61 protein-coding genes (1 of these 61 only partly in view) are annotated in these 55,839 nt (G+C 65.8%); 32 read left to right on the forward strand and 29 right to left on the reverse strand.

What is annotated here, in order from left to right; genetic code table 11:
* Both ABQF30_RS00005 and ABQF30_RS00010 read right to left on the reverse strand, forming a co-directional pair.
* The coding region (locus ABQF30_RS00005) for a hypothetical protein (RefSeq protein WP_448459944.1) at nt 1-336 on the reverse strand (336 nt) is incomplete at its 3' end.
* Nucleotides 337-600: 264 nt separating this feature from the next.
* On the reverse strand, nt 601-999 hold the full coding sequence (locus ABQF30_RS00010) for a hypothetical protein (RefSeq protein WP_448459946.1): 399 nt from the start codon (nt 997-999) through the stop codon (nt 601-603).
* A 134-nt stretch (nt 1,000-1,133) separates the two neighbouring features.
* Between ABQF30_RS00010 and ABQF30_RS00015 the strand changes: the two genes are divergently transcribed.
* Together ABQF30_RS00015 and ABQF30_RS00020 are read left to right on the forward strand one after the other, a co-directional pair.
* Nucleotides 1,134-1,361 carry a hypothetical protein gene (locus ABQF30_RS00015; RefSeq protein WP_448459948.1) on the forward strand — a complete coding sequence of 76 codons (228 nt, stop codon included), beginning with the start codon at nt 1,134-1,136 and terminating at the stop codon, nt 1,359-1,361.
* Between the two features lie 365 nt (nt 1,362-1,726).
* A complete protein-coding gene (locus tag ABQF30_RS00020; protein WP_448459950.1) occupies nt 1,727-2,182 on the forward strand; it encodes an SRPBCC family protein in 456 nt (151 codons plus the stop codon).
* Nucleotides 2,183-2,361: 179 nt separating this feature from the next.
* Here the strand turns inward: ABQF30_RS00020 and ABQF30_RS00025 are convergent, their stop codons facing one another.
* Genes ABQF30_RS00025 through ABQF30_RS00045 form a run of 5 tightly spaced genes read right to left on the reverse strand, consistent with a single transcriptional unit; the run spans nt 2,362 to nt 8,297 of the window.
* On the reverse strand, nt 2,362-4,572 hold the full coding sequence (locus tag ABQF30_RS00025; protein WP_448459952.1) for an AAA family ATPase: 2,211 nt from the start codon (nt 4,570-4,572) through the stop codon (nt 2,362-2,364).
* 1 nt (nt 4,573) lies between these two features.
* Nucleotides 4,574-5,425, reverse strand: a complete 852-nt coding sequence (gene pssA / locus ABQF30_RS00030; protein WP_448459954.1) for a CDP-diacylglycerol--serine O-phosphatidyltransferase — start codon at nt 5,423-5,425, stop codon at nt 4,574-4,576.
* Nucleotides 5,426-5,455: 30 nt separating this feature from the next.
* On the reverse strand, nt 5,456-6,154 hold the full coding sequence (locus tag ABQF30_RS00035; protein ID WP_448459956.1) for a phosphatidylserine decarboxylase: 699 nt from the start codon (nt 6,152-6,154) through the stop codon (nt 5,456-5,458).
* Between the two features lie 35 nt (nt 6,155-6,189).
* Nucleotides 6,190-7,377: a molybdopterin molybdotransferase MoeA gene (moeA, locus tag ABQF30_RS00040; protein ID WP_448459958.1), complete on the reverse strand. Its 1,188-nt coding sequence runs from the start codon at nt 7,375-7,377 to the stop codon at nt 6,190-6,192.
* 2 nt (nt 7,378-7,379) lie between these two features.
* Nucleotides 7,380-8,297: an SDR family NAD(P)-dependent oxidoreductase gene (locus ABQF30_RS00045; protein ID WP_448459960.1), complete on the reverse strand. Its 918-nt coding sequence runs from the start codon at nt 8,295-8,297 to the stop codon at nt 7,380-7,382.
* Between the two features lie 62 nt (nt 8,298-8,359).
* Between ABQF30_RS00045 and ABQF30_RS00050 the strand changes: the two genes are divergently transcribed.
* The 4 genes from ABQF30_RS00050 to ABQF30_RS00065 are packed head-to-tail and all read left to right on the forward strand — an operon-like array spanning nt 8,360 to nt 12,134.
* On the forward strand, nt 8,360-9,370 hold the full coding sequence (locus ABQF30_RS00050) for an HAD family hydrolase (RefSeq protein ID WP_448459962.1): 1,011 nt from the start codon (nt 8,360-8,362) through the stop codon (nt 9,368-9,370).
* Nucleotides 9,319-9,861: a PH domain-containing protein gene (locus ABQF30_RS00055; RefSeq protein WP_448459964.1), complete on the forward strand. Its 543-nt coding sequence runs from the start codon at nt 9,319-9,321 to the stop codon at nt 9,859-9,861. The genes ABQF30_RS00050 and ABQF30_RS00055 overlap by 52 nt, the downstream gene beginning before the upstream one ends.
* Nucleotides 9,862-9,893: 32 nt before the next feature.
* Nucleotides 9,894-11,309 (forward strand): PH domain-containing protein, encoded by a 1,416-nt coding sequence (locus ABQF30_RS00060; RefSeq protein ID WP_448463314.1) that lies wholly within the window; start codon nt 9,894-9,896, stop codon nt 11,307-11,309.
* 9 nt (nt 11,310-11,318) lie between these two features.
* Nucleotides 11,319-12,134, forward strand: coding sequence for an HAD-IIA family hydrolase (locus ABQF30_RS00065; RefSeq protein ID WP_448459966.1), 816 nt, complete (start codon nt 11,319-11,321; stop codon nt 12,132-12,134).
* Here ABQF30_RS00065 and ABQF30_RS00070 read toward each other — a convergent pair.
* From ABQF30_RS00070 to ABQF30_RS00080, 3 genes are all read right to left on the reverse strand, one after another.
* Entirely contained in the window at nt 12,131-13,837 is a 1,707-nt protein-coding gene (locus ABQF30_RS00070; protein WP_448459968.1) for a DEAD/DEAH box helicase, read from the reverse strand. The genes ABQF30_RS00065 and ABQF30_RS00070 overlap by 4 nt on opposite strands.
* 83 nt (nt 13,838-13,920) lie before the next feature.
* On the reverse strand, nt 13,921-14,415 hold the full coding sequence (locus tag ABQF30_RS00075; protein ID WP_448459970.1) for a cupin domain-containing protein: 495 nt from the start codon (nt 14,413-14,415) through the stop codon (nt 13,921-13,923).
* 25 nt (nt 14,416-14,440) lie between these two features.
* Nucleotides 14,441-15,367 (reverse strand): SDR family NAD(P)-dependent oxidoreductase, encoded by a 927-nt coding sequence (locus ABQF30_RS00080; protein ID WP_448459972.1) that lies wholly within the window; start codon nt 15,365-15,367, stop codon nt 14,441-14,443.
* Nucleotides 15,368-15,470: 103 nt separating this feature from the next.
* Here ABQF30_RS00080 and ABQF30_RS00085 point away from each other — a divergent pair, with 103 nt between their 5' ends.
* From ABQF30_RS00085 to ABQF30_RS00095, 3 genes are all read left to right on the forward strand, one after another.
* Nucleotides 15,471-16,019: a TetR/AcrR family transcriptional regulator gene (locus tag ABQF30_RS00085; RefSeq protein WP_448459974.1), complete on the forward strand. Its 549-nt coding sequence runs from the start codon at nt 15,471-15,473 to the stop codon at nt 16,017-16,019.
* 191 nt (nt 16,020-16,210) lie between these two features.
* The gene (groL, locus tag ABQF30_RS00090) at nt 16,211-17,836 is read left to right on the forward strand and encodes a chaperonin GroEL (protein WP_448459976.1); all 1,626 of its coding nucleotides are present in this window, start codon (nt 16,211-16,213) and stop codon (nt 17,834-17,836) included.
* A gap of 194 nt (nt 17,837-18,030) precedes the next feature.
* A complete protein-coding gene (locus ABQF30_RS00095) occupies nt 18,031-18,819 on the forward strand; it encodes a putative endonuclease domain-containing protein (protein ID WP_448459978.1) in 789 nt (262 codons plus the stop codon).
* 72 nt (nt 18,820-18,891) lie between these two features.
* Here the strand turns inward: ABQF30_RS00095 and ABQF30_RS00100 are convergent, their stop codons facing one another.
* Nucleotides 18,892-19,269: a pyridoxamine 5'-phosphate oxidase family protein gene (locus ABQF30_RS00100; protein ID WP_448459980.1), complete on the reverse strand. Its 378-nt coding sequence runs from the start codon at nt 19,267-19,269 to the stop codon at nt 18,892-18,894.
* 43 nt (nt 19,270-19,312) lie between these two features.
* On the reverse strand, nt 19,313-21,046 hold the full coding sequence (locus tag ABQF30_RS00105; protein WP_448459982.1) for an N-acyl-D-amino-acid deacylase family protein: 1,734 nt from the start codon (nt 21,044-21,046) through the stop codon (nt 19,313-19,315).
* Between the two features lie 49 nt (nt 21,047-21,095).
* Between ABQF30_RS00105 and ABQF30_RS00110 the strand changes: the two genes are divergently transcribed.
* Nucleotides 21,096-21,482, forward strand: coding sequence for a VOC family protein (locus ABQF30_RS00110; protein ID WP_448459984.1), 387 nt, complete (start codon nt 21,096-21,098; stop codon nt 21,480-21,482).
* A gap of 3 nt (nt 21,483-21,485) precedes the next feature.
* On the opposite strand, the gene ABQF30_RS00115 is transcribed toward ABQF30_RS00110, so the two are convergent.
* Nucleotides 21,486-21,989, reverse strand: a complete 504-nt coding sequence (locus ABQF30_RS00115; protein WP_448459986.1) for a hypothetical protein — start codon at nt 21,987-21,989, stop codon at nt 21,486-21,488.
* The gene (locus ABQF30_RS00120) at nt 21,989-23,497 is read right to left on the reverse strand and encodes a serine/threonine-protein kinase (RefSeq protein WP_448459988.1); all 1,509 of its coding nucleotides are present in this window, start codon (nt 23,495-23,497) and stop codon (nt 21,989-21,991) included. The genes ABQF30_RS00115 and ABQF30_RS00120 overlap by 1 nt, the downstream gene beginning before the upstream one ends.
* Before the next feature lie 55 nt (nt 23,498-23,552).
* Between ABQF30_RS00120 and ABQF30_RS00125 the strand changes: the two genes are divergently transcribed.
* The 6 genes from ABQF30_RS00125 (at nt 23,553) to ABQF30_RS00150 (ending at nt 29,659) form a co-directional block, all read left to right on the forward strand.
* Nucleotides 23,553-24,071 carry a mycothiol transferase gene (locus ABQF30_RS00125; protein ID WP_448459990.1) on the forward strand — a complete coding sequence of 173 codons (519 nt, stop codon included), beginning with the start codon at nt 23,553-23,555 and terminating at the stop codon, nt 24,069-24,071.
* Nucleotides 24,071-24,643, forward strand: coding sequence for a phosphatase PAP2 family protein (locus tag ABQF30_RS00130; RefSeq protein ID WP_448459992.1), 573 nt, complete (start codon nt 24,071-24,073; stop codon nt 24,641-24,643). The genes ABQF30_RS00125 and ABQF30_RS00130 overlap by 1 nt, the downstream gene beginning before the upstream one ends.
* A gap of 383 nt (nt 24,644-25,026) precedes the next feature.
* Nucleotides 25,027-26,181: a hypothetical protein gene (locus ABQF30_RS00135; RefSeq protein ID WP_448459993.1), complete on the forward strand. Its 1,155-nt coding sequence runs from the start codon at nt 25,027-25,029 to the stop codon at nt 26,179-26,181.
* A gap of 151 nt (nt 26,182-26,332) precedes the next feature.
* Nucleotides 26,333-27,850: an aldehyde dehydrogenase family protein gene (locus tag ABQF30_RS00140; protein ID WP_448459995.1), complete on the forward strand. Its 1,518-nt coding sequence runs from the start codon at nt 26,333-26,335 to the stop codon at nt 27,848-27,850.
* Between the two features lie 74 nt (nt 27,851-27,924).
* Complete coding sequence (gene ppk2 / locus ABQF30_RS00145; RefSeq protein ID WP_448459997.1) at nt 27,925-28,782, forward strand: polyphosphate kinase 2; 858 nt, start codon at nt 27,925-27,927, stop codon at nt 28,780-28,782.
* A gap of 31 nt (nt 28,783-28,813) precedes the next feature.
* Complete coding sequence (locus ABQF30_RS00150; RefSeq protein ID WP_448459999.1) at nt 28,814-29,659, forward strand: hypothetical protein; 846 nt, start codon at nt 28,814-28,816, stop codon at nt 29,657-29,659.
* Here the strand turns inward: ABQF30_RS00150 and ABQF30_RS00155 are convergent.
* From ABQF30_RS00155 to ABQF30_RS00175, 5 genes are read right to left on the reverse strand one after another with little or no spacing between them, the layout of a single operon-like run.
* Nucleotides 29,656-30,375: an MgtC/SapB family protein gene (locus tag ABQF30_RS00155; RefSeq protein ID WP_448463316.1), complete on the reverse strand. Its 720-nt coding sequence runs from the start codon at nt 30,373-30,375 to the stop codon at nt 29,656-29,658. The genes ABQF30_RS00150 and ABQF30_RS00155 overlap by 4 nt on opposite strands.
* A gap of 59 nt (nt 30,376-30,434) precedes the next feature.
* Nucleotides 30,435-31,334 carry a crotonase/enoyl-CoA hydratase family protein gene (locus ABQF30_RS00160; RefSeq protein ID WP_448460001.1) on the reverse strand — a complete coding sequence of 300 codons (900 nt, stop codon included), beginning with the start codon at nt 31,332-31,334 and terminating at the stop codon, nt 30,435-30,437.
* 31 nt (nt 31,335-31,365) lie between these two features.
* A complete protein-coding gene (locus tag ABQF30_RS00165; protein ID WP_448460003.1) occupies nt 31,366-31,632 on the reverse strand; it encodes a hypothetical protein in 267 nt (88 codons plus the stop codon).
* Nucleotides 31,633-31,663: 31 nt separating this feature from the next.
* Nucleotides 31,664-32,326, reverse strand: a complete 663-nt coding sequence (locus tag ABQF30_RS00170; protein WP_448460005.1) for a class I SAM-dependent methyltransferase — start codon at nt 32,324-32,326, stop codon at nt 31,664-31,666.
* A gap of 54 nt (nt 32,327-32,380) precedes the next feature.
* The gene (locus ABQF30_RS00175) at nt 32,381-34,408 is read right to left on the reverse strand and encodes a prolyl oligopeptidase family serine peptidase (protein ID WP_448460007.1); all 2,028 of its coding nucleotides are present in this window, start codon (nt 34,406-34,408) and stop codon (nt 32,381-32,383) included.
* A gap of 61 nt (nt 34,409-34,469) precedes the next feature.
* On the opposite strand from ABQF30_RS00175, the gene adh reads away from it, so the two are divergent.
* Nucleotides 34,470-35,993 (forward strand): aldehyde dehydrogenase, encoded by a 1,524-nt coding sequence (gene adh / locus ABQF30_RS00180; RefSeq protein WP_448460009.1) that lies wholly within the window; start codon nt 34,470-34,472, stop codon nt 35,991-35,993.
* 31 nt (nt 35,994-36,024) lie between these two features.
* Nucleotides 36,025-36,498, forward strand: coding sequence for a DUF779 domain-containing protein (locus ABQF30_RS00185; protein WP_448460011.1), 474 nt, complete (start codon nt 36,025-36,027; stop codon nt 36,496-36,498).
* Nucleotides 36,499-36,504: 6 nt separating this feature from the next.
* Here the strand turns inward: ABQF30_RS00185 and ABQF30_RS00190 are convergent, their stop codons facing one another.
* A complete protein-coding gene (locus ABQF30_RS00190) occupies nt 36,505-37,371 on the reverse strand; it encodes a cyclopropane mycolic acid synthase family methyltransferase (RefSeq protein ID WP_448460013.1) in 867 nt (288 codons plus the stop codon).
* 199 nt (nt 37,372-37,570) lie between these two features.
* Here ABQF30_RS00190 and ABQF30_RS00195 point away from each other — a divergent pair, with 199 nt between their 5' ends.
* The 4 genes from ABQF30_RS00195 to ABQF30_RS00210 are packed head-to-tail and all read left to right on the forward strand — an operon-like array spanning nt 37,571 to nt 40,000.
* Entirely contained in the window at nt 37,571-37,849 is a 279-nt protein-coding gene (locus ABQF30_RS00195) for a putative holin (RefSeq protein WP_448460014.1), read from the forward strand.
* Entirely contained in the window at nt 37,842-38,309 is a 468-nt protein-coding gene (locus ABQF30_RS00200; protein WP_448460016.1) for a hypothetical protein, read from the forward strand. Before ABQF30_RS00195 ends, ABQF30_RS00200 begins: the two co-directional genes overlap by 8 nt.
* A gap of 30 nt (nt 38,310-38,339) precedes the next feature.
* Nucleotides 38,340-39,734: a dihydrolipoyl dehydrogenase gene (gene lpdA / locus ABQF30_RS00205; protein WP_448460018.1), complete on the forward strand. Its 1,395-nt coding sequence runs from the start codon at nt 38,340-38,342 to the stop codon at nt 39,732-39,734.
* Nucleotides 39,731-40,000 carry a hypothetical protein gene (locus ABQF30_RS00210; RefSeq protein WP_448460020.1) on the forward strand — a complete coding sequence of 90 codons (270 nt, stop codon included), beginning with the start codon at nt 39,731-39,733 and terminating at the stop codon, nt 39,998-40,000. The genes lpdA and ABQF30_RS00210 overlap by 4 nt, the downstream gene beginning before the upstream one ends.
* Before the next feature lie 57 nt (nt 40,001-40,057).
* On the opposite strand, the gene ABQF30_RS00215 is transcribed toward ABQF30_RS00210, so the two are convergent.
* Complete coding sequence (locus ABQF30_RS00215) at nt 40,058-40,609, reverse strand: carboxymuconolactone decarboxylase family protein (protein WP_448460022.1); 552 nt, start codon at nt 40,607-40,609, stop codon at nt 40,058-40,060.
* A gap of 27 nt (nt 40,610-40,636) precedes the next feature.
* Nucleotides 40,637-42,052: an acetate metabolism transcriptional regulator RamB gene (gene ramB / locus ABQF30_RS00220; RefSeq protein ID WP_448460024.1), complete on the reverse strand. Its 1,416-nt coding sequence runs from the start codon at nt 42,050-42,052 to the stop codon at nt 40,637-40,639.
* Nucleotides 42,053-42,169: 117 nt separating this feature from the next.
* On the opposite strand from ramB, the gene ABQF30_RS00225 reads away from it, so the two are divergent.
* The 4 genes from ABQF30_RS00225 to ABQF30_RS00240 all read left to right on the forward strand — a co-directional run bounded on the left by ABQF30_RS00225 (nt 42,170) and on the right by ABQF30_RS00240 (nt 46,578).
* Complete coding sequence (locus ABQF30_RS00225; RefSeq protein WP_448460026.1) at nt 42,170-42,991, forward strand: acyl-ACP thioesterase domain-containing protein; 822 nt, start codon at nt 42,170-42,172, stop codon at nt 42,989-42,991.
* Nucleotides 42,992-43,257: 266 nt separating this feature from the next.
* Nucleotides 43,258-44,544, forward strand: a complete 1,287-nt coding sequence (gene aceA, locus ABQF30_RS00230) for an isocitrate lyase (RefSeq protein WP_448460027.1) — start codon at nt 43,258-43,260, stop codon at nt 44,542-44,544.
* A 153-nt stretch (nt 44,545-44,697) separates the two neighbouring features.
* Nucleotides 44,698-45,558, forward strand: coding sequence for a 3-hydroxybutyryl-CoA dehydrogenase (locus ABQF30_RS00235; protein WP_448460029.1), 861 nt, complete (start codon nt 44,698-44,700; stop codon nt 45,556-45,558).
* Nucleotides 45,559-45,702: 144 nt separating this feature from the next.
* On the forward strand, nt 45,703-46,578 hold the full coding sequence (locus ABQF30_RS00240; protein WP_448460031.1) for a cyclopropane mycolic acid synthase family methyltransferase: 876 nt from the start codon (nt 45,703-45,705) through the stop codon (nt 46,576-46,578).
* Nucleotides 46,579-46,724: 146 nt separating this feature from the next.
* On the opposite strand, the gene ABQF30_RS00245 is transcribed toward ABQF30_RS00240, so the two are convergent.
* Nucleotides 46,725-47,594, reverse strand: a complete 870-nt coding sequence (locus ABQF30_RS00245) for a polyphosphate kinase 2 family protein (protein WP_448460032.1) — start codon at nt 47,592-47,594, stop codon at nt 46,725-46,727.
* 16 nt (nt 47,595-47,610) lie between these two features.
* Nucleotides 47,611-48,303: a TetR/AcrR family transcriptional regulator gene (locus tag ABQF30_RS00250; protein ID WP_448460034.1), complete on the reverse strand. Its 693-nt coding sequence runs from the start codon at nt 48,301-48,303 to the stop codon at nt 47,611-47,613.
* 106 nt (nt 48,304-48,409) lie between these two features.
* Here ABQF30_RS00250 and ABQF30_RS00255 point away from each other — a divergent pair, with 106 nt between their 5' ends.
* The 6 genes from ABQF30_RS00255 to deoC all read left to right on the forward strand — a co-directional run bounded on the left by ABQF30_RS00255 (nt 48,410) and on the right by deoC (nt 52,342).
* On the forward strand, nt 48,410-49,738 hold the full coding sequence (locus ABQF30_RS00255; protein ID WP_448460035.1) for a DUF445 domain-containing protein: 1,329 nt from the start codon (nt 48,410-48,412) through the stop codon (nt 49,736-49,738).
* A gap of 90 nt (nt 49,739-49,828) precedes the next feature.
* Nucleotides 49,829-50,233, forward strand: a complete 405-nt coding sequence (locus ABQF30_RS00260) for a helix-turn-helix domain-containing protein (RefSeq protein WP_448460037.1) — start codon at nt 49,829-49,831, stop codon at nt 50,231-50,233.
* 52 nt (nt 50,234-50,285) lie between these two features.
* On the forward strand, nt 50,286-50,912 hold the full coding sequence (locus ABQF30_RS00265; protein WP_448460039.1) for a heparin-binding hemagglutinin: 627 nt from the start codon (nt 50,286-50,288) through the stop codon (nt 50,910-50,912).
* Between the two features lie 65 nt (nt 50,913-50,977).
* Nucleotides 50,978-51,262: a DUF2516 family protein gene (locus ABQF30_RS00270; protein WP_448460041.1), complete on the forward strand. Its 285-nt coding sequence runs from the start codon at nt 50,978-50,980 to the stop codon at nt 51,260-51,262.
* 4 nt (nt 51,263-51,266) lie between these two features.
* Nucleotides 51,267-51,671: a DUF2599 domain-containing protein gene (locus ABQF30_RS00275; RefSeq protein ID WP_448460042.1), complete on the forward strand. Its 405-nt coding sequence runs from the start codon at nt 51,267-51,269 to the stop codon at nt 51,669-51,671.
* Complete coding sequence (deoC, locus tag ABQF30_RS00280) at nt 51,668-52,342, forward strand: deoxyribose-phosphate aldolase (RefSeq protein WP_448463318.1); 675 nt, start codon at nt 51,668-51,670, stop codon at nt 52,340-52,342. Before ABQF30_RS00275 ends, deoC begins: the two co-directional genes overlap by 4 nt.
* Before the next feature lie 4 nt (nt 52,343-52,346).
* Here deoC and ABQF30_RS00285 read toward each other — a convergent pair whose 3' ends face one another.
* From ABQF30_RS00285 to ABQF30_RS00305, 5 genes are all read right to left on the reverse strand, one after another.
* Entirely contained in the window at nt 52,347-53,246 is a 900-nt protein-coding gene (locus ABQF30_RS00285; protein ID WP_448460044.1) for an LmeA family phospholipid-binding protein, read from the reverse strand.
* Nucleotides 53,243-54,058, reverse strand: coding sequence for a carbon-nitrogen hydrolase family protein (locus ABQF30_RS00290; protein WP_448460046.1), 816 nt, complete (start codon nt 54,056-54,058; stop codon nt 53,243-53,245). Before ABQF30_RS00290 ends, ABQF30_RS00285 begins: the two co-directional genes overlap by 4 nt.
* 45 nt (nt 54,059-54,103) lie before the next feature.
* On the reverse strand, nt 54,104-54,814 hold the full coding sequence (locus ABQF30_RS00295; RefSeq protein ID WP_448460048.1) for a class I SAM-dependent methyltransferase: 711 nt from the start codon (nt 54,812-54,814) through the stop codon (nt 54,104-54,106).
* A gap of 79 nt (nt 54,815-54,893) precedes the next feature.
* On the reverse strand, nt 54,894-55,412 hold the full coding sequence (locus ABQF30_RS00300; protein ID WP_448460050.1) for a DUF2505 domain-containing protein: 519 nt from the start codon (nt 55,410-55,412) through the stop codon (nt 54,894-54,896).
* A gap of 22 nt (nt 55,413-55,434) precedes the next feature.
* Nucleotides 55,435-55,839: the 3' portion of a DUF2505 domain-containing protein gene (locus ABQF30_RS00305; RefSeq protein WP_448460052.1), read on the reverse strand. It continues 102 nt past the right edge of the window; only the last 405 of its 507 coding nucleotides appear in the window; the start codon falls outside the window, past its right edge; it ends in the stop codon at nt 55,435-55,437.

The following is a 55,839-nucleotide window of genomic DNA, read 5'->3' on the forward strand; positions in this document are numbered from 1 at the left end:
TGGGCATCGGTTGTGGGTCTGGTCGCGGGCCGAAGTCCGGCGGGATGGGCATCGGTTGTGGGTGCGGTCGCGGGCCGAAGTCCGGCGGGATGGGCATCGGTTGTGGGTCCGGGGCGGGTTGGGGATGCGGTGGATGCGGTGGGTGGGGTGGGTGCGGTGGGTGCGGTGGGTGGGGTGGATGCGGTGTGGGTGGGTTCGGTAGGCAGCTGTTGCCACCGCCGCTGCCGCTGTTGCCGCCGCAGTGGTGGTGGCCCTCGTCGCCGAGGATGTGTCGATGGCCGCCGCCGCCGAGACCGCCGGGGACGTGTCGACGGCCGCCGCCGCGACCGCCGTCACCCCGATCACCGGGGTCCGCGGACGCCACTTGCATCAGGGCAGATGGGGTAACGACAGCGCCGCCGATCCAGAAACCCGCGGCGAGCGCGCAGGCCCCAGCGATGGGTGTGACGCTGCGAATCCACACGATGCCCTCCCGGCGTCAGCCGTGTCCATTCAGGACACGACGAAGATTGAATGGATAAACTGGATGTCGCTATTCGATCACGCAAACTTGCGGTTTGCAGCAGTACCGGAAAGGCACCCGGGTCAACGATTCTGGGCTCAACTCACTTTCGTGAGGGTGAACCCAGTGGTCACAACTCCCGGTACCCCATCGCAGGCCGGACCGTAGTTGCTGACTAACGTGCCCCGCAGAGTGATGGGATCCCATGTGTAGACCTGATCTGCCGGGTAGGTGTTGCCATCGCAGATATCTCCTGCGCGGTTATGCACTCGAAGAATCCACTGGCCGCCTTGGAGGATTGCGTCGCCCTGCACATATCCCTGTTCGCCGACGATATGGGCGACGCACCCTTCGGTTGCACAGTTTGAGGTAACGGTCGCCGTGCCGGGGTCGCCTATCTCGGGCTCATATCTGTAGTTACCGTTGAAGCCTTCGTCGGCGAGCGCTGGGCCCGCAAAAGCGAGACTGAGGCTGGCGACAACTGCGGCTACGGTCACACCTTTACAGATACCCACAGAATTCCCCCTGAATTTCGCGGTTTGAGTGCGGCACGAAATTAAGAGTGTAGTCACATCGGTAGACGACTTGTGGTGCTTCGCGGAAGAAAGGCGCCTACTCGGCGGTGCCTGGCATGGCCGCTTACGGTGCAAGCAAGGCCGGCGTCGAGCAGTTCGCGAATGTCTCGAGAATAGAGGCCGCCCACCACGGCGTGGGTGCCGGCTCGGCTCAGATGTCGCTGGTCGACACCCCCGAGTTGCGCGAAACCCAGTCCAGATCAGAGGATTCGCCGCGTTTGTGGCGGCCCTGCCTGGGCCATTTCTCGGCAGCGTCTCATCCGAGAGATGCACAAAGCGACTAGTTGAGGCGATAGAGCACCGCAAGCGCCGCGTCCATATGCCGAGAGGGGTTGCTGCGGCGCGACGACTCTGCGCAGATTATTCTCGATCTGCTTATCGGGCCGAATATGGATACCGGTCTCATCGAATGAGATCTGAGGTTCTACCGTCTTCGATACCCTCATCATCGAAATCGAGTAGATGCAGGTAAGCGATAGGCCGAGTGCAACGACTACCGTGACCAGTGATAATTGTTTGGCCGCGTTCACTGCCCATATGGCCAACATTACGACGAATACCACCGTGACGGCGTAGCCGAATCTCCTTGAGAACTTTTCCATTTCGCCCCTCGTGCGCGCTTGCAGCGGTGGTATGTATGGTCTGCTCCATGGATGATAAAGCCGACGCAGAGCGGGTTGTCACAGCCAGTCGCGATTTCGCGGCGCCAGCGGCCGACATCTTCGAGTTGATCGCCGACCCCGCCCAGCAGCCGCGTTGGGATGGCAATGACAACCTGGCCGAGGCCCCGGCGGGGCAGCGGGTGCGCGCTGTCGGAGACGTCTTCACCATGAACATCACGCAGGGCAGCGTCCGGGAGAACCACGTCGTCGAATTCGAGGAAGGCCGCCGGATCACCTGGCGTCCTTCAGAACCGGGCAAGGAGCCGCCTGGGCATCTGTGGCGCTGGGAACTCCAACCGCTCGATGACCGCCGCACGCTGGTCACTCACACCTACGACTGGTCGCAGCTCACCGACGAGAAGCGCATGGTGCGGGCCCGCGCCACCACGTCGGAGAAATTGCAGGCGTCCATCGACAGTCTCGGTGAACTAGTCGAGGGTTAGTCGGCGACGCGATGTGCACTCACCGAGACTGAAACCAGGGACAAACTCGGCGCCACATTTGTCCCCCAGTGCAGTTTCGGCGCGGGGCCCGCTTGTTGAAGTTCGCGTGTGAAGCGCTGTGGCGGAAAAACGCGCTGGAGACCGCCACTGCGCTACATACGCGGGTCGGCGACGGCGCCTCAACGCCCCGCGGCGAACTCCCGCAGCGAATCCACCTGCACGGGATCCAGTGAAGGACGGACTGTTTCGCGGGCTTTGGCGACATCGTCCGCGGTGACGTCGGCAGCGTCGATGGAGCGGCGCATGGCCGTCAGCGCCGCTTCGCGCAGCAGTGCCACGCAGTCGGCGGCGCTGTAGCCGTCCAGTTCACCGGCCAAGCTGTCCAGGTCGACGTCGTCGGCCAGCGGTATGGATTTGCCTGCGGTGCGCAGAATCTCGCGGCGGGCGTCGACATCGGGCGGTTCGACGAACACCAGTCGTTCCAGCCGGCCTGGCCGCAGCAAGGCCGGGTCGATGAGGTCGGGCCGGTTGGTGGCGCCGAGGACGACGACGTCACGCAATGGATCGATGCCGTCGAGTTCGGTCAGCAGCGATGCCACCACCCGATCGGTCACCCCGGAGTCGAAGCTCTGTCCGCGCCGCGGGGCCAGCGCGTCGATCTCGTCGAGGAACACCAGTGACGGCGCCGAATCCCTGGCGCGTGCGAACAACTCCCGCACCGCCTTCTCCGACGACCCGACCCATTTGTCCATCAGCTCAGCGCCTTTGACGGCGTGGACGGAAAGCCGCCCGGAGCTGGCCAGGGCCCGCACCACGAACGTCTTGCCGCAGCCGGGCGGGCCGTAGAGCAGCACCCCGCGGGGTGGCTGCACGCCGAGACGGGCGAAAGTGTCGGGATGCTGCAGCGGCCACAACACAGCCTCGGTGAGTGCCTGTTTGGTTTCGACCATGTCGCCGACGTCGTCGAGGGTGATCCCGCCGACCGAGACCTCCTCGGAGGCCGAGCGTGACAACGGCCGGATCACCGTCAGGGCACCGGTCAGATCTTCCTGCTTGAGCACCGGCTCAGCGCCGTCGGCGCTGGCGCGTGCCGCGGCCCGCAGTGCGCCTTCGCGTACCACGGCAGACAGATCGGCTACCACGAAACCCGGTGTGCGGTCGGCGATCTCGCCAAGTTGGAGATCCGCAACCGGAACTCCCCGCAGCAGCACTTCGAGCAACGCCTTACGTGTCGCACCATCGGGCAGGCTCAGCCCGAGTTCCCGGTCGCACAGATCGGGGGCCCGCAACCGCGGGTCGATGCCCTCCGGTACCGCCGAGGTCGCGATGAAGGCCACGCCCTTGCTTGCCACCGCAGTGCGCAGTTCGGTGAGAATCAGCGTCGCCACCGGTTCGGGAGGCCGCTCCGTGCTGGCCGGCAACAGTGCGTCGATGTCGGTGATGAGCAGCACCCCGCCCCCGTCGGTCACGGTCTCCACGGCAGACGCCACGCTCCGTAACCGATCCTCGGCATGCAGCGCACCGACTTCGGGGCCGTCAAGTTCCACGAGCCGCCGCGTCGCACACACCGCGCGCACCATGGTGGCTTTCCCGACCCCGGCCGGCCCGGACACGAGAACTCCGAGATTGGCTGTGGCGCCGAGTGTCTCAAGAAGCTCGGGTTCGTCGAGGGACAGCTTGAGCCATTCGGTGAGCTTGCCCGCCTGCGTGTGGGAGCCTTTGAGATCGTCGAAGCTGACTTTCGGTTCGGTGCGTGAGGAGCTGACAGTGTGCTGGCCGGTCGACGCCGGTTCGGCGGTTTCTATGCCCGCACCCCAGGACACCACTGAATTCGGTTGCACGCTCACGGGTCCCGCGGGATCCACGCCCGTCACCGTCAGGAGTTCGGACGTCCAGGTGATGCCGACCGAGGAGGCCAGCGCGCTGGTGGCCGTCGAGGTCGACGTGCCGGGCCCGAGGTCACGGGGCAGCAGCGACACCGTGTCACCGACCGTCATCACCTTGCCCAGCAACGCCATCCGCAGGGTGGCCGGCGAGATCGACTGAGTGGCCAGGGTCGATCCGGTCACCGCCACCGACCGGGCGCCGTAGACCGTCACCGGTGCCACCAGCACCGTGGTGTTCTCCCGGACCCCGGCGTTGGACAGCGTGACGTCATCGAGCAGCGCGGTGCCCGCGGGCACGCCTGGGCCGGCCACCCCAGCCACCGCCGCAGTGGTCCGCGAGCCGGTCAGCGATACCGCGTCCCACTCTCGAATGCCGAGGGCTGCCAGGGCTTCCGGGTGCAGCCGGACCACGCCGCGGCGGGCGTCGAGCGCCGACGTGTTCAGCCGGGCCGTAAGCCGCAGGTGGCTGAGCGCCGGATCCTCGGGCACGTCGAACTTGGTCACCTCAGCGACCCGGCTTACGCAGGCCCAGGCGCGCTACCGAGCGCCGGTGCGGTTGAGCACGCCGAATCGCACGCCGGGCAGCGCGGCGCTGCTGCGGCTTGGCGTCCCAGGATTCCGGATGGTTGGCTACCCAGTGCTTGGTGCGGATCGCGAACGGTATGTGGATCACGTAGGCCACGATGATCACCATGATCACGATGTAGCCGTAGAACACTGACGCCGCAACCCCGATCGCCACCAGCGCCAGCAAGGGGGCCACCATGTTGGGCGGCACCGCGAACGTGTGGATCTTGCGCATCGGGATGCGGCTGACCACCAGCAGCGAGACGCCGACCATCCAGACGGATATCGCCCATTCCGAGGTCCACCAGCCTTCGCCGAACTGCATCTTGGCCGCCAGCAGGCCGATCGCGCCGATCGCCCCGGCCGGTGCGGGCATTCCGACGAAGTACTCCTTCTCGTACGCGGGCTGATCCACGTCGAGCAGTGCGTTGAACCGCGCCAACCGCAGCACGATGCACACCGCGTACAGCAGCACCACGATCCAGCCGATCCGCGAGTGCGAGAGCAGCGTGCCGTACACGATCAATGCCGGTGCCACACCGAAATTCACCGCATCGGCCAGCGAATCGATCTCCTCGCCCATCTTGGAGGTGGCGTTGAGCATGCGGGCCACCCGGCCGTCGAGTGCGTCGAGGATCGCCGCGACCGCCAAGAACGCCATCGACTCGGTAGGCCGGTCGTCGAGCGCCATCTTGACGGCGCTCAACCCCAGACAGATCGCGGCGACCGTCATCGCGCTGGGCAGCATGCGCACCGTGATCGAGGGGGGACGGATACGGGCCTTGATCATGACGACCTCGCGATCATGGCAACTCCGCGATCATGACAACTCCGCCAGCACGGTTTCCCCGGCCAGCGCTCGCTGACCGCGGGTGACGAGGAGCCTTGCGCCGGCAGGCACGTAGGTGTCCAAGCGGGAGCCGTACCGGATCAGTCCGTAGGTCTCGCCGATCGCGAGCTTGTCGCCGACGTGTGCGTCGCACACGATGCGCCGGGCGACCAGGCCGGCGATCTGCACCGCGATCACGTGGCTGCCCTCCGGGGTCCGGATGACGACGCTGTTGCGTTCGTTGTCCTCGCTGGCCGCCTCGAGCTCGGCCGAATGGAACCGGCCGGGCCGGTGCTGCACGGCGACCACCTCGCCGCCGATCGGGGCGCGCTGCACGTGCGCGTCGAGCACCGACAGGAAGATGCTGACCCGTTGCATCGGCGTATCGGGCAGGCCCAGTTCGGCCGGTGGCACCGCGTCCTGGATGAGGCAGACGAGTCCGTCGGCCGGTGCCACCACCACGCCCGGCCGGACCGGGGGAACCCGGGGCGGGTGGCGGAAGAACGCGGCGTTGGCACCCGCTGCGAGCAGGCCGGTACGTCGCACCCAGCGGCGGTTACGGCCCAGCACGGCAACGGCGAGGCTGGCGCCGACGAACGGCAGGCCGGCCGGATGCATGGGCGGAACGCTGGAGCGCACGAGCGCTGCGAGGCGTTGTGGACCGGATTGGAGATCGGGGCGTCTGGCCATCGGGTGGATTCTACGTGCGCGCCGGGTCGGATCGCTTAGCTCAGGTCCCAGACCGGAACCGACGACCCGGCCGCCAGTTCGGTGACGTCCTCATCAATTTCCAGCAGACAGTTCGCCGAGGCGAGCCACCGCAGATGATGCGAGGCCGGTGGGCCGTAGCTGGTCACGGTGTCCCCGGACAGCACACCCCGGCGGAACTGCCGTTTACCGCGCGGCGAGGTCAGGTCCTCGGTCAACACGGCGGTGCGTCGGGGCCGGCCCGCCCGCGAATGCCCCATGGCCGCGCGCAGCGGTTCCCGGACGAAAACCTCGAAGGACACCAGCGCGCTGACCGGATTGCCCGGCAGTGTGACGATCGGTGTGCCGTCGACGGTGCCCGTGCCTTGCGGCATGCCGGGTTGCATCGCGACCTTGACGAACTCCACCTGCTCGGCGAGGGAATCTTTCACCACCTCGTACGCGCCGGCGCTGACCCCGCCGGTGGTGATGATCAGATCGGCGTCGCGCGTGTGCTCGGTCAGGGTGGCGCGGAACGTTTCGACGTCGTCGCCGGACATCGTCGAGGCGACGACGTCCGCGCCGGCGTCCCGGACCGCGGCGGCCAGCATCACCGCGTTCGACTCGTAGATCTGCCCGGGCTGCAACGGGGTGCCGGGCGCGACCAGCTCGGTACCGGTCGACATCACCAGCACCCGCATGCGCGGCACCACCGGCAACTCCGCCAATCCCAGTGCGGCCGCCAGACCCAACGCGGCCGGGGTGACCAGTTGGCCGGCCCGCAGCACCGCGGTGCCTGCCGTGACATCCTCGCCGGCCCGCCGGACATGCTGACCCGGCTTGGCCGCCGCGCGGATCGTCACGGTGTCGACAGCCCCGTCGGTGGCCTCCACCGGCACCACCGCGGTAGCGCCCGACGGCAGCGGTGCACCCGTCATGATGCGGTGTGCGGTACCGGGTTTCAGGGTGAGCGGGTCGGTGCGGCCGGCCGGGATGTCCTCGGCGACCGGCAGCGAAACGGGTGCAGACGCCGTAGCCCTCTCAACGTCCTCGGCGACGACGGCGTAGCCGTCCATGGCCGAGTTGTCGAATCCCGGCAGTGACAGCGGTGCGACGACATCTGCAGCCAGCACCAGGCCAAGCGTGTCCGCGAGCGGCAACTTCTGTGGCGCACGGGGTTTGATCAACCCGGCGACGACGCTCCGATGGTCCTCGACGGTCCGCATGACTACACCGGGAAGCTGACGCCGGTCAGCTCCTCCGACACCGTCCACAGCCGGCGCTGAATATCCGGATCATGGGACTGCTCACTCGAATTCACGAGTTTCGGGTGGCCACGAAGTTCCCGGAAACCGTCCGGGCCGTAGTACTGGCCGCCGCGGACACCAGGATCAGTCGCCGCCCGCAGCGTGGCCAGTGCGCCCATCGTGGGGCTGTTGGTCACGAGGCCCGCCAGCTGGGCGAAGCCGGGCAGCCCCGACCCGGGGATGTGGCGCATGAGCTCGGTGTTCGAGATGCCGGGGTGGGCAGACACGGCGATGGTCGGCTTTTCCGCGGCAGCGAGGCGGCGCTGGAGCTCGTAGGTGAACAACAGGTTCGACAGCTTGGATTGCCCGTAGGCGGCGACGCGATTGTAGCTGCGTTCCCACTGCAGGTCATCGAAGTGAATGCCCGCCTGGATGCGGTGGGCAATGCTGGCGACCGCGACCACGCGCGACCCGTCGACCGGCAGCAGGTGGTCGAGCAGCAGCCCGGTCAGTGCGAACGCCCCGAGGTGATTGGTGCCGAACTGCAGCTCGAACCCGTCGGCAGTGGTCTGCTTGGGCGGGTACATGACGCCGGCGTTGTTGATCAGCAGGTCGATCTGCTGGTACGCGGCTTTCAGCTCGTCGGCTCCGGCGCGGATCGAGTCCAGCGAGCCCATGTCCAGCGCCTGCAGCTTCAGGTCGGCCTTCGCGTTGGTCGCTTTGATCCGGTCGACGGCTTCACGACCCTTGTCCAGGTTGCGCACGGCGATCACGACGTGTGCGCCTTTGGCGGCCAGCACTCGCGCGGTCTCGTATCCCAGCCCGGTGTTCGATCCGGTGACGATGGCGACCCGGCCCGTTTGATCGGGGACGTCGGCCTCGGTCCACTTGGTGCTCATGATGACGAACATACGGAACGGCGATGCTGGACGGCACCCCGGCGGCATAGCAGTCTGGAGCCATGCGCGCACTGCTGGCGACCTTACTGACCGTGCTGCTCTGCGTGAGCGGCTGCTCATCGAATGACGACGCGTCGAACGGTGGTGCCGCGGATCCGTTGTCCGCGTGGAACGACACGCAGGCCAAGAAGTCGATCACCGAATTCGTCGATCGGGTCACCACCCCGGATACCGCCGATTTCGTGGCGGAGCCCGATCGCGTCGCCGTCTTCGACAACGACGGCACCCTGTGGACCGAGGCGCCGGTGCCGTTCCAGGCGGCGTTCGTGTTCGACGAACTCAAACGCCGCGCACCGCAGGAGCCCGCGCTGGCAGCTGATCCGATGGTGCAGGCGGCCCTGAAAGGGGATGTGGCGACCCTGCTGGCCGGCGACCGCCACGACGGACTGTTGCACGTGCTGGCACTCACCCATGCCGGTATGACCACCGATGAGTTCGACAAGCGGGTGACCGACTGGATGGCGAGCGCAAAGCATCCCCGGTTCAACCGGCCGTACGACCAGCTGACCTATGAGCCCCAGCAGCAGCTCCTGGACTATTTGCGGGACAACGGCTTCCGCACCTTCATCGTCTCGGGTGGCGGGGCGGATTTCATGCGCACCTTCTCCGAGCGCGTGTACGGAATCCCGCCGGAGCAGGTCGTCGGATCCACCGGCACCACCAGATTCGAGATGCGCGACGGCTCACCGGTGCTCGTCAAGACCCTGGACTACGTCTTCGTCGACGACAAGGCCGGTAAGCCGTCGGGTATCCACGAATTCATCGGCAGGAGGCCCATTCTCGCGGTCGGCAACAGCGACGGTGACCAGGCGATGCTGGAGTACACCACGATCGACAACCCGCAGCCCAGCCTGGGGGTGCTTGTTCATCACACCGACGCCGAACGCGAATACGCCTACGACACAAACCCGCCCGCCACCGGCAAGTTGGTCACCGCGCTGCAGGAAGCAGGGCCGGCCGGATGGACCGTCGTGGACATGAAGAACGACTGGAATACGGTGTTCGCCCAGTGAATCTGGTCGATCCGGCGTATCCGCCCAGCCGCAAGGCGCCTCTCGTGTGGGCGCTCGGGGCGGCCATTCCGTGGGCGATGCTGGTGCTCGCGCAACTCGTGTGGCTCGCGCTCGGTCGGCAGCCGCTGTGGTGGCACGCCCTGGCCGCGGCCGTCACCGTGCTGGGCATCGTGATGTTCGTCGTGGTGGTTCCGATCTGGCGATACCGGGTGCACCGCTGGGACATCAACGTCGACACCGGGACCCCCGCGGTGTACACCCGCACGGGGTGGCTGGTGCAGGAGCGGCGCATCGCGCCGATCTCCCGGGTGCAGACCGTCGACACCTACCGCGGCCCGCTGGACCGGCTGTTCGGCCTGTCCAACGTGACGGTGACGACTGCGTCGTCGGCGGGCGCAGTCCGGATCATCGCGCTGGACGCTGAAGTGGCCGATCGGGTGGTGGCCCAGCTGACCGACATCGCCGCGATCGGTGAACAGGACGCGACGTGACCGAACCGGCCTGGCAGCGGCTCAGCCCGCGCATGCTGCTGGTGCACCCGGTGCACGAGGTACTGCAGCAGCTTCCGCTGCTGATCGGTTCGGTGGTGCTGGGTTCGGCGACCGGCAACCCACTGTGGACGGTTGCCGCGATTGCGCTGACGGTCGCGTTCGGCTTGGCGCGGTGGTTCACCACCACCTACCGCATCGAGCCCGGGGAGGTGCAGCTGCGCACGGGCGTGCTGCAACGAAAAGTACTGTCGGTGCCGCGCAACCGGATTCGATCCGTGTCCACCGATGCGCGGCTGTTGCACCGGGCCATGGGCTTGACGGTGCTGCGGATCAGCACCGGGCAGGAAGCCAAGGGCGACGCCGAGTTTGCGCTCGACGCCGTCGAGGCCGAACAGGTGCCGAGGCTGCGCGCGATCCTGCTCGCCGACGCGGTCCCGGTCGCCGATGCACCGGCGGGTCGGGAGTTGGCGCGCTGGCAGCCGGCCTGGCTGCGTTACAGCCCGTTGAGTTTCACCGGGCTCGCCATGATCGCCGCGGCGGTGGGCCTGGTGTATCAAGCGGGAGCCGGTGCGGTACTTGGTGATTCGCGGCTTGCGCAGTCCGGCCTGGATCTCGCTGAGCGGCTGGGCGTGTTCCTCAGCGTGACCATCGGGGTGGCGGTCGTCGTCGCACTGTCGGTCGTGCTGTCCGTAATGCGATCACTGGTGACATACGGAAATCTGGTGCTCAGACGCGATTCCGACGTACTGCACCTGCAGCACGGGCTGCTGCGGGTGCGAGAAAACACCTACGACATGCGGCGGCTGCGGGGTGGCACGCTGCGTGAGCCGCTGCTGGTTCGGTTGTTCGGCGGGGCCCGGCTGGACGCGGTGATGACCGGGGTCGGCGGGCAGGGCGAGGCGTCGCTGCTGCTGCCGCCGTGTCCCGCCGCCACCGCCACGACGGTGCTGGCCGACCTCATCGACCAGCCCGACGCGGTGACCGGCCCGCTGCACCCACATGGCCCGGCTGCGGTGCGTCGACGCTGGACCCGGGCGCTCACTGTGCCCGCCGCTGCTCTGGTGGCATTGCTCGCGGTCGGGGTTCCGGGCTGGGTGTGGGTGCTGTGGGCGGCAGGGACCGTGGCTGCAGTCCTGCTCGCCGCCGACCGGGCCCGGGCACTGGGCCATCGGGTCGATTCCGGCTGGCTGGTGGCGCGGGCAGGCAGCCTGGAACGTCGTCGGGACTGCCTGCAGGCCGCCGGCATCATCGGCTGGACCGTGCGGCAGACACTGCTGCAACGCCGCGCCGGGGTCGCCACCCTGATCGCGGCGACCGCCGCGGGGGAGAAGCGCTACCAGGTGATCGACGTGCCCGCCGCCCAGGCGTGGTCGATCGTCGCGGCGGCGTCCCCGTGGGCCGCCGACAATCAGTGGGGCACGAGTTGCGCTGAAACCTCCGGCGTTTAGTGTCGCTGCATGGCTATCGGTGGTGTGCTGTTCGACATCGACGGTGTGCTGGTGACTTCCTGGCAACCCATCGCCGGTGCAGCTGAAACCTTGAAAGTGCTGGCCGACAACCAGGTCGCCTGCTCGTACCTGACGAACACCACCACGCGTACCCGGGCGCAGATCGCCGACCTCCTGACCGCGGCAGGCATGAACGTTGCTGCCGACGAGGTGATCACCGCCGCGGTGCTCACCGCCGACTACGTGCGCGACCGGTATCCCGACGCGCGGTGCTTCCTGGTCAACAGCGGGCAGATCGGCGAGGACATGCCAGGCGTCGACGTCGTTTACTCAAGCGATTTCGATGGACCCAAAGCACCCGAAACGCCCGACGTGGTGCTGCTCGGCGGGGCGGGACCGGAGTACAGCCACCTCACCCTCAGTTGGGTCTACGACTGGATGGCGCAAGGCGTGCCCGTCGTCGCCATGCACCGCAGTACCGCATGGAACACCACCGACGGCCTGCGCGTCGACACCGGGATGTACCTGATCGGCATGGAGGAGACCTCCGGTCGCAAAGCGATCGCCGTCGGCAAGCCTGCACCGGAGGGATTTCTGGCCGCGGCCAACCGGCTCGGCGTCGACCCCGACGAGATGTACATCGTCGGTGACGACCTCAACAACGACGTGCTTGCCGGCCAGGTGGTCGGCATGACCGGGGTGCTGGTGCGCACCGGAAAATTCCGCCAGGACACGCTTGACCGTTGGGCCACAGACGAATTCGCGATGCAACCCAACCATGTCATCGATTCGGTCGCCGACCTGCCCGCATTGCTGGGCCTCTAAGCGCTGAGGCTGCGGACCGCCTCGATGCGTTCCTTGAGCTGATCGGTGGTCGCAGCCGCCACCGGTGGCCCGCCGCAGATCCGGCGCAGCTCGTTGTGGATCCAGCCGTGTGGCTTGCCGGTGCGGTGGTGGGCGATCGTCACCAGTGCGTTGAGCTCGCGGCGCAGATCGCGCAACTGCCCGTGGGTGGTGCGCGCTGGTGGCGGACCACCAGCCTCGGCCGCGGCGGCGGTACGCCTGGTGATCTGTTCATCTTGCCTGCGCCGCAACAGGTCTCGCATCTGCTGGGCATCCAGCAGGCCCGGGATGCCCAGGTAGTCCGCCTCCTCGTCGCTACCGGCCGGGGTCGCGGTGCCGAACGAGGATCCGTCGAAGATGACCTGATCCAACTCGGCATCGGCGCCGAGGGATTCGAACCCGTTCTCCAGCTCGCCCTTCTCGTCCTTGCGCTTCTCGGCAGCTTCGAGCGCCTCGTCGTCGAGCCCGTCGGACTCCCGATGCGGCTTGCCCAGCACGTGGTTGCGCTGGGCCTCCATCTCGCTGGCCAGCAACAAAAGGTTGGGTACCGAGGGCAGGAAGATGCTCGCGGTCTCGCCGGCGCGGCGGGAACGCACGAACCGGCCGATGGCCTGGGCGAAGAACAGCGGCGTGGACGCACTCGTCGCGTACACACCGACGGACAGGCGTGGCACGTCGACGCCCTCGGAGACCATGCGCACTGCCACCAGCCACGGGCTGGTGGCCGCCGAGTATTCGCTGATCCGGTCCGACGCACCGGCATCGTCGGAGAGCACCACCGTGGGCACCTCGCCGGTGATCGTGGTGAGCAGGTCGGCATAGGCGCGCGCCGTGGTCTGGTTGGTGGCGATGATCATGCCGCCGGCGTCGGGCACGTGCTGCCGTTTCTGCTGCAGCCGCTTGTCGGCTGCGGCGATGACCGCGGGCATCCACTCGCCGGCCGGGTTCAGCGCGGTGCGCCAGGCGCGGGCGGTGTGCTCGGCGGTCAGCGGCTCGCCGAGGCGTGCGGCATGCTCTTCGCCTGCACTGTCGCGCCAGCGGGCCTCGCCGGAGTAGGCCAGGAACACCACCGGGCGGACCACGCTGTCGGCCAACGCCTCGGAGTAGCCGTAGACATGATCGGCCTTCGATCGTTGGAAACCGCTCTCGTCGGGCTCGTAGTTGACGAACGGGATCGGGCTGTCGTCGCTGCGGAACGGGGTGCCGGTCAGTGCCAGCCGGCGGGTTGCATCGCCGAAAGCCTCACGGATCGCGTCGCCCCAGCTCTTCGCGTCACCGCCGTGATGGATTTCGTCGAAGATGACCAGTGTCCGGCGGTTCTCGGTACGCACCCGGTGCCGGGCGGGGTGGCTTGCCACCTGGGCGTAGGTGACGACGACGCCCTGGTACTCCGCCGAGGTCTGCGAATTGGAGTTGCTGAACTTCGGATCGAGCGCGATGCCGTTACGCGCGCCCGACTCCGCCCACTGGATCTTGAGGTGCTCGGTGGGCACCACGACGGTGATCGCGTCGACCGTGCGGTCGTTGAGAAGCTCGGCGGCGATGCGTAGCGCAAACGTCGTCTTGCCCGCGCCGGGCGTGGCCACCAGCAAAAAATCGCGAGGTTTGGTCGTCAAATAGCGCACCAGCGCTTTACGCTGCCAGCCCCGCAATGCCTGGGTGCTGGGCGCTGCATCAGCCCGCACCCGAGGACTCCTCTCAGTCGAGATGCAGTCTAGGCCAGGGAGTTACGTCAGCGCATCTCTGCCCAAGCGGGCCGGGCGTGTCGTCAGACGAAGAAGTTGTCGTTCTTGATGAACCATTCGGCGCGTTCGTCGTCGGACAGGTCGGCGAGCTGGGCGAAACCCTCGAAATACGCCTCCCGCGGGGCGCCCGGAGCAAACAACATCAACAACGATGCCTGCGCGTCGGCCTCATTGCGAAACCCGTGGATGCCCCCCGGCGGGACGTACAGAAAATCGCCCTGATTGCCGTCCGTCCAATCCTTGCCGTCGTAGAGCCGGACCGTCCCGGACAACACGAAGAACGCCTCGGACATGGCGCGGTGAAAATGCGGGCCGGGGCCGCCGCCCTGCGGGCTGATGTCTACCCGGTAGAGGCCGTAGTCGCCGTTGGTCTGCTGCTGATTGGCCAGATAGTGATACTTGACCAACCCGAACGAGTCGTGGTCGGCCGGCTCGTCACCACGTCTGACCCAGGCGCTGACCTCCGGTTCCTCTTTGGTGTAGCGGGCCGGGGGATATGGCGGCACGACTAGCGACACGTCGCTCAGCCTAGCCGCGTTCCGCCTACCGCCCTGACGTCGAACTCGACGAGACGCCGACCGGGAACGTCACCCCGGTGAGTTCCTCGGACACCGTCCACAACCGGCGCTGCAGATCCACGTCGTAGGACTGCGGGCTGGACGCGACCACCACGGGGTTGCCGCGCTGTTGTGCGACGTGGTCTGGCCCGTAGTACTGGCCGCCGAAGACGCCGGGATCGGTGGCCGCCCGCAGAGACGGCAGCGCGCCCATGGCAGCGGTTTGGCCCAGCAATGGAGCGGCGACGGTCAGTGCCGGCTGAAAGGCCGACGGCAGATTGCGGGCGAGTTCGGTACTGGAGAAGCCGGGGTGGGCGGCCACGGCAATGGTCTTGCCGCGGGGTGCGAGCCGACGCTGCAACTCGTACGTGAACAGGAGGTTGGCCAGCTTGGACTGCGAATAGGCGCCCATCCTGCTGTAGCTGCGCTCCCACTGCAGGTCGTCGAAATGGATGGCCCCGCCCATCTTGTGGCCGTTGCTGCTGACGGTCACCACCCGGGCGCCGGGTACATCGAGCATGGCGTCGAACAGCAGCCCGGTCAGTGCGAAATGGCCGAGATGGTTGGTGCCGAACTGCAGCTCGAAGCCGTCGGCAGTGGTTCCCTTGGGGGTGGTCATCACGCCCGCGTTGTTGATCAACAGGTCGATGCGCTGGTGCTTGGCCTTGAGTGAGTCGGCCGCCGAGCGGATAGAGGCCAGTGAAGTCAGGTCAAGTTCCTGCACCTCGACGGCGCCGCTGATCTGGGCGGCGGCCTGCTTGCCCTTGTCGAGGTTGCGGACGGCAAGCACGACGTGGGCGCCCTTGGCGGCGAGTGCCTTGGCGGTCTCGAGTCCGAGGCCCGTGTTGGCGCCGGTGACGACGGCGAGGCGACCGGACTGATCGGGAATGTTGGCGGTGGTCCATTTGGTCATGAGAGACTCCTGGGAGGGTTAAACGGGGCAGGCGCTCCGGTTGTGTTCGACTATACGGAACGCACGCCCCGTTTTGTCAATGGTCGTTTGTGAGGTGATGTCGATGCGCGCCGATGCGGCTCGTAACCGTGATCGGGTGCTGCAGGTTGCCTACGAAACGTTCGCGGCCGAGGGGCTTTCGGTGCCGATCGACGAGATCGCCCGCCGGGCCGGGGTCGGTGCGGGCACGGTCTACCGACACTTCCCCGCCAAGGAGGATCTGTTCCGGGCCGTGATCGCCGAACGGATCCGAAGCATCGTCGACGAGGGCCGCGCCCTGCTGGCCGACGAGGATCCCCGGGAGGCGCTCTTCTCTTTCCTGCGGTCCATGGTGTTGCAGTGGGGCGCGGCCGACCGTGGTTTGGTCGACGCCCTTGCCGGTCTGGGGATTGACGTCAACAACGTGGTGCCGGAGGCGGAGGGCGAGTACCTCGCGGTGCTCGGTGACCTCTTGCGGGCCGCGCAACAGGCGGGCGCCGTGCGAAGCGATGTCACCGTGCCCGAGGTCAAGGCGCTGATGGTCGGCTGCCAGGCCATGCAGACCTATAACGCCGACGTGGCCGAGCGCGTGACGGACGTGGTGTTCGACGGATTACGGACCGCTACCGCCTGAGGGCCCCGGCGCGAACCTTGCACTCGCACTGCCCGAGTGCTAAGAATGCAGTTGGCACTCTCGATCAGTGAGTGCTAGGTCGGGACGGTGAGACCGGGGCCGCACCTGCGGGAGCACACCCAGTCGTCCGTCGCGGGCACTGCGCCCGGCCAACAAGACGTGCATCCCCTATCCGGAGGAATCACTTCGCAATGGCTAAGACAATTGCGTATGACGAAGAGGCCCGTCGTGGCCTCGAGCGGGGCCTTAACGCCCTCGCCGACGCGGTAAAGGTGACGTTGGGCCCCAAGGGTCGCAACGTCGTCCTGGAGAAGAAGTGGGGTGCCCCCACGATCACCAACGATGGTGTGTCCATCGCCAAGGAGATCGAGCTGGAGGACCCGTACGAGAAGATCGGCGCTGAGCTGGTCAAAGAGGTCGCCAAGAAGACCGACGATGTCGCTGGCGACGGCACCACCACCGCCACCGTCCTCGCTCAGGCTCTGGTTCGCGAAGGTCTGCGCAACGTCGCGGCCGGCGCCAACCCGCTCGGCCTGAAGCGTGGCATCGAGAAGGCCGTCGAGAAGGTCACCGAGACGCTGCTGAAGTCGGCCAAAGAGGTCGAGACCAAGGAGCAGATCGCTGCCACCGCCGGCATCTCCGCCGGTGACCAGTCCATCGGTGATCTGATCGCCGAGGCCATGGACAAGGTCGGCAACGAGGGTGTCATCACCGTCGAGGAGTCCAACACCTTCGGCCTCCAGCTGGAGCTCACCGAGGGCATGCGCTTCGACAAGGGCTACATCTCGGGCTACTTCGTCACCGACGCCGAGCGTCAGGAAGCCGTCCTGGAGGATCCCTACATCCTGCTGGTCAGCTCGAAGATCTCGACCGTCAAGGATCTGCTGCCGCTGCTGGAGAAGGTCATCCAGTCCGGCAAGCCGTTGCTGATCATCGCCGAGGACGTCGAGGGCGAAGCCCTCTCCACCCTGGTGGTCAACAAGATCCGTGGCACCTTCAAGTCTGTGGCCGTCAAGGCCCCGGGCTTCGGTGACCGCCGCAAGGCCATGCTGCAGGACATCGCCATCCTCACCGGTGGTCAGGTCATCAGCGAAGAGGTCGGCCTGTCCCTGGACACCGCTGACGTCGCGCTGCTGGGCACCGCCCGCAAGGTCGTCGTGACCAAGGACGAGACCACCGTCATCGAGGGTGCCGGCGACGCCGACGCCATCCAGGGCCGGGTGGCTCAGATCCGCAGCGAGATCGAGAACAGCGACTCCGACTACGACCGCGAGAAGCTGCAGGAGCGCCTGGCCAAGCTGGCCGGCGGTGTTGCGGTGATCAAGGCCGGAGCTGCCACCGAGGTGGAGCTCAAGGAGCGCAAGCACCGCATCGAGGACGCCGTTCGCAACGCGAAGGCTGCCGTCGAAGAGGGCATCGTCGCCGGTGGTGGCGTGGCTCTGCTGCAGTCGGCTCCGTCGCTGGACGAGCTGAAGCTCACCGGTGATGAGGCCACTGGCGCCAACATCGTGCGTGTCTCGCTGTCGGCCCCGCTCAAGCAGATCGCCTTCAACGGTGGCCTGGAGCCGGGTGTCGTCGCCGAGAAGGTGTCGAACCTGCCTGCGGGTCACGGCCTGAACGCCGCGACCGGCGAGTACGAGGACCTGCTCAAGGCCGGCGTCGCCGACCCGGTGAAGGTCACCCGCTCGGCGCTGCAGAACGCGGCGTCCATCGCGGCGCTGTTCCTCACCACCGAGGCTGTCGTCGCCGACAAGCCGGAGAAGTCGGCCGCACCCGCGGGCGACCCGACCGGTGGCATGGGCGGCATGGACTTCTAAGTCCCGCTTACGAAAAGGCCCCGGCTCGCTTGGCGAGCCGGGGCTTTTTCTTATTTCGACCTACGCCGAGCGTGCGGTTTCATACCCGACGCGCCGTGTTGGGCGGATGAGAGCGCACACTCGCGGCCAGGAGCCTGTGGATAAGCACCTCAGGGCCGGGCTGTTGTGTCGTCTTGCGATGCCACTGTCCGGTTATGCAAACCATCCGATGGCCGTTTCTCGCAGCGGAAGAGCTGGACGCCGGGGCCTTGACTTTCCGTGAGCTGCGCCGTTTCCACGCCGGGATCTACCCGGGTGTTTGGGCACCACGGGGCGTCGAGTTGTCGCCGCAACAGCGTGCCTGTGCGGCGTGGCTATGGTCGAGGCGTGAGGGCGTGATCGCCGGCCTGTCGGCATCGGCGACGTTGGGGGCCAAGTGGATCGATGCCGGCACATCCGCCGAGCTCATCCACACAAATCGGCGTCCGCCGCCACTGATCGCCGTCAATGCCGACACATTGCTGCCCGGCGAAACCGCCACGATCTCCGGCCTACCCGTGACGACGCCGGCCCGCACGGCATTCGATCTCGGCAGGCGGCTCGGACTGGAAGCGGGAGTTCAGCGCATCGACGCGCTGATGAACGCCACCGACGTCGACGGCGGAGCCGAATCACCGTATGAATCGTTGACCCGTCTTCTCCTGGTGCAGGCGGGTTTTCCCCGGCCCGAAACCCAGATCCGTGTCCTCGAGGACTACGGATGTGTGGTCGCCCGGATCGATATGGGTTGGCGCGAGTATCGCGTCGGCGTCGACTTCGAAGGCGCCCATCATTGGACCGATCCCAAGCAGCGGTCGAAGGACGCCGAGCGCTTCACCAGACTCCCCGAGCTGGGGTGGATGGATTTCAAGCTGACCAGTGGGATGCTGCACTACGAGCCGCAACGGTTTCTTGATCGTGTGGGCGAGGCGCTGATTTCGCGCGGCTGCCCGAAGACCTGGTGAGCGTGCGTTCTCATACGCCTGCGGCGGCGCGTTGCGGATGAATCCGCACACTCGGCGCCGAGGGGTCAAAGCTCAGTTCTCGGAGAGCACCACGCAGTCGTTGGTCCCCGGCGCCGCGGCCCGGCTCGACGCTTTCCGGTGCAGAACCGCACGGCTTGGCACGACCTGCTGCGTTTCGTCGTCGCCGGCCGCGGGTTGACCTCGACCGTCGACGATCAGCGAGTAGCCACCGGGTTTTCGCGGCGGCCAGATGAGGGTCACCTCGTCGTGCAGCGCGAGATTGCTGCGGGTGTGGCCGCCGACGGGACCGACGTCGATGACGCCGTCGACCATCTGCGGCTCAACCGCTACCGTGTGCGCGTGGTAGCTGTCGTCGACGGTGACGAGGTAGGCGAACGTGTAGTCCGTCAGCTTGGCAGCCAGCTGGTTGAGATCCACTTTCACGCTCATGTCGTGAGAATAGTTCCGTTTCGGCAGTGCGGTGCCGGACCTGTCAGACCGGTGCAGATTGCCGGCCGCGGACCAGCCGGCCGGGCCTTGCGGCGGTCGGCACGCCATTCTCGGCGATGACTTCACCGGAGACGATGGTCGCGACATAGCCGTCGGCGGTCTGGTCGAGGCGCCGGCCGCCCGCAGGCAGGTCGTGTGCGACGACCGGCCGGTGTAACCGCAGTGCCGCGTGATCGATGACGTTGAGATCGGCCTTGTATCCCACCGCGATTCGACCGCGGTCGCCGAATCCTGCGACGCGGGCCGGGATGGACGTGAGTTGCCGCACGGCGTCCTCGACACTCAGCCGGCCGCTGGCCCGCTCCCGGACCCAATGGGTCAGCAGGTAGGTGGGGAAGCTGGCATCGCAGATCATCCCGTAGTGCGCGCCGCCGTCGCCGAGGCCCAGAACGACGTCGTCGCGGCGGATCAGCTCGGCGACGGTGTCGAGCGAGTTGTCCCGGAAGTTGGCCAGGGTGACCAGCAGCATGGCGTGCCCGTCGTCGTCGAGCAGGCGGTCGTAGGCCTCCTCGAGGGGGCTGACGCCGCGGGCCTGTGCCCGGGCCCCGATGGACTTCGTTGGGTCTGGCTCATAGTCAGGTGGGTCGGCCAGCGGGTACATGTAGTCCCAGGCTTGCACCGCGAACAGCAGCGGGTGCCCGTCGCTGGCCGGTAAATCCGACAGAATCCGTTGACGCACTTCGGGTTTGCGCATTTCGACAACACGGTCCGCGAGTGGCAGGTGGGCGATCTCGCGGTAGCTGGGGTACAGCGCGAACGGATTGCCCGACAGTTCCAGACCGAGCACCAAGCCGATGGGTCGGGGGAAGATCTGCGCCGTGACTTGAGGACCGTCGGCTCCGGCATTCTGGTTGGCCTTCTCCACCATCGTCAACGCGTCCATGAAGAACGGTGGCCCGGCGTTGCCGATCGCGAGCGTGAAGGTGACCGGTAGACCCACGTCGGCGGCGACGTCGAAAACCGTCTGCAGTGCGGGTTCGTAGTCACCGGCGACCAGGTCGGGCACGAACTGGATGAGCCCACCGCCGGCATCGTCGACGCCCCGGGCGATCGCCTCGATTTCGGCGTAGTCCGCGTCGTAGCTCGGAATCGGTTGGCCGCTTTCAGTTTTGTGGATGGTCAGACGCGACGACGCGAATCCCAGAGCGCCGCACTGTACGGCCTCGGCGGCGAGTTTGCGCATGAGCGCCAGGTCTTCGGGAGTGGCGGGTTCACGGTCGACGCCGCGCTGACCCATCACGTACACCCGCAGCGGCGAGTGCGGCAGATACGCGGCCACATCGATATCGAGATGTCGTGACGACAGGGCGTCGAGAAATTCGGGGAACGTCTCCCAGGTCCACGGGAGGCCGTCCACCATGACGACCCCCGGGATGTCCTCCACGCCGGCCATCACGTCGACGAGCACGTCGTGGTCGCCCACGCGGCACGGTGCGAACCCGACCCCGCAGTTGCCCATCACAGCAGTGGTGACCCCGTGCGCCGATGACGGGTTGAGCCGATCGGACCAGATCGCCTGCCCGTCGTAGTGGGTGTGCAGGTCGACGAATCCCGGGGTGACCAGTAATCCGGTGGCGTCGATCTCGCGGGCGCCCGATTCGGGCACCGATCCGACCGAGACGATCACGCCGTTCTGCATGGCGACGTCGCCGATGTAAGGTTCGCCGCCCAGCCCGTCGACGATCAGGCCACCGCGGATGCACACGTCGTAGCTCATCTGACCAACGTACGACGATCTGTCGGTGCCCCGTGCCAGGATCGACCGCGTGATCGATCATTTCGGAATCAACTGTGCCGACTTCGCGAAGTCGAAGGAGTTCTACGACACGGTCCTGGGGGTGCTGGGCTACACCCGGCAGCTGGATTACGGCGTGGCCATCGGCTACGGCAAGGACGGACATCCGGCGTTCTGGATCGCCGACGCCGCCGCCAATGGCACAGCCGAAACCAACCGGGAAATCCACGTGGCCTTCCACGCTTCCGGTGTCGAGGCCGTCCAGGCGTTCTACGACGCCGCGTTGAAGTTGGGTCTGGAATCGCTGCACGCGCCCCGGGTGTGGCCCGAATATCACCCGGGCTACTTCGGCGCGTTTGTCCGCGACCCTGACGGCAACAACGTCGAGGCGGTGTTCCACGGGGCCGCGCCGCAATAACTGCTACAGCGTGGTGATGGCCTCGATCAGCCAGGTGCCGTCGACCTTGCTCAGGTTGACCTGGATCGCGAGCGCGGCTTGCGTGCGGGTGCCATTGCCGGTCGACGCCGTCGCCTGGTCGACGAAGGTCAACACCTGAGCTTTGTCGGCGGACAGGCCTTCGACTGCCGCCTTCCGGATGGTGGACGTCTGCGTGACGCCGTTGGACCTCGCGATGGAGACCTTCGACTGCATCATGTCCCGGTAGTTGTCCACCGCCTGGCCGGTCAACAGGGTGGCGTTGTCGTCGACGTCGGCGTCGTCGGTTTGCGGCGTGTAGCTCAGAATCTTCTCGACATTGACGGTCACGACGTCGAGAACCTCGTCGCGGGCGTTGGTCTGGTTGGCGACCAGTTCCGGCGCAGGCCGGCTCTTGTCGACCAGTTGCCAGGTGCCAAGGCCGAGCGCGACCACTATCCCGACGATGAGGCCGACCACCAGCAGCACCGAACCTCTTCCGCGCGCCATCAGTCCACGAACTCCAGCTTCGAGGCCTTGTATCCGTCGCCGACGCTGACCACGGTTACCGCCAGCCGCTGAACCGCGTCCTGGCGTGGCGCGTTGGTGTTCTCGGTGGTCCTGGTGTCGATGCTGACCAAAACCACTGCCTCGTCGGACGAGAACGATTCGATGCCGGCTCCGGTGACCGTTCCGTCGGCCTTGGTGCCGTCGGCGACGGCCTTCTGCTTCAGCTGCGCCGCATCCTTCTGGAGCTCGTCGTGCAATGGTCCTGTCGACCCGTCGAGTAGCGATGGGATGTCGGCGTCGACCGAGTCGGCGCTCACGGTGACGTAGTTGAGCCCGAAATCCCTGGCCGCTTCGACGTAGGGCTGCCACTGTGGAGTGGTGCTCGCCGCCGGGGCGCTGCGGCCGAACTGGGTGACCGCGAAACCGATCGCGAACACCAACAACACCGCGAGCACCGCCGGAATGAGAACCGTTGTGGGGCGGCGCTTCTGCGCAGGACGAGGCTGCAAAGTCGGTGGCGTGCTCGACCATGCCGCAGCAGGTGGCACGCTGATGGACGGGCTACTGCCCGGTGGCGCGACAGTGGGCGGCATGACCATCGGACGGGGCGGCGGTGGCGGCGGATCAGGCGGGCGTACCCGCTCGACGGGCTTGGCCGCGACGGTCGCGACGGCGGCAAAGGCGCGAGCGAGGTCCTCGCAGCGCGGGTACCGCGCGTCCGGCTCCTTTGCCAGCCCTTTCGACAGGACGGCGTCGAGGTGGGCGAGCTCCGGACGGGATTCGCTCAGGCGCGGCGGCGATTCGTTGAGATGCTTGCTGATGACGACTGCGGGGTTGGAGTGATGGAACGGCGAGCGCCCGGTCAGAAGATGAAAAGCGCTGGCCGCCAAGGCATATTGGTCCGCCCGTCCGTCAGTCGCTTGTCCCAGCAGCTGTTCGGGGGCGGCGTAGGCCATCGAACCCACGGCCATGTTGGTGGCGGTGAGGCCGCTGATGTCGTCGGTGCGGCGCGCAACGCCGAAGTCCGCCAGCAGAATTCGGCGCTGGGCGCGAGTAGCGTGATCGGGTTGGGTGAGCAGGATGTTGGAGGGCTTGACGTCACGGTGCAACAGGTTGCGGGCATGCGCGTAATCGAGGGCCTCGGCGATCGCGGTGACGATCTCGATCGTCTCGCGCAGCGGCATGCCCCTCGGGTGATGCTCCCGGACCAGCCGCGATGCGTCGGTGCCGTCCACGTAATCCATGGCGATCCACAGTTGGCCGTCGGTCTCGCCGCGATCGTGCAGCCCGACGATATGGGGATGCCACAGGCCGGCTGCGATATCGGCTTCGCGGTTGAACCGCTGCCGGTATTGCGTGTCGGAGGTCAACGACTCGGGCAGGATCTTCAGCGCATCCTGGCGGGGGAGCCGGGGATGTTGCGCCAGATAGACCTCGCCCATGCCGCCGGTGCCGAGCAAACGTTGAATCGTGTACCCGGCGAACACGTCCCCGGTGTTCAACGGCATGGCCGTGATAGTAGCGGGCAGCAGGCACCAAGCTGACGCGAGTAGCGTCGGCATCATGACCGCCGCTGATTCCGACGCCGTCCGGGAGTTGTTGCGTGACGCGTTCAGCCGACTGATCGAGCACACCGACGACCTCACCGACGGGCTCACCGAGGAGGTGTCGAGCTACCGGCCGACACCGCAGGCCAACAGCATCGCGTGGCTGATCTGGCACAGCGCCCGGTGCCAGGACCTGCAGTTGTGTGACATCGCCGGTGTCGAGCAGGTCTGGACCCGGGACGGCTGGGTGGACCGGTTCGGTCTCGGCTTGCCGCCCGACGACATCGGCTACGGCCACAGCCCCGAGGACGTCGCGAAGGTGCGGGCTCCTGCCGAGCTGCTCGCGGGCTACTACCGGGCCGTCCACAAGGTGACACTGGAATACATCGCCACCGTGACGCCCGAGGAATTGGACCGCGTCGTCGACACCAACTGGAACCCACCGGTGACAGCAAGTGCCCGGCTGGTCAGCATCATCGACGACTGCGCACAGCATCTCGGTCAGGCCGCTTACATCCGGGGACTCATCGCCTGATGACGCGCTGGTGGCCGCCGACCGGGTTGGCGGCCATGCTGCTGCTGGGCTGGGTGGTGGGTGACGCGTCGACCCCTCTGGACGACTGGTTCCTGCGCTTGGGCGAGCGCATGGGGTCCTACCGCGAATGGTTTCTGGTGTTCACCGACTGGCGGCTGCTGGCCGTGGTCCTGCTGACGTCGATCGTGGTGGCGTTGCGCCGCGGGAACTGGCGGTTGGCGGCCGCGATGGCGGTGAGCCCGCCGCTGGCGATCGCCGTCGTTCAGATATGCAAACGCATCTTCGACCGCCAGAAGGGCGGTGCGCTGGCCTATCCCAGTGGCCATGTCACATTCGCCGTCGTGGTTCTGGGTTTGGTGGTTGTGATGGCCGGCGTGGCCCTGTGGGCGGTAGCCCTTGCGGTCGCTCTCGGCGCGCTGGGCATGTTCGGGCAAGCCATCACCTATCACTACTTCACCGACACGGTCGGCGCGGCGTTGCTGGCCAGCGCCGTGGTGCCCGTTGTCGGTGCGATATATGAGCACAACCTGAGAAATGAACCCAATTCCGACGATTCACCTGATCTTCGCTGACAGTTAACCGCACCCACGGCATTCGCAAAGACGGGGCCGTCCCGACTTCTAGCGCACTCGGCGCGTCGGTCGAGTCGTCCGTCGCCAGCGGTTTCACATCAAGATCAACGCTTAAGCAGCGCTTGGTCATTCGATCCCGGTCGGGAATGTCGGGACGCGATCCAACACGGAAACCTTGTGTTGCAACGAACCGCAGCAAACGCTGCCTGTCCGATTGAACTGGGTGTTTAGGACGTCGAAGTGCTTTGCGGCTATGCGGCTGACCTAGGAGATACTTGCAAACGCAAATATAACCTGAGAATCAGCTGAGATTTTCCTTTCGTCGGCGTAATTTTGCTGTCCGGGTCACAGAGACCTGAACATCGAGAGGGGATCTCAACCACATGACGACACGAGCAAAATGCGGCCTGACAGCGGGTATCGCGATCATCGGCGCCAGCGTCATCGCGATCACGCCGATCGCAGCACCGACGCCGGCACCCCGTGCAATCGAGGCCTCAACCGCGCTGATGGCCGACTTCACCGGCATGAATCAAGCCGGGTTGGCCTTCATGGCCGGCCAACGACTCGCCGATCAGATCCTGCAGGCACCGTTGGTCCCGCTGATCCTTGCGGCGCAGCTCGCGGCCGGTGACAACGAGAGGCTCTTCTCCCAGATTCGGCAGATCGTCGATTCGCCGCTCTATGTGGTCGATCCCCTGATCGAGGCGATTGCCATCACGTTGCCGGAGGAGTTCGGGGGTGGCTCGGACCACGTAACCAATACCTCGGCGGGTGACGGGGCCTTTATGCAGTTCCGCAACAACGAACTCCTGGCCCTTCGTGACGGCATCAATGCTCAGTTCGCTGCGGCTCTCGGCGTCGAGACTCCATGGCCGAACGACAACTACGCCGCGATGCTCGCCGAGGGGCTGCAAGAGTCGGCCGTGCGGAGCCTCAACGGTGCTGTTCTCGGGACCGTCGGTTTGGTCGCTGTCGCGCAGGCCGTAGCGGAGGGCGACAACGTCGCGCTCTACAACGCGGTCCGTTCGTACACCGATGCGCCACTGTGGACCGTCGACCCGACCATCGAGGGCTTGGCACAGGCGCTTCCGGAGTCGTTGGGCGGCGGTAGTGATGGTGATTTCAGGACGCAAGAGGACGAGGACGGCGCGCTCATGCGGTTCCGCAACGAGCGCCTCTGGACGGCCACGCGAGACACGCGGGTGGCGATCGCCGGCTTCCTCGACGTCGACGTGAACTCCAACGGCGATGTGGTTGAGGAGAGCGAGTTGTCTGAAGGTGCCACTTTGAGGGCGGGCGCAGATGTTTCGGATAAGCGTGACGTGACGAACTTCAAGCCGCACGTCACGAACCTCAACACCTCGATCAACAAGTCGCTCGACGACGCCAAGGATCGGGCCGAGCAGCGGCGCGAAAAGGCCAAGGCGAACGTGAACAGGGCCGTGGCGCGGGTGCAGACCGCGGCGAAGAACCTGACGAAGAAGGTCACCTCGAAGGAATCGCCGAAGGTCAAGTCGCAGGAATCTGAAGACTGAGGCCCCGCAGACAGGCACGTGCGGTGACTGAGGGGTTATCGCACGTGCCTGCTCTGTGCCTGCGCGTTGCCGGATCGGCCACACGCAAGCAAACTTGACAGGTGTCAACCCCGGTGCGACGTGGATCACAAACGGTGGTTAACATAGGCCCATGACAGCGACGCCTGAAGTTGATCTGCCGGATACCGGCACTATCCGCAACCCTGCGACCGGCGCTGTCGCCGGCCAGGTGCGGTGGACCGATCCCGCCGATGTGCCGCGGATCGCGGCCGGCCTGCGCGAGGCGCAGCGGGAGTGGGAGGCACGCGGGGCCAAGGGGCGGGCCAAGGTGCTCGCCCGCTACGCCGTGTGGCTCGGCGAGCATCGCGACGAGATTGAGAAGCTGCTGATCGCCGAGACCGGCAAGTCGTCCGTGGACGCGGCCCAGGAGGTGCCGCTGCTGCTGATGATCTTGTCGTACTACATCAAGACCGTGGAGAAGGCGATGGCGCCCGAGTCCCGGCCTGCGCCACTGCCTTTCCTGTCGATCAAGAAGATCGCCGTGCACTACCGTCCGCGTGCGGTGGTCGGGATCATCGCACCGTGGAACTATCCCGTCGCCAACGCGATGATGGACGCGATCGGCGCACTGGCGGCCGGCTGCGCGGTGCTGCTCAAGCCGTCCGAGCGCACTCCGCTGACCGCCGAGGTCCTGCTGCGCGGCTGGCTGGATTCCGGCGCCCCCGAGGTGCTGGCGCTCGCACAGGGCGCCCGTGAGGTCTCCGAAGCCGTCGTCGACAACTCCGATTACATCCAGTTCACGGGGTCGAGCGCGACCGGCGCCAAGGTGATGGAGCGGGCCGCGCGCCGCCTCACCCCGGTCAGCCTCGAGCTTGGTGGCAAGGACCCGATGATCGTGCTGGAGGACGCCGACGTCGACCTGGCCGCCAACGCCGCCGTGTGGGGGGCGATGTTCAACGCCGGCCAGACGTGCGTGTCTGTCGAGCGCGTCTATGTGCTCGAGCCCGTCTACGACCAGTTCGTCGCGGCCGTGGTGCGGGCCGTGGAGAACCTCAAAATGGGTGCGGGCGAAGGCTACGACTTCGGCGCTCAGATCGACGAGACCCAGGTCGCGATCACCGAACGGCATGTCAATGACGCCGTGGCCGCCGGGGCCAAGGCGTTGACCGGTGGTCAGCGCCCCGAAGGCGCGGGCAGCTTCTTCCCGCCGACCGTGCTCGTCGACGTCGATCACTCGATGGCCTGTATGTCCGAGGAGACCTTCGGTCCGACGTTGCCCATCATGAAGGTGTCCTCGGTCGCCGAAGCCGTGCGCCTGGCCAACGACAGCCCGTACGGGTTGAGCGCGTCGGTGTTCTCCAAGGATGTCGAGCGGGCAAAAGATGTCGCGCTGCAACTGGATTGCGGTGCGGTCAATGTCAACGACGTCATCTCGAACCTGATGTGCACTACGGCGCCGATGGGTGGCTGGAAGACCTCGGGGATCGGCGCACGATTCGGCGGCCTCGACGGGGTGCGCAAGTTCTGCCGCCAGGAGACTGTCGTGGTGCCCCGCACCAACGTCGGCGCGGGCGGCAACTACTACAACAACTCCCACAAGGCGCTGGCCCGGATGAACAAGCTGATGACCAAGATGGCGTTGGCCCGGCCACGGCGTCAGGCCAAATAGCGGGGACGTAACTCGCCACCGTTCGTTCACCGAGGGGCCACCTCGACGTTTGCCGGGGTGGTTACCTTCGGCCGGTGACCCTTGACACCGCCGGCTATGCCGTCCGCGACGACGATGACGACGACCCGGAACTGCTCCTTCTCCCCGACGGCGAGGTCGTCGACACCTGGCGCGAGGGCTACCCGTACGACGAGCGGATGAACCGCACCGACTACGAGGAGCAGAAACGGCTGCTGCAGATCGAGTTGCTGAAACTGCAGAACTGGAGCAAGGCCAACGGTCACCGGCACGTCATCGTGTTCGAGGGACGCGACGCCGCAGGCAAAGGCGGCACCATCAAGCGGTTCACTGAACACCTCAACCCGCGCGGTGCCCGCGTCGTCGCACTGGAGAAACCCACCGAGAAGGAACGCACTCAGTGGTACTTCCAGCGCTACGTCGAGCACCTTCCGCACGCCGGTGAGATCGTGCTCTTCGACCGGTCCTGGTACAACCGCGCCGGTGTCGAGCGCGTGATGGGTTACTGCACGCCCCGCCAGCACGCCGAGTTCATCCGCCAGGCCCCGCTGTTCGAACAGATGCTGGTCAATGACGGCATCAGCCTGACGAAGCTGTGGTTCTCGGTGACGCAGTCCGAGCAACGCACGCGGTTCACCATCCGTCAGGTCGATCCGGTACGGCAGTGGAAGCTGTCGCCCACCGATCTCGCGTCGCTGGACAAGTGGGACGACTACACCGCGGCCAAAGAGGACATGTTCGCCTGGACGGACACCGAGATCGCACCGTGGACCGTGGTGAAGAGCAACGACAAGAAACGCGCCCGTATCAACGCGATGCGCTATGTCCTCGGTAAGTTCGACTACGACAACAAGGACCATGAAGTGGTCGGCCAGGCCGACCCACTGATCGTGGGGCGTGCGCTGTCGGACTGACGCCGATGCCGCCCCGAACTAGGAGGACGGCGTGCGCTTTCTGACGACGCTGTTCCTGTGGGTGCTGACGACGGTGCTGCTCGCGGTGGCGGTGCCAACCGCATGGGCACAGAAGAACGTCGTCGACCAGCGCGGCTACTCGACTTTCGCCGCGTCGGCCGCCGAGGATCCGCAGTTACAGCAGGCAGTGGCAGGCGAACTCACCACCCAGGTGCTCGCACTTGCCGGCGACAGCGTCGATATACCCCCGGACCAGGTGCGCGCTGTCGCCAACGCCTACACCGCCGGCGAGGCGTTTCCGGGGCAGTTCGCCCGCGCCAACGAGATCGCCCACACGTGGATGTTCACCGATCGGGTGTCCCGTGACGCCGACGGTGCCTGGGTGATCGATCTGGCCCCGATGTTGGCGGACACGTCGTTTCAGCAAACCTTGTCCAACTTCAACATCGAAGCGCCGCAGACACTTACGGTGCCGATCACCGCGTCACCTCCGGCAGGTTTGGAGCCCGGAAAGCTGCGCCTGCTGGCGACGTGGGGACCGTGGGTCAGTGTCGGCGCCACCGTGCTGGCCGCGGTCTTTGCCCTGCTGACGTTGGCGGTCGCGCGTGCCCGCGGCAAAACACTTGCGGCGCTCGGTGTTTCGGCGCTCCTGGTCGGTGCCGCCGGGTGGGCCGGACTCGAGGTGGCCCGGCGCTACGTGAACGACGCGCTCAACCACACCAGCGGCGACATCCGCCAGATCGCCGATGCGATGGTCGGCCACGCCACGGACAGCCTGCACCAATGGCTCAACCTGACGCTTGCCGCCGGTGGTGTGCTGGTGGTGTTCGGGGTGGTCGTGGCGATGTTGGGTGGCCTGCGCCGTCGTCCGGACTAACTTCCAATCCAATCGGCAGGCGCCTCGTCGCGGATCGCCCACCGAGCCGACCGGATCTCGGGTTGCAGGCTGACGCTGGCGACCGCGTCTTCGAAAATCTTGTCGTCGCGCACGTCGGCGGACAGCTCGGCCCGGAGTCGAACCTCGTCGGAGGTCTTGGCGGCCGTCGAGAGCAGCGACTGCAGCCTCAGCTCGGGCCTGGTGACCGTTCGCAGAATGAGTGCCCGCACTTCGGCTTCCGCGTCGGCGCGGCACGCGACATCGAGCACGTAGTCGGCCGGTGAATTCTCGCGGCCGGTGCGGGTCTTGACGCGGTCCATGCGCTGGCCGACCGAGTGCAGGAGACCGTTCGCCACGATGATGATGCCCGCTGCGGCGATGGCTTCACGCCAGAACCAGGCGCCCGCCATCGCACCGACGGCGGCTGTCGCCCAGAGTGTGGCGGCCGTGTTCAGTCCCGTCACCGACATGCCCTGCTTCATGATCACGCCCGCACCGAGAAAGCCGATGCCCGTGACGATCTGTGCGGCCACCCGGGTGGGGTCAGCACCCTCGAACGCGTAGGCGCCGAGGATCAGGTACAGCGCCGAGCCCATGCTCACCAAGGCCATGGTCTGCAGGCCTGCCAGCCGGGACCGCCACTGGCGCTCCATGCCGATCGCGATGCCCAGCAGCGTCGCGAACCCCACCCGAGTGAGCAGCTCGAGAGCAGGCATGGATTGCATGGATGAAGTGTGCCCCGGTGTCTGCTGACCTATGGCGCTGACACGCAGGGCTACGGCTCGATGATGTGCGACGGGTCGGGACGGCGATCCGGCGGCGCCTGGCTGTAATCGCCCCACGGCCCGTCGCGGTGCTCGATGGCCGCGCGCACCCCGTCATTGGCGGCGGTGTCGATGAACTCCAGCGCGTCAGGCGTATTGCGCATCAGGCCGTCAAGAATCCCGCCCAAGGTCTGAGTGGAGGCCAGGCCCATGTTCTCGTAGGCCTGGTTGACGATCAGCTTCTGAGCTTGAAGCTGCGACAACGGGATTCGCGCCAGTTTGGCGGCCACCTCGGCCACCCGGGCCTCCAGCTGTTCGAAAGGCACCGACTCGTTGATGAGTTCGGATGCGGCGGCCTCCTTTTCGGTCAGCGGCTCACCGGTCAGCGAATGCCATTTCACCTTCGCCAGGCTCAACCGGTACAGCCACATGCCGGTGAGATAGGCACCCCACATGCGGGCATAGGGGGTGCCGATCACGGCATCGTCGCTGGCGATGACGATGTCGGCGCACAACGCGTAATCACTTGCCCCGCCCACACACCAGCCGTGCACCTGGGCGATCACCGGCTTGGACGCCCGCCAGATGGCCATGAACTTCTGGGTGGGCCCGGTTTCGCGGGCGCTGACCATCGCGAAGTCCTTGCCGGGGTCCCAGCGGCCGTCGGTGTTCATCGCCTGGCTCCATTGCTGGAAGCCGCCGCCGAAGTCGTAGCCACCGGAGAACGACCGGCCGGCACCGCGCAGCACGATCACCTTGATCTCGGGGTCGCGTTCGGCCATGCCGATGGCCTTCTCGATCTCTTCGGGCATGGGCGGAACGATCGTGTTGAGCTGCTCGGGGCGGTTCAGCGTGATGGTCGCGACCGGCGCGGCAGTGCGGTACAGCAGGGTCTCGAACTCATGGGCCATGGCAGCAGTCGAGCCACTTTGCCCGGCGAAGTCAAGAGTCGTCGTGCCGTTGCCGGAAAACCTGTAGACCCGGCGCGACGCGGATATGGGCGGGTGCCCGGTCTTCTCTCGTGCTCGCCTCGGTGAGGGCGATGGCGATGAGGACGTCCGCGGCAGTGATGAACAATCCGGCCCAGTACATCCACTTGAGCTCCGGATCCGGTTGGGCGGCAAAGTAAACGCCGAGGAAGATGGGACCGACGATGCCGAAGACCAGCGTCATTGCCTGGAACGCGAGATAGCGGCGAAACACCGACATGCCGGTCAGCATATTGGTCGCTGAGCCTGATTCAGGAGCGCGTCGCGGTGAAATGTATGACCGCCCCGGAGCGGCGCAGCCGCTCGACGTGCAACCCGGCATCGGTGAGCCAGCCTCGCACATCGTCGGCGGTGCCGCCGGGCCCGAAAACCCCGGCGCGCTGGAAGGCGGTGATAAGCAGATCCTGGCGGAACCCGGCGCCGCGGACGACTGCGTCGCCGACGAGTTGGCCACCGGGTGTCAGACAGCGCGCCATCTCGCGCACCGCCGCCGCGGGATCCGGGAGGCAGTGGAGCCCGTTGAAGCTCACGCACCGGTCGAACTCGCCGTCTCCGAAGGGCATGTTTTCGATGTCGGCCTCGGTGAACTCGATGTCGTCACGCCTCAAAATATGTGCCCGGCGCCTGGCCCGAGCCAACATGTCGGGTGAGATGTCCGCCGCGACGTAGCGCAGCCGCTGCTCCGCGCGCAATCCGCGTAACGCCAAGCCGCCGCCACACGGAACGTCAAGGAGCCTGGTGCCGTCGGGCAGGTTTCCCAAACTGCGGATGCTATCGAACAACAGACGGGTTTCGGTGCCCCACAACGCAAGCCCGGCCGGACCGGCCAGCCACTCGCGCTCGACCCCGAAGTCGTACATCGCGCCACCGAACCTGCCGACGCGTCCTGCCCAGTTCTTGGGTAGATCGGCCATGGCTCCACCATCCCGGCGTCAGGGTTGGGACGTCAAGGGGTGCGCGGTGCTAGCTCACCCGCCGAGCGTCCGCCAGAGGAACTCGTAGGTCAACGCGGTCTTGAACGCGGCCTGCTTGTTGTCCGCCGCGCCGCCGTGGCCGCCCTCGATGTTCTCGTAGTAGGACACCCGATGGCCGGCCGCCTCCAACGCCGCGGTCATCTTGCGGGCGTGGCCGGGGTGCACCCGGTCGTCGCGGGTCGACGTGGTGATCAGGATCGGGGGATACTGCAGTGAGTTCGAAACATTCTGATACGGCGAGTATTCCGACATGAATTCCCAGTCCGCCGGATCATCGGGATCGCCGTATTCGGCCACCCAGGACGCCCCGGCCAGCAGCAGGTGGAAGCGCTTCATGTCGAGTAGCGGCACACTGCACACCAAGGCGCCGAACAACTCTGGATACCGCGTCAGCATGACGCCCATCAGCAGGCCGCCGTTGCTGCCGCCGCCGGCCCCGAGCTGCTCGACCGTGGTGATGCCGCGGTGCACCAGATCGGCGGCGATGGCGGCGAAGTCCGCGTACACCAGGTGCCGGTTCTCCCGCATCGCCTGGGTATGCCACCGCGGCCCGTACTCGCCACCGCCGCGGATGTTGGCCTGCACGTAGGTGCCGCCGCGGGACAGCCACCCCCGGCCCAGGCCACCGGCATAGCCCGGCGTCAGTGAGTTCTGGAATCCGCCGTAGCCGTACAGGTAGGTCGGGCCTGGCTCGGCGCGCCGGCCGACCACGAAGTACGGGACCTTCGTGCCGTCCTTCGACGTGGCGAAGTACTGCTCGACCTCGATGCCGTCGGCGTCGAAGAACTCTGGAGCGGATTTGATCTGGACCAGAGGCCCACCGGCGGTGCCGTGCAACAGCCGCGCGGGGGTGACGAAACCACTTGAGTTGTAGAACACTTCATCGCCGAACTGATCGGCGTCGACGACGGAGGTTGCCGCGTTCGGCGGGATGCCGGGTGCGTCTTCTCGCTCCCACGTTCCGGGAGTGACGATCTCGACATGACTGGACACGTCGCGCAGCGTGATGAGGATCAGCTTGTCTCTTGTCCAGTGGATCTCGGACAGGCAACTGTGCTCGTCCGGCTCGTAGACGGTGGTGAGATCTGCTGTGCCGGAGAGGAAGTCGTCGAACTTGGTGGCCAGCATCCCGCCCGCGGGGTATGTGGTCGGCCCGAACTGCCAGTCGGTTCGCAGCAAGATGAGCATCCACTCCCGGTGCAGCGATATCGTCGCGTCCGTCGGGACCTCGATCTTGACCAACCCGCCGTCCCGCACCTCGTACCGGATGCGGTTGTAGAAATCGGTGTAGCGGCCCAGACGGGTGTGTTCGTAGCCCGGGGTCCGGTCTACGCCGGCGATGACGCGGATATCCGTGGGCTCCGCCTCGTACACCGTTTCGGCGTTATCCAGCGGTTCGCCACGACGCCAACGCTTGACGATGCGCGGGTATCCGGATTCGGTCATCGACCCGTCACCGAAGTCCGTGCACACCAGCAGGGTGTTCTCGTCCTCCCACGCCACCGAAGACTTGGCTTCCGGAAGATCGAACCCGCCGATTACGAATTCCCGTGTCCGCATATCGAATTCACGTGTCACCGTGGCATCGGCACCGCCGCGGGACAGGCTGATCAAGGCCAGCGTGAGTTCTGGCTCGATCACGTCGGCGCCCGCCCACACCCAGTTCTCGTCCTCGGCGCTCGCGAGTGCGTCGACGTCGATCAGTACATCCCACTGTGTTGTCTGCTCTTCGCCCGAGGGCTCATCGCCGGATCCTCGTCTGAGATAACTGTCCAGTGTGGTGCGCCGCCACAGCCCACGCGGGTTGGCCTCGTCGCGCCAGAAGTTGTAGAGGAACTCCTCGCGCCTGCGCACGTACGGGATGCGCGCGTCGGTATCGAGCACCTCCAGCAACTCGCTACGGATCGCCTCGAAACGTTCACCGCCCAACTCCGCGAGGGTCGGTTCGTTGTGGGCACGCACCCACGCCAACGCGTCGTCGCCGGTGATGTCCTCGAGCCAGAGGTACGGGTCGTCTGCCACCCACACATTGTGCCTGCGCGCGTACTGTGAGCTGAGTAACACCGCTTACGAGGAGTCGATGATGACCGTCTTTTCCCGCCCGGGCGCAGAGGGCGCCCTGATGTCGTTTGAATCCCGGTACGGCAATTACATCGGTGGTGAGTGGGTGGCGCCGGCCGAGGGTCGGTATTTCGAGAATCCGACGCCGGTGACGGGTCAGGTGTTCTGTGAGATCGCCCGGTCAACCGAGGCTGATGTCGAGAAGGCGTTGGATGCCGCGCATGCGGCTGCCCCGGCGTGGGGTAAGACCGCGCCTGCCGAGCGTGCGGTGATCCTGAACAAGATCGCCGATCGGATCGAGCAGAATCTGGAGTCGATCGCGCTGGCGGAGTCGTGGGACAACGGTAAGCCGATCCGCGAGACGCTCAACGCCGATATTCCGTTGGCGGTGGATCACTTCCGGTACTTCGCGGGGGTTTTGCGGGCTCAGGAAGGTTCGCTCTCCCAGATCGATGAGGACACGGTTGCTTATCACTTCCATGAGCCGTTGGGTGTGGTTGGGCAGATCATTCCGTGGAACTTTCCGATCCTGATGGCGGTGTGGAAGTTGGCGCCGGCGTTGGCCGCGGGTAATGCGGTGGTGCTCAAGCCGGCTGAGCAGACTCCGGCGTCGGTGCTGTATCTGGCGTCGTTGATCGGTGATCTGTTGCCGGCGGGTGTGCTCAACATTGTCAACGGGTTCGGGGTGGAGGCCGGTAAGCCGTTGGCGTCGAGTAATCGGATCGCCAAGATCGCGTTCACCGGGGAGACCACCACGGGCCGGTTGATCATGCAGTACGCCAGCCAGAACCTGATCCCGGTGACCCTCGAACTCGGCGGCAAGTCACCGAACATCTTTTTCTCCGATGTGATGGCTGCCGGTGACGACTTCCAGGACAAGGCGCTGGAGGGTTTCACGATGTTCGCCCTCAATCAGGGTGAGGTGTGTACCTGCCCGTCGCGCTCGCTGGTCCAGGCCGACATCTATGACGAGTTCCTGGAGTTGGCGGCGATCCGGACCAAGGCGGTGCGTCAGGGCGATCCGCTGGATACCGAGACGATGATCGGGTCGCAGGCGTCCAACGATCAGTTGGAGAAGATCCTTTCGTACATCGAGATCGGGAAATCCGAAGGTGCCAAGCTGATTACCGGTGGTGAGCGGGCCGAGCTCGGCGGCGAACTCAATGGCGGCTACTACGTCGCGCCGACGATCTTCACCGGCAACAACAAGATGCGGATCTTCCAGGAGGAGATCTTCGGTCCGGTGGTGGCTGTCACGTCGTTCACCGATTACGACGACGCGATTTCGATTGCCAACGACACGCTCTACGGCCTGGGTGCGGGGGTGTGGAGTCGTGACGGCAACACCGCCTACCGGGCGGGCCGCGATATCAAGGCCGGCCGGGTCTGGACCAACTGCTATCACGCCTACCCCGCGCATGCGGCGTTCGGTGGGTACAAGCAGTCCGGCATCGGCCGGGAGAACCACAAGATGATGCTCGACCACTACCAGCAGACCAAGAACCTGCTGGTGAGCTACAGCAACAAAGCCCAAGGATTTTTCTGATGAGCGCTTGCGCGAAGAAACGAGGGCTCTGATGACGTCCAGGGCACTCATCACCGCGGCGGCCGCCGACCTGCTCGCGACACTGCAGGAACGCCACGGCGCGTTGATGTTTCATCAGTCCGGCGGGTGCTGTGATGGGTCGTCGCCGATGTGTTACCCCGACGGTGACTTCATCGTCGGGGATCGTGACGTCCTGCTCTCGGTCCTCGATGTCGGGGCTGACGGTGTGCCGGTCTGGATCTCGGGCCCGCAGTTCGACGCGTGGAAGCACACCCAACTGGTGATCGACGTCGTCCCGGGCCGCGGTGGCGGGTTCAGCCTCGAGGCCCCCGAAGGCATGCGCTTTCTGTCCCGCGGCCGAGCCTTCACCGAGGCTGAGAATGATGAACTGACCATGGAGCCACCCATCACCGGTGCTCGGTATGCGGCCGGGGCCAGGCCTGTGGACGAGGAAACCCGCATTGTCGCGGTGGCCGAAGACGCCTGCCCGGTGCCGGGGCGATAGAGCGGACTACTTCTTCTCCAAGGTGAACTGAACGACGTCCACCTGGCGCTGCCGGAACAGTTTCGCGCAGCCGGTGAGGTACTTCATGTACCGGTTGTAGACCTCTTCGGACTGGACGGCGATGGCTTGTTCCCGGTTGGCCTCCAGGTTTGCTGCCCAAATGTCGAGGGTCTTCGCATAGTGCGGCTGCAGCGATTGCTTCCGGGTCACGGTGAAGCCGGCCTTGGTGGCGAGTTCGTCCACCATCGGAATGGACGGCAGCTGCCCGCCGGGAAAGATCTCGGTCAGGATGAACTTGATGAATCTGGCCAGTTCGAACGTGACCGGAATGCCCATCGCCTGGGCATCACGCGGATGGATACCGCAGATGGAGTGCAGCAGCATCACGCCATCGGACGGCAGTGCCTTGTAGGTCTTGTCGAAGAACTCCTCGTAGCGCTCGTGGCCGAAGTGCTCGAACGCGCCGATGGAGACGATCCGATCGACAGTCTCGTCGAACTGTTCCCACCCCTGAAGGAGCACCCGCCTGCGGTGTTCGGTCTCCATGCCGTCGAACATCTGCTGGACGTGTGCGGCCTGGTTCTTCGACAGGGTCAGTCCGACCACGTCGACGTCGTAGCGTTCGATCGCACGTCGCATCGTGGCGCCCCAACCGCAGCCGATGTCGAGCAACGTCATCCCCGGCTCGAGCCGCAACTTGCCGAGTGCCAGGTCGATCTTGGCGATCTGCGCTTCTTCCAGCGTCATGTCGTGGCGTTCGAAGTATGCGCAGCTGTAGGTCTGCGTCGAGTCGAGGAACAGGCGGAAGAAGTCGTCGGAAAGGTCGTAGTGGGCTTGTACGTCAGAGAACTTCGGGGTGAGAGCCTTACGCACAATGGCACCTTTCTGCGGGTCATTCTCAGGCAAGCGGAGATAATCGACTCGGCGGTCGAGATTGGGCGAATACCCGCACGCGTCGCCTTTCACACCATGTATTCGTAGCCAGCGGGTTAGCGGATCGTTGTGAATTCGTACCCACGACGCGCCGGTCGTGTGCATTCATGGCCCAGTGGCCCGGCGTTATCGTCGAGACGTGATTCCGCTGCCGCGTGCATGGCTGCTGACCAGCGCAATGTTGGTCGGCACGGCGGTTGGGCTGATTGCCGGGATCGCCTCCACGCTGTTGGTCACGGCGACCATTCGCCCCGATATCGTGATCGCCCTCGTCGTCGGTATCCCAGGCGTCCTCGGCACTCTGCTGATCCTGCTGTCGGGACGCCGCTGGATCACCACCGTGGGAGCGTTTGTCCTGGCGATCGCACCCGGTTGGTTCGGGGTGCTCGTCGCGATCCAGGTGGTGGTCGGTGACTGACGATGTAGACACGGCGACCGGGCCGTTCACCCCGCTGTTCGACACCGGTGAGTTCGAAGCACCGGCTGAGGATTTTTCGCCGACCGAGCCGACTGAGCCGACTGAACCGCCCTCGGAGCCGCTGCCCGTTCCTGCACATCCGGTCGCCGTGCCGAGCGCTTACCAGTACCTGAAGCGGTGGACGTTCGTCCTCGTGGTGGGCGGGGTGTGGATCGTTGCTGCCGCGGCCGGTCTCGGCCTGTACTCCTACTGGTATCAGGCGGTCGACAAGACGTGGCCGGTGTTCGCGGTACTGATCTATCTCGTCGTCTGCACGGTCGGCAGCCTGCTGATGGCGATGGCACAGCGCAAACCGTTGGTGTCGGCACTGGCCATCGCGTTGATGTCGGCGCCGCTGGCCTCGACCGCCGCCGCGGCGGCGTTGTACGGCGCCTACGTCTTCGGGTGGATCGCCCGGTAGGAACATTGCCCCGCCCATTAGGGTGGGAGCGTGACCCACTTTGACGTCGTCGTTGTAGGAGCCGGTCCCGGTGGTTACGTCGCGGCTATTCGTGCCGCCCAACTGGGCCTGAACACCGCCATAGTCGAACCCAAATATTGGGGCGGCGTGTGCCTCAATGTCGGGTGTATCCCGTCGAAGGCGCTGTTGCGCAACGCGGAGATTGCGCACATGTTCACCAAGGAAGCCAAGACATTCGGCATCAGCGGTGAGGCCACGTTCGACTACGGCGCGGCGTTCGACCGCAGCCGCAAGGTCGCCGACGGCAGGGTGGCCGGCGTGCACTTCCTGATGAAGAAGAACAAGATCACCGAGATCCACGGCTACGGGAAGTTCACCGGACCCAACAGCCTGGAGGTGGACCTCAACGACGGCGGGACCGACAAGGTCGAATTCGACAACGCGATCATCGCGACCGGGTCGTCGACCAGGCTGGTGCCCGGCACCTCGTTGTCCGACAACGTCGTCACCTACGAGACGCAGATCCTGTCCCGCGAGTTGCCCGGCTCGATCATCATCGCCGGGGCCGGCGCGATCGGCATGGAGTTCGCCTACGTCCTGAAGAACTACGGCGTCGACGTGACGATCGTCGAGTTCCTGCCGCGCGCGCTGCCCAACGAGGACGCCGAGGTGTCCAAGGAGATCGAGAAGCAGTACAAGAAGCTGGGCGTCAAGATTCTCACCGGTACCAAGGTCGAGGGGATTGCCGACGATGGGGCGACGGTAAAGGTCACCGTCAGCAAGGACGGCAAGTCGGAGGAACTCAAGGCCGACAAGGTGCTGCAGGCCATCGGCTTCGCGCCCAACGTCGAGGGCTTCGGGCTCGACAAGGCCGGTGTCGCGCTCACCGACCGCAAGGCGATCGGCATCGATGACTACATGCGCACCAACGTGCCCCACATCTACGCGATCGGTGACGTCACCGGCAAGCTGCAGCTTGCGCACGTCGCTGAGGCCCAGGGCGTTGTCGCGGCGGAAACCATCGGCGGCGCAGAGACTTTGCCGCTCGGCGACTACCGGATGATGCCGCGCGCCACCTTCTGCCAACCGCAAGTCGCGAGCTTCGGCCTCACCGAGGAGCAGGCGAAGGAAGAGGGCTACGACGTTAAAGTCGCCAAGTTCCCGTTCACCGCCAACGGGAAGGCGCACGGCCTGGGCGATCCGACCGGTTTCGTGAAGCTGATCGCCGACGCCAAGTACGGTGAGCTGCTCGGCGGGCACCTTATCGGGCCCGACGTCTCTGAGCTCCTGCCCGAGCTGACGCTGGCTCAGAAGTGGGATCTGACCGTCAACGAGCTGGCCCGCAACGTGCACACCCACCCGACGCTGTCGGAGGCGTTACAGGAATGCTTCCACGGTCTGGCCGGCCACATGATCAACTTTTGAGAAACGAAATCGTCGCCGGCATAGCCGGTTTGGTGATCGGTCACATCTTGTGGCTGGGCGCCATCTCCTTGGCTACCGACAGCTCGACCGTCAACGCGTGGGTGTTGGTGGTCGCCGGGCTGTCGTTCGCCGCAGGCGTGGCATGCGGCTGGCTGGGTTGGCGCAAATACCAAGACAAGTCGCGGGTGTTGGCGGTATTTCTGTGGAGCCTTCCGGTATCGCCGGTGCTGTTCTCGCTCGGCGTGCTCGGGGTGACCTACCTCTAGCCCTGCGATTTGGGTGCGTTTAGCGGCGGTCAGCGCCGCTGGATGCACCGAAATCACTCAGTCGGGGAAGTCCAGCGGGATCCGCAAGGTTGTCATCGTGGCGGCCAGCGCATCGTATTGCCCTGCGAGCATGCAGAATTCGATGAGTTGCTGCTTGTTGAGATGATTGGACAGCGCAGCCCAGGTTTCCGGTGACATCGAGCGTGTCACGACGAACTCGTCGGTCGCGGTGATCAGCACGCGTTGCCGGTCGGTCAAGCCTTCGGCGTCGGGCCCCTGGAAGATCCTCGCCTGAGTTTCGGCATCCACCCCGCGGCTGCGGGCCAGTCGCCGGTGCTGCTGCAGCTCATACTCGCAATCCCGCAGATGGCCGACCCTCAGGATGACCAGCTCGGCGTCCTTGCGGGTCAGCTTGCCCAGCGGTCCGAGCAGCACACCCGAGTAGGGCAGCCAGGCCAGGAACAACAACTTGTGCTGACCGAGAACGTTCAGGAGCGTGAATCTCGGCGCCCGGATAGCCCGTGCGCCGAGCTTGGCGATGGCCCAGTTGACCGGTCCCAGCTCTCGGAATCCGCCCGGCGCGATACGGGCCGGCTCAAGTGCACTCACCCAACCGAGTCTGTCACAGCACTGGCGTCAGGATTGCTTCACGAGATAGGGCGACACAGTCGAACGATGCTCGTCGAGATCCAGCGCGCGGCCGAGCGCGGGGAAGGCGCGTTGCGGGCAGTTGTCGCGTTCGCACACGCGGCATCCTGACCCGATCGGGGTGGCGATCTCACCGGAGAGATCCAGCCCCTCGGAGTACACCAGCCGGTGTGCGTGGCGCAGTTCGCAACCCAGCCCGATCGCGAAGGTTTTGCCGGGCTGCCCATACCGGGACGCGCGGCGTTCCACCGTGCGGGCCACCCACATGTAATTGCGGCCGTCGGGCATCTGGGCGATCTGCACTCCGATCTTGCCCGGATTGCTGAAGGTCTCGTAGACATTCCACAGTGGGCAGGTGCCGCCCGACGAGGAGAAGTGAAAACCGGTGGCGGACTGACGTTTTGACATGTTGCCTGCCCGGTCCACCCGGACGAACGAAAACGGGACCCCACGCATCGACGGCCGCTGCAGGGTGGAGAGCCGGTGGCCGATGGTCTCGTAGGACACCGAGTAGAAGGCCGAGAGCCGCTCGACGTCGTAGCGGAAGTTCTCTGCGACGTCGTGGAACTGCCGGTAGGGCAGCACCGTGGCCGCGGCGAAGTAGTTGGCCAACCCGAGGCGGGCCAGGGTGCGCGACTCGTCACTGGTGAACATGCCCTCGTCGACCATCTTGTCGATGAGGTCGCCGAATTCGAGATAGCCCAGCTCGGCAGCCATCTTGAACACCTGCTGACCGCGGGAGAGGTGATTGCCCATCTCCAGAGTCTTGGTGGCCGGGTCGTAGCGGTGCAGCACGGTGTCGCCCAGGTCGATGCGCCGCACGATGTGGACGCCGTGCACGGTGGACAGGCGGTTGGCCAGCTCGCCTGCCAGATCGCCGCGGTGCATGCGGATCTTCGCGGTGAGGTCTTCGGCCGCGGTGTCCAGCTCGTGCAGATAGTTCTGCCGTTGATAGAAGTAGTCGCGCACCTCTTCGTGCGGCATGGTGATCGACCCACTGCCGCTGCCGTCGGAATACCGGTCCTCTGTGGCGGCGGCCAACTGCGTGGTGGTCAAGCGGTAGCGCCGGTGCAGGTTGACCATCGCGCGGGCCAGCTTCGGATGGGCGGTGACCATGTCGGCCACCTCGCTGAGGTCGACTTCCACGCCGAGGTCGCGGTCCATCGCCACCTCGCGCAGTTCAGCCACGAGACGGGTGTCGTCATGTGAGGCGAAGAACGTGGCGTCGACGCCGAACACCTCGGTGATGCGCAGCAATACCGCGACCGTCAACGGTCGGACGTCGTGTTCGATCTGGTTGAGATAACTCGGCGAGATCTCGAGCATCTGTGCCAGTGTCGCCTGGCTGAAACCGCGTTCACTTCGCAGTTGCCGCACACGTGACCCGACAAACGTTTTTGCCACGTCAAATAGCCTAACAACGATGCAAAGACTCGTCTTCGCATTCTTGGCAGAACAGGCGCTATGGCAGTATCGGGCCGCCTGGCATGATCGGGCAAGGTGATCGATTGGGAGACCGAAATGACGGAGACCGCAGCTAAGCCAACGACCGGACTGGGCAAGAAGATGATGCCGGTGCCCGATCCCCATCCGGACGTCTTCGATCGCCAATGGCCGCTGCGGGTAGGCGATATCGACCGCGCGGGCCGGTTGCGGTTCGATGCCGCGTGTCGCCACATCCAGGACATCGGATCGGATCAGCTACGCGAGATGGGCTTCGAAGAAACGCACCCGCTGTGGATCGTGCGACGAACCATGATCGACCTGATCCGGCCCATCGAGTTCCAGGACATGCTGCGGATGCGGCGGTGGTGTTCGGGGACGTCCAACCGGTGGTGCGAGATGCGCGTGCGTATAGATGGCCGCAAGGGCGGCCTCATGGAATCCGAGGCGTTCTGGATCAACATCAATCGGGAGACCCAGGGGCCGGCCCGCATCTCTGATGACTTCCTCGAGGGCCTCCGGCGCACTACTCCCGAGGCGCGGCTGCGCTGGAAGGCCTACCTCAAACCCGGCAGTCGTGAGGACGCCGGAGAGGTCCGCGAGTACCCGGTCCGGGTGTCCGACATCGACCTGTTCGATCACATGAACAACTCGGTGTACTGGACGGTCATCGAGGACTACCTGTACTCGCACCCCGAGCTGCTGGAAAACCCGCTGCGAGTGGCCATCGAGCACGACGCTCCGGTCGCATTGGGGGAGAAGTTGGAGATCCTTTCGCATACCCATCCGCCCGGTTCGACCGACAAATTCGGACCCGAGCTCACGGATCGGACTGTTACAACGCTCACATATGCGGTCGGCGAGGAGACCAAGGCCGTCGCATCACTGTTCGCGCTATAAGTCGGTCCCGTTTAACAGTACGGGCGTACTGACCTGCGAAAACCGGTTACTCGTCGGTAGCTTCTGAACCGGTACAGCCATCATGTTTCTTCGCAAACTTCGCAAGTTAACGCGGCGGTTTGGCGAAAATTGGCAACTGAAACGGGTGGACCTGCGGATATGTACTGTGCCATCGTCGGGTTAGCACAAGAGTGAAGCTGCTGCGACGTTAACAAGCAACGACGCATACGGCGCCGCAGCGACTTAACAACCGAAGGAGCAGTCCTATGTCGACCGTGGGCACCCCGAAGTCACCGGAGCAGATCCAGCACGACTGGGATCACAATCCCCGCTGGAAGGGCATCACCCGGACCTACACCCCCTCCGACGTCGTCGCCCTGCAGGGCACCGTCGTCGAGGAGGCGACCCTGGCCCGCCGTGGCGCCGAGGTGCTGTGGGAGCAGCTGCACGACATGGACTTCGTCAACTCCCTTGGTGCCCTGACCGGCAACATGGCCGTCCAGCAGGTCCGTGCCGGGCTCAAGGCCATCTACCTGTCGGGTTGGCAGGTCGCCGGTGACGCCAACCTGTCCGGCCACACCTACCCCGACCAGAGCCTGTACCCGGCCAACTCGGTGCCCCAGGTGATCCGTCGTATCAACAATGCGCTGCTGCGCGCCGACGAGATCGCCAAGGTCGAGGGCGACACCTCGGTGGAGAACTGGCTTGCGCCGATCGTCGCGGACGGTGAGGCCGGCTTCGGCGGTGCACTCAACGTGTACGAGCTGCAGAAGGCGATGATCGCCGCGGGCGTCGCCGGTTCGCACTGGGAGGACCAGCTGGCCTCGGAGAAGAAGTGCGGCCACCTCGGTGGCAAGGTGCTGATCCCGACCCAGCAGCACATCCGCACCCTGACCTCGGCCCGCCTGGCCGCTGACGTGGCCGACGTGCCGACCGTCGTCATCGCGCGTACCGACGCCGAGGCAGCGACGCTGATCACCTCCGATGTCGACGAGCGCGACCAGCCGTTCATCACCGGTGAGCGCACCAAGGAAGGCTTCTACCGGGTGCGCAACGGCCTCGAGCCCTGCATCGCCCGCGCCAAGTCCTACGCGCCGTACTCCGACCTGATCTGGATGGAGACCGGCACCCCGGACCTCGAGCTGGCCCGCAAGTTCGCCGAAGGCGTCAAGAGCGAGTTCCCCGACCAGATGCTGGCCTACAACTGCTCGCCGTCCTTCAACTGGCGCAAGCATCTGGACGACGCGACGATCGCGAAGTTCCAGAAGGAGCTCGGCGCGATGGGCTTCAAGTTCCAGTTCATCACGCTGGCCGGATTCCACGCGCTGAACTACTCGATGTTCGATCTGGCATACGGCTACGCCCGTAACCAGATGACTGCATACGTCGACCTGCAGGAGCGCGAGTTCGCCGCCGAGGAGCGCGGTTACACCGCCACCAAGCACCAGCGCGAGGTCGGCGCCGGCTACTTCGACCGGATCGCCACCACGGTGGACCCGACCAGCTCGACCACCGCGCTGGCCGGTTCGACCGAAGAGGGCCAGTTCCACTGAGCTTCTCCGCCGAGCAGACGCAAACTCGCACATTTCGGCCCCGAAACAGACAAGTTTGCGTCTGCTCGCGGTACTGACAGGAGTTGACAGCGCAGGCCCCGCTCAGAATCCTGGGCGGGGCCTGTCGCGGTGTTAGAGGGAGTAAGGGTTCCAGTGAGCAATCCAATTGAACGAGTAGGCGTTATCGGCGCCGGCCAGATGGGCGCGGGTATCGCCGAGGTGTCCGCGCGTGCAGGCGTCGATGTGCTGGTCTTCGAGACCACCGACGCATTGGTCACCGCCGGACGCAACCGGATCACCAAATCGCTTGAGCGTGCGGTGAGTGCGGGCAAGGTGACCGAACGGGAGAAGGCGGCGGCACTGGAGAAGCTGAACTTCACCACCACGCTCGCCGACCTCGCCGACCGCCAACTGGTCATCGAAGCGGTGATCGAAGACGAGGCCGTCAAGAGCAAGATCTTCGCCGAGCTCGATCAGGTGCTCACCGACCCCGACGCCGTGCTGGCATCGAACACGTCGAGCATCCCGATCATGAAACTGGCGGCGGCCACCCAGCAACCCCACCGGGTGTTGGGCCTGCACTTCTTCAACCCGGTGCCGGTGCTGCCGCTGGTGGAGCTGGTCAGCACCCTCGTCACCAGCGATGCGGCGGTTGCCCGCACGGAGCAGTTCGCCGGCACAGTCCTCGGTAAGCAGGTAGTTCGTTGCGCTGATCGGTCCGGTTTCGTGGTCAATGCGTTGCTGGTTCCGTACCTGCTTGCAGCTGTTCGAATGGTCGAGGCCGGCTTTGCCACGGTCGAGGACGTCGACAAGGCAGTGGTGGCCGGACTTTCGCACCCGATGGGCCCGCTGCGGCTGTCCGATCTGGTGGGCCTCGACACGCTAAAGCTCATCGCAGACAAGATGTTTGACGAGTTCAAGGAGCCGCTCTATGCGGCACCGCCGCTGCTGCTGCGCATGGTAGAGGCGGGGCAGCTGGGCAAGAAGTCCGGCCAGGGCTTCTACACGTACTGAACCGACCCGAGCTGGCACTTAGGCGCGCACTTAGCTAGTCTACCCACGGTAGGGGCCTGCTGGCTCGGTCTGAGTCTGCGCGATCTCTCGCGTGGCCCTTCCGTTGGTCGTCAGCAGAAGAAAATGCAAAGGGTTATTTGTCGCATGTCTAAAGTCGAGTCCGAACTGGCGCCGTACTACGAGGAATCGCAGTCGATCTACGATATCTCGAACGATTTCTTCGCCCTTTTCCTTGGGCCCACCATGGGCTACACCTGTGGGTATTACGAGCGCGAGGACATGAACCTCGACGAGTCGCAGAATGCCAAGTTCGACTTGGCGCTGGGCAAGCTGGACCTCAAGCCTGGCATGACCCTGCTCGACATCGGCTGTGGCTGGGGCGGTGCGCTGGAGCGGGCCATCACGCAGTTCGACGTGAACGTCATCGGTATCACGCTGAGCAAGGCCCAGTCGGATTACGCGCGTGAGCGGCTGGCCAAGCTCGATACCCAACGCTCGGTCGAGATCCGCCTGCAGGGCTGGGAAGAGTTCAACGAGCCCGTCGACCGGATCGTCTCGATCGGCGCCTTCGAGGCGTTCAAGGCTGAGCGGTACCCGGTGTTCTTCGAGCGGGCCTACAGCATCCTGCCCGAAAACGGCGGCCGCATGCTGCTGCACACGATCCTGGCGCACACCCAGCAGTTCTTCCGGGAGAACGGCATCAAGCTGACGATCAGCGACCTGAAGTTCATGAAGTTCATCGGCGAGGAGATCTTCCCCGGTGGGCAGCTGCCCGCGGTCGAGGACATCGAGAAGCTGGCGGCTGATTCGGGATTCACGTTGGAGCGCACCCACCTGCTGCAGCCCCACTACGCCCGCACCCTGGACATGTGGGCGGCCAACCTGGAGGCGGCCAAGGATGAGGCCATCGCCATGCAGGGCCAGGAAGTCTACGACCGCTACATGAAGTACCTGACCGGTTGTGCCGACTTCTTCCGTCGCGGCATCACCAACGTCGGGCAGTTCACCTTGGTGAAGTAGCTTTTCGTTCGACCCTGCCCCCGAGCGAAGCGCATAAGCGCGGATCTTGGGGGCAGGCTTGTGTCGGGATCACCGAAACTGCACACAGGGACAAATCCGGCGCCGATTTTGTCCCTGTGTGCAGTTTCGGTGTCGTCGCCGCGCAATCAGGCTTCAGCCAGGCGCTTCTTCTCTACTTCGATATCGAAATCGGCTGCCGGCCATGACATGTCGAGATCCTTCAGCGCCTCGATGAGTAGTTCGGTGATGGCCAGCCTGCTGTACCACTTCTTGTCGCAGGGCACGATGTGCCATGGGGCGTAGTCGGTCGAGGTTCGGTCCAGCATCACCTGGTAGGCCTCCTGGTATTTGGGCCACAGGAGTCGCTCGTCGATGTCCGCAGGGTTGTATTTCCAGTATTTGTCCGGCCGTTCGAGCCGTTCGGCCAGCCGCTGCTTCTGCTCGTCGAGTGAGACGAACATGGCCACTTTCACCAGCGTCGTCCCGGCGTCGACGAGTTCGCGTTCGAAGGCATTGATCTCGTCGTAACGCGCGCCCCATACCTCGGGCGGCACCAAGTTGTGCACGCGGACGATCAGCACGTCCTCGTAGTGCGACCGATCGAACACCCCGATATGCCCGGCGGGCGGCAAGGCGTTGCGGATCCGCCACAGGTAGTGGTGGGCCCGATCCTCCTCGGTCGGCTTACCGAAACTGGTGTACCGGACTCCCTGCGGATTTGCCGCGCCTACAACATGTTTGACGATTCCACCTTTGCCGGCCGTGTCCATGCCCTGCAGCACCAACAGCACAGAGCGGTTGTCGTCACCGCTCTTGTTCCGGGCATAGAGCATCTCCTGCAGCTCGGCCAGCCGATCGTTGCGCTCGGCCTGCAGTGCCGGAGCATCTGACTTGGAGCCGCTGAAGCCCGGCGTGTGGTTGGTCTTGATGTCGGCGACCTTGTCGCCGGGGCGGAAGACCAATTGGACGTGCGGTTCGTGGGTCCACAGGGACGGCAGTTTGGAGTCTTCAGGCACGGGCCCAGTCAAGCAGCTACCGCGGCGGAATCGGCGACGGGTGCGGCTGCGAGTTGAATTTTTCCAGCGATCCGCCGACCTCGACGATGCCGCACAGGGCGTACCAGGACAGCATGGTCAGGTAGTCGATCAGCTCGTCGGGGGTCGTCCGGGGATTCGACATCCACGAGTGGGTGGCCAGCTGCACGCCGCCGACGGTGTGGAACGCCCACGCCTCCGCACCGGAGGTGTCCATGCCCGCCTCGGCCATTCGGCGGCGCAGCATGACGGCCAGCATGCGGGCGATGATCTGCTCGGAATCGGCGACGGCCTTGCTCTTGCTGGCCGAGTTGTTCGCCATCACGAACCGGTACGTCTCCGGCTCGTTGGCCACCGTTTCGACGTACACCTTGATGATCTCGCGCGTGAGGTCGAACCCGTCCAGATTCGACGACAGCGCCGAGGCCATGTTGGGGATCAGCGTGGTCTGCGCGAAGCGCATCATCACCGCGGTGGTGAGGTCGTTCTTGTCGACGAAATAGCGGTACAGCACGGTCTTTGACACGCCGATCTCGGCCGCGATCTCGTCCATGCTGACATTGCTGCCGCGTCGCCGGACGGCCTCCAGGGTGCCGTCTACCAACTCATTGCGACGCTCCACCTTGTGTTGGTGCCAGCGCCGCTTACGTCCATCGGTCTTCACCGCCACCGAAGGCGTGTGCTGTGCCACTGTCGCAGTAGTCCCATTCCCTAGTCCCACTCGATACTACGGCCGCTCGACCGCAATCGGCTTGAGGGAGCGGCCTGGTACCGATGCGATAGCGGATGATGGAACGGTGGCACATCGATTTCCTGATGAGACCCGTGCGTTGCCTGCCTCACCGCGCAGCTTCGCCGAGACGCTGGCCGGCGCTGACAGCGCTGCCGATGCCGAACGTCGGCGGGGCTTGCGGCGGATGAAGGTGGTGGCGCTGGGTTTCCTGATCGGCGCCACCATCGTCTTTCTGCTGTGCACCTGGGCGCAATCGCATGGTGCTGCGCCATGGGTGGGCTATGTGCGCGCGGCCGCGGAGGCCGGGATGATCGGCGCACTGGCCGACTGGTTCGCGGTCACCGCGCTGTTCAAGCATCCGCTGGGCGTTCCGATCCCGCACACCGCGATCATCAAACGCAAGAAAGATCAGTTGGGGGAGGGCCTGGGCGCATTCGTCCGCGAGAACTTCATGTCGCCCGAGGTGGTGGAGACGAAACTCCGCGACGCCCAGGTGGCGGGCCGGCTGGGCAAGTGGCTTTCGGATCGTTCCCACGCCGAGCGAGTGGCCGCCGAGGCTTCCACCGTGCTGCGGGTCGGTGTCGAGATGCTGCGCGACGAGGATGTGCAGCACGTACTGGACCGCATGATCGTCAAACGCATCGCCGAGCCGCAATGGGGCCCGCCGATCGGACGGGTGCTGGCGACGCTGTTGGCCGAACACCGGCAGGAAGCGCTGATCCAGCTCCTGTGCGACCGGGCTTTCCAGTGGTCCCTCAATGCCGGTGAGGTCATCGAGCGCGTCATCGAACGCGATTCCCCAACCTGGTCACCCCGGTGGGTCGACCATCTGGTGGGCGACCGGATACACCGTGAGCTGATGGACTTCACCGACAAGGTGCGCCGCAACCCCGACCACGAACTGCGCCGTTCGGCCACCAAGTTCATGTTCGAGTTCGCCGACGACCTCCAGCACGACGCGACGACGATTCAGCGGGCCGAGAACGTCAAGGAACAGATCATGGCCCGCGACGAGGTGGCCAGGGCCGCCGAGACCGCGTGGAGTGCGGCCAAGCGGATCGTCCTGGAGTCGGTGGACGATCCCTCCTCGGCGCTGCGGACCCGGATCGCCGATTCGGTGATGCACATCGGGGAATCGGTGCGCGACGACGCAGAGCTGCGCGACAAGGTGGACAACTGGATCATTCGGGCCGCTCAGCACCTGGTTTCCGAGTATGGGGTGGAGATCACAGCAATCATCACCGAAACCATCGAACGCTGGGACGCCGACGAGGCGAGCCGTCGAATCGAGCTTCATGTTGGCCGTGACCTGCAGTTCATCCGGATCAACGGCACGGTCGTGGGTGCGCTGGCCGGGTTGATCATCTATTCGGTAGCCCAACTACTCTTCTGACCTGCGCTAGCTAGTGCTTGCAAAAGTTAGCACCCCGTCGTAGCGTGGAATCCGTCGTTAACGGATACCCGACCTACAAGGGGGCCACTTATGGCGCAGGATGAGAATCTCGCGGCTGTGGTGACCAATGCTGCGCAGGACATCGGGAGTTTCATCCGGTCCCAGCGCGAAGCTGCGCAGGTATCGGTGCGGCAGTTGGCCGAGAAGGCCGGCGTCAGCAACCCCTACCTCAGTCAGATCGAGCGGGGATTGCGCAAACCCTCGGCCGACGTGCTCAACCAGATCGCGAAGGCCCTGCGGGTGTCCGCGGAAGTTCTCTACGTCCGCGCCGGGATCCTGGAACCCAGCGAACCCAGCGAGGTCCGCGACGCCGTCGTCAACGACGGGAGCATCACGGAGCGGCAGAAGCAGGTGCTGCTCGACATCTACACGTCGTTTCGCCAACAGAACGAAGCCGCCGCAGGTGAGGAGTCGACGCCTGATTCAACGGAATGACAACCGACTCGATAACACACACCATTCGCTATCCGTGGAAAGGAAGTACGACATGACCGAGAAGACCCAGCCGACCATCGAGGACCTCAAGGCTCCTCTGCTCGCCGCCGTTGGCGCCGCCGATCTGGCCCTGGCCACTGTGAACGAGATCGTCGTCAGCCTGCGTGAGCGTGCCGACGAGGCCCGTACCGACGCCGAGGCCCGCGTCGAGGAGAGCCGCGCCCGCCTCAACAGGCTGCAGGAAGACCTGCCGAATCAGTTCGGGGAGCTGCGCGAGCGGCTGAACTCCGATGAGCTGCGCAAGGCCGCCGAGGGCTACGCAGATCAGGCCACCGCGACCTACAACAAGCTTGTCGAGCGCGGCGAGGCCGCCCTCGAGCGGCTGCGCAACCAGCCGGCCCTCGAAGAAGCGGCCACCCGCGTCGAGGGCTACACCGACCAGGCCGTCGAGCTGACGCAGGAGGCGCTGGGCAACGTTGCCTCGCAGACCCGTGCTGTCGGCGAGCGTGCCGCCAAGCTGGTCGGAGTCGAGTTGCCGAAGAAGGCCGAGAAGGCCGGCACCGCGGCCAAGGCGCCTGCCAAGAAGGCTCCGGCTCCTGCCGCCAAGAAGGCCGCCCCGGCCAAGAAGGCTGCCCCGGCACGCAAGGCCGCTCCGGCCAAGAAGGTGACCCAGAAGTAGTCCGTCAGGCGGGTATTGACACCCGTCATTCGACGTTCGCGATGGCGCCCGCATAGGCTGGTGAGGTGGAACTTGCCAACCTTGCGGGCGTCATTGTTTCGATACTCGTCATCCTGGTCTTCATCGTGGGCGTCTACGCCTTCGTGCATGCGGCCATGCAGCGCCCAGATGCATACACGGCCACCGGCAAGCTCACCAAGCCGGTCTGGCTCATCATCATCGGCGTGGGTTTGCTGCTGGAGTTGCTCTTGCGCGACGCCTTCGGCGCTGCCATCTCGGCCTGCGCCACCGGCGTGTATCTGGTCGATGTCCGACCGAAACTGCTTGAAATCCAAGGTAAGTCGCGCTGAGTCGATGCGTGCACCGATGGCCGCGCTCGGCGCGGCGAGCCTTGCCCTGACATCCGCTCTCATCCTGGCCCCCACCGCTGCCGCCGAATCTTTCGTCGACCACGTCGAGTGGGCCAAGTGGGGTGACTTGTCGAGCCTGCGGATCTATCCGACCGACACCGCCCGCCAACTGGCCCGTCAGCCCGGCACGTCAGTGCAGGCCGAGGACGCGTGGGCCCAGGTTCTCGCGCTCGCGCCTGACGCCGACATTCCGGGTATGCGCGATCAGTTCATCTGCCACTGGACGTTCGCCGAACTGGCCGAGCCGGGCAAGTCCAGCTGGAACGTGGAGCCGTGGCGGCCGGAGGTGCCTACGGACGTCATGGTGGCCGCCGGCTGCAATCCCGGCGGCACCGAAGAGCCGTTCTGATGGGTGCCTACACCCGCGAGCAGATGGCCGCACGCGTCGACCACACGCTGCTCAAACCCGAGGCCACCGCCGCCGATGTGATGGCCGTCGTCGCCGAAGCGGTCGACCTGGGCGTGTTCGCGGTGTGCGTGTCGCCGTCGATGGTGTCTGTCGTCAATCCGCCTGCCGGGCTGGCCGTCGCCGCAGTGGCGGGATTTCCGTCCGGCAAGCACCTCCCCGGAATCAAAGCCACCGAGGCGCAGTTGGCGGTCGCCGCGGGCGCCACCGAGATCGACATGGTGATCGATGTGGGTGCCGCGCTGGCCGGTGAGCTCGACGGCGTGGCCGCGGACGTGGCTGCCGTGCGGGCCGCGGTTCCGGGAGCGACGCTGAAGGTGATCGTGGAATCCGCTGCGCTACTGGAGTTTTCGGGTGAAGCACTGCTTGTCGACGTCTGCCGCGTCGCCGAGGGTGCCGGCGCGGACTTCGTGAAGACCTCGACGGGCTTTCACCCGAGCGGCGGTGCCTCGGTGCGCGCCGTGGAACTGATGGCGGGTGCCGTCGGCTCCGCCGTCGGTGTCAAGGCCAGCGGCGGAATCCGCACCGCCGAGCAGGCCGTGTCGATGCTCGACGCCGGGGCCACCCGGCTCGGGTTGTCGGGCACCCGCGCGGTGCTCGACGGCCTCGCGTAGGGCCTCAGAGCCCGGCGAAGCAGGGGTCGTCCTGAGCCTTGGGCATCGAGCCGTTCTCGGTGGAGAACCGCGCCACCACGCCGCTGTCGGTGACCTCGACGCTGTCGGCGTGAATGCCCATCGGGTAGTCCTCGGTCAGCTTGCCGGTGAACGTGTCCAGGATCGGCTGGATGGTCTCCCGCGGCCAGGACATACCGATCGCATTCAGCTCGGTGACCTGCAGTGAGATGCCCTCGTTGACGACGGTGGGCTTGGCCGTGATGGTGCCGATCAGGCCCTTGAGCTCGATGGTTCCGGCGGACGGGTTGGTCGAGACATCCGAGATCGCCGAGCCGATGAACGGCAACTGGATCAGGTCGGCGACCGTCTGCCGGATGCCGTCGGTGGACCAGGTGATGTTGGCGACGAGTGATCCGACCGAGCCACTGGAATCTGCGGTGTCCTCCAACCGGACGTCCTTGATGTCGAGCGCCACCTTCATACCCTTGGCATCCCGGATCTGGTTGCCATCGGTCTCGATGTTGATGTTCGTGTAGTGCCCGGACATGTGCTGCAGCAGGAACGGCGGCAGCGGGTCGAACGACGCCGTCGCGCCGTCCTGCACGATGCATTCGACGACGCCGGCGACCACGCTGTCGGCGCGGTTGCGGGCGTAGAGTTCCCCGCCCAGCACACCGGCGAACACGAGGGCAAGCACGATCACGGCGACCAGCACGACGGAGAGCGGGTCGGACAGCAGCTTCTTGACCTTCGCCATCGGCGACGAATCCTTCTGCGGGGGCGCGGCAGGGGGCGGTGCGGCCGGAGGACCAGGTGGCGGCGGCGTGGTCGGATAGCCGGGGGGCAGCTGCTCGGACGATGCTGGCGGGGCCTGGTCGGTGGGGCGAGCCCAGGGATCGGTCACCCCAGCGATTGTGCCTTACCGAACTGAGCGAAGTGTGAGCGGTTCTGCAGCACCGCGATGCTCTCCCTGGCCCGGCTCGCGGCGTCGAGGTCGAGGTCGACGACCAGCAACTGCGGATCGGCACCACAGGCAGCGAGTACCGCACCGGTGGGGGAGGCGAGGAGGCTGCCGCCCACCCCGGTGGGCCCGGCCTTGGCGATCTCGTCGCCCGGATAGGCCTGGTCCACCGCCGCGACGAACCCGGTGGTGTCCAGAGCGCGGGCCCGGGCCAACAGCGTCCACTGCTCCAACTTGCCAGGCCCGGAACCCCACGACGCGTGCACGGTGATCAGCTGGGCGCCGCGGCGCGCCAATTCGATGTACAGCTCGGGGAACCGGATGTCGTAACAGGTGGTGAGGCCGACCGTGACACCGTCGACGTTGATTGTCACCGGCTCGAAACCTGGTGCCACAGTGCGGGATTCGGTGAATCCGAACGCGTCGTAGAGGTGGATCTTGTGGTAGTGGGTTTCGACGCCGGGCCCGGTGGCGATCAACGTGTTGGTGACGCGTCCGCCATCGCTGGGCGCGAACATACCGACCGCCACAACGATGCCCGCCCGTGCTGCGATGGCGCGCACCCCCGACGCCCACGGGCCGTCGAGCGGTTCGGCGATCGGGCCCAGCGGAACCCCGAACCGGCACATCGTGGCCTCGGGGAACAGGACCAGCCGGGCTCCGTCGGCGGCGGCCTTGCGCGTGTATTCGTCGACCAGGCTCAGGTTCGACGACGGGTCGGTGTCGGTGGCGATCTGCGCCAGGGCAATTCGCATGACACGAGCCTAGATGGGTCGTCCGTTTCCTCGCCGAGCAGAAGCTCAGGTTGGCGCCACCGAAGCCCAGTCCACGGTGAGGACCCCGTCACGCATCCGCCGCCGCGGCGGCTGTACGCCGTAGCCCTGCGCATTCAGCAACTCCAGCATCGCCCGCCAGCGCACACGCGGCCCGAACACGCCGTGCCCGGCTGTGCTGGCCCAGGCCCGGTCGGCCGCGGTCAGCAGCGCGTGGATCGGCTGACCTGGCACATTGTGGTGGATCAGCACCTTGGGCAGCCGTTCGGCCAGATCCGACGGCCGCTCGATCGCGAAGGGGTCGCAGGCCAGCGTGAGACTGACCGGGCCGGTCGCGTTCAGCAGCACCCAGCAGCATCTGCGGCCCAGCTCGTCGCAGGTGCCGTCGACGATCAGGCCGCCAGGGACCAGTTGCCGTTGCATCGTCGCCCAGGCGTCCGGGACCGCCTCGACGGGGTACTGGCGAAGCACGTTGAACGCCCGCACCAACACGGGCCGCAGGCCGGCCAGCTCGAACCCGCCGAGCGCGAACTGGACGCGGGGATGCTCGGCCACCGCGCGTGCCGAGGCCACCCGGTCGGGATGGATCTCCAAGCCGACGACGCGGACATCGGCACGCACCACCTGCAGCCGCGCCGCCAACTCCAGCGTGGTGACGGGCAACCCGCCGTATCCGAGATCGACCACCAGCGGATCGGCCGCCGTCCGCAGCGCGGCGCGCACCCGCGCCGAATGCATCAGCCAGCGATCGCTGCGGCGCAGCCGGTTGTACCCGGTGGTGCCCCGGGTGATCGCCCCGACCGGTCGTCCGACCGGATCAGGAATGCTCCGCGACCCATTCAGCGGTGAACGCCCCCTCGATGGTGAACACGTCTTTGACGGACTGCAGGACCATGTCTTCGAGCTTGCCGCCGAGCAGAGGCACCGATACCTTGCACGTGCTGGCCACCTCCAGCCGGCTGCCGGTGGCGGCCCCGCTGAGCTCATACCGGCCATCGAGCCGGCCCGGGGCGTGCGACACCGACGCGGTATAGCTGCCGTCTGCGGCGTCACGCCCACGGTCGTACGGTGCGAAGCGCTGCCTGCGGCTGATGGCCATATCGAGCGGTATCACCGTCCGAAGGATCGCGGGCAACTCCGAGCGCGGCAAGACCTGCCGGAACTCCACGTCGATCCCGCGCTCGTCGGAACTGAACCCCGTGATGTCGGATTTCCCGGGGGTGAGCTCGTCGTACCGGTCCATCAGGGCGTCCCAGTACTCGCGGCTCGTATACGCGGCGTAGATCGTGTCCGCAGGCGCGTCGAACGCCATCGTGTGCTCCAGGAGCCGGCTCATGGCTGTCGACGCTACGACACGTTCAGGCGTTGTCGGCGATCCACACCGTGGTGAAGCGCTGTTCGGCGATGAGCAGGTCGACGAGTTGGCCGCCGATGAAGTTCTCGATCTTGCCGCCCACCAACGGCACCTTGACCTCGACGGTGATCTTGACCGTCAGCCGCGCCTTCTCGCCGGCCGGTGCCAGCACGGCGGTTCCGGTGAGCGCCACCGGCGCGCCGGGGATCGCGCCGTTGACGGTGCCGGTCGCCCGGCCGTCGCGAATCGGCGCCCAGTGTTCCTCCCGCTGGATGCTCAGGTCGCCGGGGTGGAACTGGGCGACCAGGCCCGGCAACCGATCGGCCCGCAGGGTCTGGGTGGTCGCCACGTCGATGCCGCCGTCATCGGTGACGGTCAGCTTGTCCAGAGTCGCGTCGTCGGCACCTGA

The organism is Mycolicibacterium sp. XJ870 (assembly GCF_053483975.1).

Coding starts and splice junctions, on each gene's coding strand:
- ABQF30_RS00135 (WP_448459993.1), top strand. CDS start 25,027: ATGACGACACGAGCAAAATGCGGCCTGACAGCGGGTATCGCGATCATC.
- ABQF30_RS00300 (WP_448460050.1), bottom strand. CDS start 55,412: ATGAGCCGGCTCCTGGAGCACACGATGGCGTTCGACGCGCCTGCGGAC.
- ABQF30_RS00130 (WP_448459992.1), top strand. CDS start 24,071: ATGACGCGCTGGTGGCCGCCGACCGGGTTGGCGGCCATGCTGCTGCTG.
- ABQF30_RS00020 (WP_448459950.1), top strand. CDS start 1,727: ATGGATGATAAAGCCGACGCAGAGCGGGTTGTCACAGCCAGTCGCGAT.
- ABQF30_RS00065 (WP_448459966.1), top strand. CDS start 11,319: ATGGCTATCGGTGGTGTGCTGTTCGACATCGACGGTGTGCTGGTGACT.
- ABQF30_RS00225 (WP_448460026.1), top strand. CDS start 42,170: ATGACGGAGACCGCAGCTAAGCCAACGACCGGACTGGGCAAGAAGATG.
- ABQF30_RS00100 (WP_448459980.1), bottom strand. CDS start 19,269: ATGAGCGTGAAAGTGGATCTCAACCAGCTGGCTGCCAAGCTGACGGAC.
- ABQF30_RS00185 (WP_448460011.1), top strand. CDS start 36,025: ATGACGTCCAGGGCACTCATCACCGCGGCGGCCGCCGACCTGCTCGCG.
- ABQF30_RS00050 (WP_448459962.1), top strand. CDS start 8,360: ATGCGCGCACTGCTGGCGACCTTACTGACCGTGCTGCTCTGCGTGAGC.
- ABQF30_RS00045 (WP_448459960.1), bottom strand. CDS start 8,297: ATGAGCACCAAGTGGACCGAGGCCGACGTCCCCGATCAAACGGGCCGG.
- ABQF30_RS00085 (WP_448459974.1), top strand. CDS start 15,471: ATGCGCGCCGATGCGGCTCGTAACCGTGATCGGGTGCTGCAGGTTGCC.
- ABQF30_RS00015 (WP_448459948.1), top strand. CDS start 1,134: ATGGCCGCTTACGGTGCAAGCAAGGCCGGCGTCGAGCAGTTCGCGAAT.
- ABQF30_RS00160 (WP_448460001.1), bottom strand. CDS start 31,334: ATGGCCCATGAGTTCGAGACCCTGCTGTACCGCACTGCCGCGCCGGTC.
- ABQF30_RS00115 (WP_448459986.1), bottom strand. CDS start 21,989: ATGGCGCGCGGAAGAGGTTCGGTGCTGCTGGTGGTCGGCCTCATCGTC.
- moeA (WP_448459958.1), bottom strand. CDS start 7,377: ATGCGGACCGTCGAGGACCATCGGAGCGTCGTCGCCGGGTTGATCAAA.
- ABQF30_RS00290 (WP_448460046.1), bottom strand. CDS start 54,058: ATGCGAATTGCCCTGGCGCAGATCGCCACCGACACCGACCCGTCGTCG.
- ABQF30_RS00275 (WP_448460042.1), top strand. CDS start 51,267: ATGCGTGCACCGATGGCCGCGCTCGGCGCGGCGAGCCTTGCCCTGACA.
- ABQF30_RS00240 (WP_448460031.1), top strand. CDS start 45,703: ATGTCTAAAGTCGAGTCCGAACTGGCGCCGTACTACGAGGAATCGCAG.
- ABQF30_RS00080 (WP_448459972.1), bottom strand. CDS start 15,367: ATGACCAAATGGACCACCGCCAACATTCCCGATCAGTCCGGTCGCCTC.
- ABQF30_RS00105 (WP_448459982.1), bottom strand. CDS start 21,046: ATGAGCTACGACGTGTGCATCCGCGGTGGCCTGATCGTCGACGGGCTG.
- ABQF30_RS00265 (WP_448460039.1), top strand. CDS start 50,286: ATGACCGAGAAGACCCAGCCGACCATCGAGGACCTCAAGGCTCCTCTG.
- ABQF30_RS00155 (WP_448463316.1), bottom strand. CDS start 30,375: ATGCCTGCTCTCGAGCTGCTCACTCGGGTGGGGTTCGCGACGCTGCTG.
- groL (WP_448459976.1), top strand. CDS start 16,211: ATGGCTAAGACAATTGCGTATGACGAAGAGGCCCGTCGTGGCCTCGAG.
- aceA (WP_448460027.1), top strand. CDS start 43,258: ATGTCGACCGTGGGCACCCCGAAGTCACCGGAGCAGATCCAGCACGAC.
- ABQF30_RS00055 (WP_448459964.1), top strand. CDS start 9,319: ATGGACCGTCGTGGACATGAAGAACGACTGGAATACGGTGTTCGCCCA.
- ABQF30_RS00260 (WP_448460037.1), top strand. CDS start 49,829: ATGGCGCAGGATGAGAATCTCGCGGCTGTGGTGACCAATGCTGCGCAG.
- ABQF30_RS00035 (WP_448459956.1), bottom strand. CDS start 6,154: ATGGCCAGACGCCCCGATCTCCAATCCGGTCCACAACGCCTCGCAGCG.
- ABQF30_RS00170 (WP_448460005.1), bottom strand. CDS start 32,326: ATGGCCGATCTACCCAAGAACTGGGCAGGACGCGTCGGCAGGTTCGGT.
- ABQF30_RS00060 (WP_448463314.1), top strand. CDS start 9,894: ATGCTGCTGGTGCACCCGGTGCACGAGGTACTGCAGCAGCTTCCGCTG.
- ABQF30_RS00165 (WP_448460003.1), bottom strand. CDS start 31,632: ATGTCGGTGTTTCGCCGCTATCTCGCGTTCCAGGCAATGACGCTGGTC.
- ABQF30_RS00295 (WP_448460048.1), bottom strand. CDS start 54,814: ATGCATTCGGCGCGGGTGCGCGCCGCGCTGCGGACGGCGGCCGATCCG.
- ABQF30_RS00140 (WP_448459995.1), top strand. CDS start 26,333: ATGACAGCGACGCCTGAAGTTGATCTGCCGGATACCGGCACTATCCGC.
- adh (WP_448460009.1), top strand. CDS start 34,470: ATGACCGTCTTTTCCCGCCCGGGCGCAGAGGGCGCCCTGATGTCGTTT.
- ABQF30_RS00095 (WP_448459978.1), top strand. CDS start 18,031: ATGCAAACCATCCGATGGCCGTTTCTCGCAGCGGAAGAGCTGGACGCC.
- pssA (WP_448459954.1), bottom strand. CDS start 5,425: ATGATCAAGGCCCGTATCCGTCCCCCCTCGATCACGGTGCGCATGCTG.
- ABQF30_RS00120 (WP_448459988.1), bottom strand. CDS start 23,497: ATGCCGTTGAACACCGGGGACGTGTTCGCCGGGTACACGATTCAACGT.
- ABQF30_RS00125 (WP_448459990.1), top strand. CDS start 23,553: ATGACCGCCGCTGATTCCGACGCCGTCCGGGAGTTGTTGCGTGACGCG.